Origin of the sequence: Pseudoxanthomonas sp. LjRoot143 (genome assembly GCF_964252945.1) — a bacterium.
GTDB lineage: Bacteria > Pseudomonadota > Gammaproteobacteria > Xanthomonadales > Xanthomonadaceae > Pseudoxanthomonas_A.
In genome coordinates, this window is record NZ_CAXUPM020000001.1 from 3,093,357 (window position 1) to 3,146,082 (window position 52,726).

At 67.8% G+C, this 52,726-nt stretch carries 63 protein-coding genes and 1 other RNA gene (2 of these 64 only partly in view); 38 read left to right on the forward strand and 26 right to left on the reverse strand.

All coding sequences use genetic code 11. From position 1 onward, the window contains the following. The 4 genes from recG to ACSQ1W_RS14985 all read right to left on the reverse strand — a co-directional run. Positions 1-643, reverse strand: partial view of an ATP-dependent DNA helicase RecG gene (gene recG / locus ACSQ1W_RS14970; protein ID WP_436044446.1) — the 5' portion only. 1,463 nt of this gene lie to the left of the window's left edge; the window shows 643 of its 2,106 coding nt (coding positions 1-643); it begins with the start codon at positions 641-643; its stop codon lies off the left edge, out of view. A gap of 86 nt (positions 644-729) precedes the next feature. Further along, on the reverse strand, positions 730-3,180 hold the full coding sequence (locus tag ACSQ1W_RS14975; protein WP_436044447.1) for a TonB-dependent receptor: 2,451 nt from the start codon (positions 3,178-3,180) through the stop codon (positions 730-732). Between the two features lie 35 nt (positions 3,181-3,215). Continuing rightward, positions 3,216-4,388: an SO2930 family diheme c-type cytochrome gene (locus ACSQ1W_RS14980; protein WP_436044448.1), complete on the reverse strand. Its 1,173-nt coding sequence runs from the start codon at positions 4,386-4,388 to the stop codon at positions 3,216-3,218. Positions 4,389-4,399: 11 nt separating this feature from the next. Then, positions 4,400-5,635: a parallel beta-helix domain-containing protein gene (locus ACSQ1W_RS14985; RefSeq protein ID WP_436044449.1), complete on the reverse strand. Its 1,236-nt coding sequence runs from the start codon at positions 5,633-5,635 to the stop codon at positions 4,400-4,402. A gap of 117 nt (positions 5,636-5,752) precedes the next feature. Between ACSQ1W_RS14985 and ACSQ1W_RS14990 the strand changes: the two genes are divergently transcribed. Then, on the forward strand, positions 5,753-6,790 hold the full coding sequence (locus ACSQ1W_RS14990; RefSeq protein ID WP_225589515.1) for an AraC family transcriptional regulator: 1,038 nt from the start codon (positions 5,753-5,755) through the stop codon (positions 6,788-6,790). 91 nt (positions 6,791-6,881) lie between these two features. Here ACSQ1W_RS14990 and ACSQ1W_RS14995 read toward each other — a convergent pair whose 3' ends face one another. The 5 genes from ACSQ1W_RS14995 to ACSQ1W_RS15015 form a co-directional block, all read right to left on the reverse strand. Continuing rightward, positions 6,882-7,265: a RidA family protein gene (locus ACSQ1W_RS14995; protein ID WP_436044450.1), complete on the reverse strand. Its 384-nt coding sequence runs from the start codon at positions 7,263-7,265 to the stop codon at positions 6,882-6,884. 101 nt (positions 7,266-7,366) lie between these two features. Beyond that, entirely contained in the window at positions 7,367-9,538 is a 2,172-nt protein-coding gene (locus tag ACSQ1W_RS15000) for a RelA/SpoT family protein (RefSeq protein WP_192273076.1), read from the reverse strand. Between the two features lie 125 nt (positions 9,539-9,663). Beyond that, positions 9,664-9,963 (reverse strand): DNA-directed RNA polymerase subunit omega, encoded by a 300-nt coding sequence (rpoZ, locus tag ACSQ1W_RS15005; protein WP_056881700.1) that lies wholly within the window; start codon positions 9,961-9,963, stop codon positions 9,664-9,666. A gap of 154 nt (positions 9,964-10,117) precedes the next feature. Then, the gene (gene gmk, locus ACSQ1W_RS15010) at positions 10,118-10,735 is read right to left on the reverse strand and encodes a guanylate kinase (RefSeq protein ID WP_436044452.1); all 618 of its coding nucleotides are present in this window, start codon (positions 10,733-10,735) and stop codon (positions 10,118-10,120) included. Further along, the gene (locus ACSQ1W_RS15015) at positions 10,732-11,592 is read right to left on the reverse strand and encodes a YicC/YloC family endoribonuclease (RefSeq protein ID WP_436044454.1); all 861 of its coding nucleotides are present in this window, start codon (positions 11,590-11,592) and stop codon (positions 10,732-10,734) included. The genes gmk and ACSQ1W_RS15015 overlap by 4 nt, the downstream gene beginning before the upstream one ends. A gap of 110 nt (positions 11,593-11,702) precedes the next feature. On the opposite strand from ACSQ1W_RS15015, the gene rph reads away from it, so the two are divergent. The 13 genes from rph (at position 11,703) to ACSQ1W_RS15080 (ending at position 21,567) form a co-directional block, all read left to right on the forward strand. After that, the gene (gene rph / locus ACSQ1W_RS15020; RefSeq protein WP_192273082.1) at positions 11,703-12,428 is read left to right on the forward strand and encodes a ribonuclease PH; all 726 of its coding nucleotides are present in this window, start codon (positions 11,703-11,705) and stop codon (positions 12,426-12,428) included. A gap of 2 nt (positions 12,429-12,430) precedes the next feature. Then, on the forward strand, positions 12,431-12,820 hold the full coding sequence (locus ACSQ1W_RS15025) for a VOC family protein (RefSeq protein WP_192273084.1): 390 nt from the start codon (positions 12,431-12,433) through the stop codon (positions 12,818-12,820). Between the two features lie 6 nt (positions 12,821-12,826). Next, positions 12,827-13,420, forward strand: a complete 594-nt coding sequence (gene rdgB / locus ACSQ1W_RS15030; protein ID WP_436044457.1) for an RdgB/HAM1 family non-canonical purine NTP pyrophosphatase — start codon at positions 12,827-12,829, stop codon at positions 13,418-13,420. 3 nt (positions 13,421-13,423) lie between these two features. Continuing rightward, positions 13,424-14,578 carry a radical SAM family heme chaperone HemW gene (gene hemW / locus ACSQ1W_RS15035; protein ID WP_436044459.1) on the forward strand — a complete coding sequence of 385 codons (1,155 nt, stop codon included), beginning with the start codon at positions 13,424-13,426 and terminating at the stop codon, positions 14,576-14,578. A gap of 89 nt (positions 14,579-14,667) precedes the next feature. Further along, a complete protein-coding gene (locus tag ACSQ1W_RS15040) occupies positions 14,668-17,130 on the forward strand; it encodes a DUF1631 family protein (protein ID WP_436044460.1) in 2,463 nt (820 codons plus the stop codon). Beyond that, positions 17,127-17,474 carry a PilZ domain-containing protein gene (locus tag ACSQ1W_RS15045; protein ID WP_192273091.1) on the forward strand — a complete coding sequence of 116 codons (348 nt, stop codon included), beginning with the start codon at positions 17,127-17,129 and terminating at the stop codon, positions 17,472-17,474. Before ACSQ1W_RS15040 ends, ACSQ1W_RS15045 begins: the two co-directional genes overlap by 4 nt. 79 nt (positions 17,475-17,553) lie before the next feature. Beyond that, positions 17,554-18,894: a Xaa-Pro dipeptidase gene (gene pepQ, locus ACSQ1W_RS15050; protein ID WP_436044462.1), complete on the forward strand. Its 1,341-nt coding sequence runs from the start codon at positions 17,554-17,556 to the stop codon at positions 18,892-18,894. Positions 18,895-18,955: 61 nt separating this feature from the next. Further along, entirely contained in the window at positions 18,956-19,393 is a 438-nt protein-coding gene (locus ACSQ1W_RS15055; protein ID WP_436044463.1) for a hypothetical protein, read from the forward strand. Positions 19,394-19,554: 161 nt separating this feature from the next. Further along, entirely contained in the window at positions 19,555-19,887 is a 333-nt protein-coding gene (locus ACSQ1W_RS15060; RefSeq protein WP_436044464.1) for a hypothetical protein, read from the forward strand. Continuing rightward, entirely contained in the window at positions 19,884-20,315 is a 432-nt protein-coding gene (locus ACSQ1W_RS15065; protein WP_192273097.1) for an MAPEG family protein, read from the forward strand. Before ACSQ1W_RS15060 ends, ACSQ1W_RS15065 begins: the two co-directional genes overlap by 4 nt. Beyond that, positions 20,309-20,671, forward strand: coding sequence for a hypothetical protein (locus ACSQ1W_RS15070; protein ID WP_192273099.1), 363 nt, complete (start codon positions 20,309-20,311; stop codon positions 20,669-20,671). Before ACSQ1W_RS15065 ends, ACSQ1W_RS15070 begins: the two co-directional genes overlap by 7 nt. Positions 20,672-20,726: 55 nt before the next feature. After that, positions 20,727-21,122 carry a YciI family protein gene (locus ACSQ1W_RS15075; protein ID WP_436044465.1) on the forward strand — a complete coding sequence of 132 codons (396 nt, stop codon included), beginning with the start codon at positions 20,727-20,729 and terminating at the stop codon, positions 21,120-21,122. 7 nt (positions 21,123-21,129) lie between these two features. Beyond that, positions 21,130-21,567 (forward strand): GFA family protein, encoded by a 438-nt coding sequence (locus ACSQ1W_RS15080; protein WP_192273103.1) that lies wholly within the window; start codon positions 21,130-21,132, stop codon positions 21,565-21,567. 431 nt (positions 21,568-21,998) lie between these two features. Here the strand turns inward: ACSQ1W_RS15080 and ACSQ1W_RS15085 are convergent, their stop codons facing one another. Together ACSQ1W_RS15085 and ACSQ1W_RS15090 are read right to left on the reverse strand one after the other, a co-directional pair. After that, positions 21,999-23,321, reverse strand: coding sequence for an aminopeptidase P N-terminal domain-containing protein (locus ACSQ1W_RS15085; protein WP_436044467.1), 1,323 nt, complete (start codon positions 23,319-23,321; stop codon positions 21,999-22,001). After that, a complete protein-coding gene (locus tag ACSQ1W_RS15090; protein ID WP_192273107.1) occupies positions 23,321-23,863 on the reverse strand; it encodes a UPF0149 family protein in 543 nt (180 codons plus the stop codon). Before ACSQ1W_RS15090 ends, ACSQ1W_RS15085 begins: the two co-directional genes overlap by 1 nt. Before the next feature lie 200 nt (positions 23,864-24,063). On the opposite strand from ACSQ1W_RS15090, the gene ACSQ1W_RS15095 reads away from it, so the two are divergent. The 8 genes from ACSQ1W_RS15095 to ACSQ1W_RS15130 all read left to right on the forward strand — a co-directional run bounded on the left by ACSQ1W_RS15095 (position 24,064) and on the right by ACSQ1W_RS15130 (position 29,729). Continuing rightward, positions 24,064-26,259 (forward strand): putative bifunctional diguanylate cyclase/phosphodiesterase, encoded by a 2,196-nt coding sequence (locus tag ACSQ1W_RS15095; RefSeq protein WP_192273109.1) that lies wholly within the window; start codon positions 24,064-24,066, stop codon positions 26,257-26,259. 53 nt (positions 26,260-26,312) lie between these two features. Further along, positions 26,313-26,534 (forward strand): TIGR02449 family protein, encoded by a 222-nt coding sequence (locus ACSQ1W_RS15100; protein ID WP_192273111.1) that lies wholly within the window; start codon positions 26,313-26,315, stop codon positions 26,532-26,534. Beyond that, positions 26,531-26,827, forward strand: coding sequence for a cell division protein ZapA (locus tag ACSQ1W_RS15105; RefSeq protein ID WP_436044468.1), 297 nt, complete (start codon positions 26,531-26,533; stop codon positions 26,825-26,827). Before ACSQ1W_RS15100 ends, ACSQ1W_RS15105 begins: the two co-directional genes overlap by 4 nt. Before the next feature lie 84 nt (positions 26,828-26,911). Continuing rightward, positions 26,912-27,097, forward strand: a non-coding RNA gene (gene ssrS / locus ACSQ1W_RS15110) — 6S RNA. A gap of 207 nt (positions 27,098-27,304) precedes the next feature. Then, positions 27,305-27,907, forward strand: a complete 603-nt coding sequence (locus tag ACSQ1W_RS15115; RefSeq protein ID WP_436044470.1) for a 5-formyltetrahydrofolate cyclo-ligase — start codon at positions 27,305-27,307, stop codon at positions 27,905-27,907. Then, positions 27,904-28,371, forward strand: coding sequence for an EVE domain-containing protein (locus tag ACSQ1W_RS15120; protein ID WP_436044471.1), 468 nt, complete (start codon positions 27,904-27,906; stop codon positions 28,369-28,371). Before ACSQ1W_RS15115 ends, ACSQ1W_RS15120 begins: the two co-directional genes overlap by 4 nt. 34 nt (positions 28,372-28,405) lie before the next feature. Then, positions 28,406-29,056 (forward strand): ribose-5-phosphate isomerase RpiA, encoded by a 651-nt coding sequence (rpiA, locus tag ACSQ1W_RS15125; protein WP_436044472.1) that lies wholly within the window; start codon positions 28,406-28,408, stop codon positions 29,054-29,056. A 49-nt stretch (positions 29,057-29,105) separates the two neighbouring features. After that, positions 29,106-29,729 (forward strand): SH3 domain-containing protein, encoded by a 624-nt coding sequence (locus tag ACSQ1W_RS15130; protein ID WP_436044473.1) that lies wholly within the window; start codon positions 29,106-29,108, stop codon positions 29,727-29,729. A gap of 24 nt (positions 29,730-29,753) precedes the next feature. On the opposite strand, the gene ACSQ1W_RS15135 is transcribed toward ACSQ1W_RS15130, so the two are convergent. Beyond that, positions 29,754-30,143 carry a hypothetical protein gene (locus tag ACSQ1W_RS15135; protein WP_436044474.1) on the reverse strand — a complete coding sequence of 130 codons (390 nt, stop codon included), beginning with the start codon at positions 30,141-30,143 and terminating at the stop codon, positions 29,754-29,756. A 160-nt stretch (positions 30,144-30,303) separates the two neighbouring features. Between ACSQ1W_RS15135 and ACSQ1W_RS15140 the strand changes: the two genes are divergently transcribed. Continuing rightward, the gene (locus tag ACSQ1W_RS15140) at positions 30,304-30,747 is read left to right on the forward strand and encodes a hypothetical protein (protein WP_192273130.1); all 444 of its coding nucleotides are present in this window, start codon (positions 30,304-30,306) and stop codon (positions 30,745-30,747) included. On the opposite strand, the gene ACSQ1W_RS15145 is transcribed toward ACSQ1W_RS15140, so the two are convergent. Both ACSQ1W_RS15145 and ACSQ1W_RS15150 read right to left on the reverse strand, forming a co-directional pair. Next, positions 30,738-31,043, reverse strand: a complete 306-nt coding sequence (locus ACSQ1W_RS15145) for a type II toxin-antitoxin system RelE/ParE family toxin (protein ID WP_192273935.1) — start codon at positions 31,041-31,043, stop codon at positions 30,738-30,740. The two genes, ACSQ1W_RS15140 and ACSQ1W_RS15145, sit on opposite strands and share 10 nt — an antisense overlap. After that, entirely contained in the window at positions 31,040-31,318 is a 279-nt protein-coding gene (locus tag ACSQ1W_RS15150) for a YlcI/YnfO family protein (RefSeq protein ID WP_192273132.1), read from the reverse strand. The genes ACSQ1W_RS15145 and ACSQ1W_RS15150 overlap by 4 nt, the downstream gene beginning before the upstream one ends. A gap of 285 nt (positions 31,319-31,603) precedes the next feature. On the opposite strand from ACSQ1W_RS15150, the gene ACSQ1W_RS15155 reads away from it, so the two are divergent. The 4 genes from ACSQ1W_RS15155 to ACSQ1W_RS15170 all read left to right on the forward strand — a co-directional run bounded on the left by ACSQ1W_RS15155 (position 31,604) and on the right by ACSQ1W_RS15170 (position 34,321). After that, positions 31,604-32,266 (forward strand): hypothetical protein, encoded by a 663-nt coding sequence (locus ACSQ1W_RS15155; RefSeq protein WP_436044476.1) that lies wholly within the window; start codon positions 31,604-31,606, stop codon positions 32,264-32,266. A gap of 92 nt (positions 32,267-32,358) precedes the next feature. Then, positions 32,359-32,808, forward strand: a complete 450-nt coding sequence (locus tag ACSQ1W_RS15160; RefSeq protein WP_436044477.1) for a DUF192 domain-containing protein — start codon at positions 32,359-32,361, stop codon at positions 32,806-32,808. Between the two features lie 38 nt (positions 32,809-32,846). Further along, positions 32,847-33,695, forward strand: coding sequence for a SirB1 family protein (locus tag ACSQ1W_RS15165; protein WP_436044478.1), 849 nt, complete (start codon positions 32,847-32,849; stop codon positions 33,693-33,695). Beyond that, entirely contained in the window at positions 33,695-34,321 is a 627-nt protein-coding gene (locus ACSQ1W_RS15170; protein ID WP_436044479.1) for a hypothetical protein, read from the forward strand. The genes ACSQ1W_RS15165 and ACSQ1W_RS15170 overlap by 1 nt, the downstream gene beginning before the upstream one ends. Before the next feature lie 16 nt (positions 34,322-34,337). Here ACSQ1W_RS15170 and ACSQ1W_RS15175 read toward each other — a convergent pair whose 3' ends face one another. Beyond that, entirely contained in the window at positions 34,338-34,562 is a 225-nt protein-coding gene (locus ACSQ1W_RS15175) for a rubredoxin (RefSeq protein WP_436044481.1), read from the reverse strand. Positions 34,563-34,597: 35 nt separating this feature from the next. Between ACSQ1W_RS15175 and thiE the strand changes: the two genes are divergently transcribed. From thiE to ACSQ1W_RS15205, 6 genes are all read left to right on the forward strand, one after another. Beyond that, entirely contained in the window at positions 34,598-35,236 is a 639-nt protein-coding gene (gene thiE, locus ACSQ1W_RS15180; RefSeq protein WP_436044482.1) for a thiamine phosphate synthase, read from the forward strand. A gap of 106 nt (positions 35,237-35,342) precedes the next feature. Then, positions 35,343-36,635: a glutamate-1-semialdehyde 2,1-aminomutase gene (hemL, locus tag ACSQ1W_RS15185; RefSeq protein WP_436044483.1), complete on the forward strand. Its 1,293-nt coding sequence runs from the start codon at positions 35,343-35,345 to the stop codon at positions 36,633-36,635. After that, entirely contained in the window at positions 36,632-37,261 is a 630-nt protein-coding gene (locus ACSQ1W_RS15190) for an HAD-IA family hydrolase (protein ID WP_436044484.1), read from the forward strand. Before hemL ends, ACSQ1W_RS15190 begins: the two co-directional genes overlap by 4 nt. 70 nt (positions 37,262-37,331) lie before the next feature. Continuing rightward, positions 37,332-38,447 carry a type 1 glutamine amidotransferase domain-containing protein gene (locus tag ACSQ1W_RS15195; protein ID WP_436044485.1) on the forward strand — a complete coding sequence of 372 codons (1,116 nt, stop codon included), beginning with the start codon at positions 37,332-37,334 and terminating at the stop codon, positions 38,445-38,447. Between the two features lie 3 nt (positions 38,448-38,450). Further along, positions 38,451-39,140, forward strand: a complete 690-nt coding sequence (locus tag ACSQ1W_RS15200; RefSeq protein WP_436044486.1) for a response regulator transcription factor — start codon at positions 38,451-38,453, stop codon at positions 39,138-39,140. Beyond that, entirely contained in the window at positions 39,137-40,420 is a 1,284-nt protein-coding gene (locus ACSQ1W_RS15205) for a sensor histidine kinase (protein WP_436044487.1), read from the forward strand. Before ACSQ1W_RS15200 ends, ACSQ1W_RS15205 begins: the two co-directional genes overlap by 4 nt. A 12-nt stretch (positions 40,421-40,432) precedes the next feature. Here ACSQ1W_RS15205 and ACSQ1W_RS15210 read toward each other — a convergent pair whose 3' ends face one another. The 7 genes from ACSQ1W_RS15210 to ACSQ1W_RS15240 all read right to left on the reverse strand — a co-directional run bounded on the left by ACSQ1W_RS15210 (position 40,433) and on the right by ACSQ1W_RS15240 (position 45,170). After that, the gene (locus ACSQ1W_RS15210) at positions 40,433-41,656 is read right to left on the reverse strand and encodes an acetylornithine transaminase (RefSeq protein WP_436044488.1); all 1,224 of its coding nucleotides are present in this window, start codon (positions 41,654-41,656) and stop codon (positions 40,433-40,435) included. 82 nt (positions 41,657-41,738) lie between these two features. Then, complete coding sequence (locus ACSQ1W_RS15215) at positions 41,739-42,269, reverse strand: cysteine hydrolase family protein (RefSeq protein WP_192273158.1); 531 nt, start codon at positions 42,267-42,269, stop codon at positions 41,739-41,741. 25 nt (positions 42,270-42,294) lie between these two features. Continuing rightward, positions 42,295-42,732: a VOC family protein gene (locus ACSQ1W_RS15220; RefSeq protein ID WP_436044489.1), complete on the reverse strand. Its 438-nt coding sequence runs from the start codon at positions 42,730-42,732 to the stop codon at positions 42,295-42,297. Further along, the gene (locus ACSQ1W_RS15225; RefSeq protein ID WP_436044490.1) at positions 42,729-43,208 is read right to left on the reverse strand and encodes an HIT family protein; all 480 of its coding nucleotides are present in this window, start codon (positions 43,206-43,208) and stop codon (positions 42,729-42,731) included. Before ACSQ1W_RS15225 ends, ACSQ1W_RS15220 begins: the two co-directional genes overlap by 4 nt. Beyond that, positions 43,205-44,026, reverse strand: coding sequence for an SDR family oxidoreductase (locus tag ACSQ1W_RS15230; RefSeq protein ID WP_436044492.1), 822 nt, complete (start codon positions 44,024-44,026; stop codon positions 43,205-43,207). The genes ACSQ1W_RS15225 and ACSQ1W_RS15230 overlap by 4 nt, the downstream gene beginning before the upstream one ends. Next, positions 44,023-44,571, reverse strand: a complete 549-nt coding sequence (locus ACSQ1W_RS15235) for a DUF2867 domain-containing protein (protein WP_343227323.1) — start codon at positions 44,569-44,571, stop codon at positions 44,023-44,025. The genes ACSQ1W_RS15230 and ACSQ1W_RS15235 overlap by 4 nt, the downstream gene beginning before the upstream one ends. Positions 44,572-44,573: 2 nt before the next feature. Beyond that, a complete protein-coding gene (locus ACSQ1W_RS15240; RefSeq protein ID WP_436046207.1) occupies positions 44,574-45,170 on the reverse strand; it encodes a phosphotransferase in 597 nt (198 codons plus the stop codon). Between the two features lie 129 nt (positions 45,171-45,299). On the opposite strand from ACSQ1W_RS15240, the gene ACSQ1W_RS15245 reads away from it, so the two are divergent. Further along, entirely contained in the window at positions 45,300-47,306 is a 2,007-nt protein-coding gene (locus tag ACSQ1W_RS15245) for a VTT domain-containing protein (RefSeq protein ID WP_436044493.1), read from the forward strand. Between the two features lie 72 nt (positions 47,307-47,378). Here the strand turns inward: ACSQ1W_RS15245 and ACSQ1W_RS15250 are convergent, their stop codons facing one another. The 3 genes from ACSQ1W_RS15250 to ACSQ1W_RS15260 form a co-directional block, all read right to left on the reverse strand. After that, positions 47,379-47,954 carry an LON peptidase substrate-binding domain-containing protein gene (locus tag ACSQ1W_RS15250; RefSeq protein WP_436044494.1) on the reverse strand — a complete coding sequence of 192 codons (576 nt, stop codon included), beginning with the start codon at positions 47,952-47,954 and terminating at the stop codon, positions 47,379-47,381. 10 nt (positions 47,955-47,964) lie between these two features. After that, a complete protein-coding gene (gene mpl, locus ACSQ1W_RS15255; protein WP_436044496.1) occupies positions 47,965-49,323 on the reverse strand; it encodes a UDP-N-acetylmuramate:L-alanyl-gamma-D-glutamyl-meso-diaminopimelate ligase in 1,359 nt (452 codons plus the stop codon). A 176-nt stretch (positions 49,324-49,499) separates the two neighbouring features. Beyond that, entirely contained in the window at positions 49,500-50,078 is a 579-nt protein-coding gene (locus ACSQ1W_RS15260) for an adenylate kinase (protein WP_436044497.1), read from the reverse strand. A 121-nt stretch (positions 50,079-50,199) separates the two neighbouring features. On the opposite strand from ACSQ1W_RS15260, the gene ACSQ1W_RS15265 reads away from it, so the two are divergent. The 4 genes from ACSQ1W_RS15265 (at position 50,200) to ACSQ1W_RS15280 (ending at position 52,461) form a co-directional block, all read left to right on the forward strand. After that, on the forward strand, positions 50,200-51,456 hold the full coding sequence (locus ACSQ1W_RS15265) for a 6-phosphofructokinase (protein WP_436044499.1): 1,257 nt from the start codon (positions 50,200-50,202) through the stop codon (positions 51,454-51,456). A gap of 7 nt (positions 51,457-51,463) precedes the next feature. Then, on the forward strand, positions 51,464-51,856 hold the full coding sequence (locus ACSQ1W_RS15270) for a DUF488 domain-containing protein (protein WP_436044500.1): 393 nt from the start codon (positions 51,464-51,466) through the stop codon (positions 51,854-51,856). A 69-nt stretch (positions 51,857-51,925) separates the two neighbouring features. Continuing rightward, positions 51,926-52,060 (forward strand): hypothetical protein, encoded by a 135-nt coding sequence (locus ACSQ1W_RS15275; protein ID WP_436044501.1) that lies wholly within the window; start codon positions 51,926-51,928, stop codon positions 52,058-52,060. Between the two features lie 32 nt (positions 52,061-52,092). After that, a complete protein-coding gene (locus tag ACSQ1W_RS15280; protein WP_436044502.1) occupies positions 52,093-52,461 on the forward strand; it encodes a DUF4440 domain-containing protein in 369 nt (122 codons plus the stop codon). Positions 52,462-52,464: 3 nt separating this feature from the next. On the opposite strand, the gene ACSQ1W_RS15285 is transcribed toward ACSQ1W_RS15280, so the two are convergent. Beyond that, positions 52,465-52,726, reverse strand: partial view of a hypothetical protein gene (locus ACSQ1W_RS15285; RefSeq protein ID WP_436044503.1) — the 3' portion only. 260 nt of this gene lie beyond the right edge of the window; only the last 262 of its 522 coding nucleotides appear in the window; its start codon lies beyond the right edge, outside the window — the gene reads right to left on this strand; it ends in the stop codon at positions 52,465-52,467.

A 52,726-nucleotide genomic window follows, 5' to 3' on the forward strand; every position in this document is an offset into this window, starting at 1 on the left:
GCGGCGGCCGATGCATGGTCAGCAGCGCCTGTCGCAGCGAGGGCAGCTGCAGACCGTCCAGCAGGGCGGCAGGCAACAGCTCCAGGCTGTCGTTGTCGGGCAAGCGCTCCAAGGCCTGGCCGATCAGCTTGCGGATGCTCGCCGGACCGAGGCCTTCCACCGCCGGGTATACCGGATCCAGTGCATCCCCCAGCGCGGCGTCATCGTCATCCCCCAGCACGCGATAGCTGGGATGGACGATTTCCAGTCCGTGCTGTCCCGGCTTGGGCGTGCCGTAGCAGCGGATACGCGCGCCCACCGCGAACTGCGCGACCTGCGCGGCGCGGAAATGGAAGAAGCGCAACACCAGCGTGCCGCGGGACTCGTCGCCGACCGCCACCCGCAGCACCGGCCGGTAACGGAAACCGCGCTCGACCGCCTCGACGCGCCCCTCGATCTGCGCCGGCACGCCCGGCTGCAGCAACCGGATCGGCGTGATCGCGGTGCGGTCCTCGTAGCGGAGCGGCAGGTGCAACCACAGGTCCTGCATCGTCAGCAGACCGCGGGCCGCCAGCTTCTCCGCCACGCGTGGACCGACGCCCGGCAGGCGACTCAGGGGTTCGGAGGAAAGATCGATGGACGGCGTGTCGCGACGTGCGGGCATGGCGCAAGGATGCCGGGAACGCCGCCAAACAAAAACCCCGGCACCTCACGATGCCGGGGCCCACGTCCGTCACGTCGCCGTGCGGATCAGAACTTCACGGCCACTTCCATGCCGTAGGTCCGCGGCTCGGTGATGGTGGCGCCGACCAGGCCGAGCGGGCCACGCCCGTAGGTGTTCAAGCCTTTCACATACTGGTTGTCGAACACGTTGTTGCCATAGACCGCCCAGCTCCAATGCCCTTGCGGCGCGGTCCAGCCGATGCGCAGGTCGGTGCGATCACGCGCTTCACCGATGTCCAGCAGCGCGTTGACGCCGCAATCGCCCTGCAGGTCCGAGCCGGCGTTGCAGCGGCTGCGTCCACGGTAGGCATGCCGCGCCGAGAAGCGCAGTTCGCCATGTCCGGCCAAGTCGACCTTGTAGGCCGCGCCCATCGATGCGCTGAAACGCGGTTCGCCGGTCGGCTCGCCGTCGAGGTCCACGCCTTCCGGCGTCACGTAGTCCTTGTACTTGGAATCGATCCACTCGGCCTGCGCATCCAGGGTGAAGCCGTCGGTCACCTTCCAGCGCAGGTCGACGTCGATGCCGGTGGCTTCCAGATCGCCGGTATCGAACACGAAGCGCGGGATGTCGACGGGATTGTTCGGGTCGGGATCGATCAGCCGCACGGACTGCCGGTTGTCGTACCGGTAGTGGAACAGCGACGCATTCCAGGCGAAACGACCGAACGATTGCTTGATGCCGGCTTCGAGGTTCCAGACGTCCTCGTTCTCGAACGCCGGCCCGATCTGCAGCGCATTGAAGCCGCCGGCCTTGTAACCCTTGGCCAACGAGCCGAACACCATGGTCCTGTCGTCCAGATGGTAATCCACGACGAAACGCGGACTGACGTCGCTCCAGCTGCGCTTGTCGCGCACCAGCACGCCCTTGTTGACCATCGCCGGCGGATCGATGAAGGCCATGTCGAACGTCAACAGCTCGCGCGTGATGGGAATGCCCATCTGACCCAGCGCGGCGAAGAAGCCCAGCGATTCCAGCAGTGCCAGCTTGGCCTCGAGTTCCGGCGCATTGCGCGGCGTGTTGAGCCAGGTGAAGTCCTTCTCGTCGCGCGTATAGCGCAGGCCGAAGGTCAGGTTGAGTTTGTCGGTCGCGCGCCAGATGACGTCGCCGAACGCCGCATACGCCGTGGTCGACAACGTGTTGTTGAAGCGCTCGTTCCAGCGGTCGCCCACCAGCGACACCGGAATGCCGTTCATCTGCGCCAGCAGCGAGGTGAATCCGAACAGGCTGCCGTCCGGCGTGGGCGCGATGCCGAGGTTGCGCACGATGTTGTCCACCGCTTCGGTATTGGTGTTCACCTCGCTGGTCTGGCGCGCGTCTTCCTTGAAGAAGCTGGCGCCGGCCACCCAGTCCAGCCGCGCATTGCTGCCGGCGAACTTGAACTCCTGGTAGAAAGTCTCGTTGCTCTCGGTGTTGACCGAGTCGATGTACAGGTCGGCGCGGTTGGTGCCGTCCTCCTCGGTCTGGTTCATCGAGTCGTACTCGCGCCACGACGAGGTCGAGGTCAGGTTCCCCCAGGTGAAGGCGTGGTCGACGATCAGGGTGACGCCATCGAACGTGCGCCACTCGGCGTTCTCGGCGTCGCTGTAGGTCGGGACCTTGCGCGGATCCAGGTAGTCGTCCGGATCCACCGGCACCGGCGGCCGTTGCGGATACGCCGGCAGCGGCACGATGCCGGTGGTGACGCGACCGTTCTGGTCCAGGCTTTCATGGTCCCAGCTCAGCAGCGCGGTGGTGTTGTCGCCGATGCGCAACTGCCATGCCGCGCGCGCAGCCCACACGTTCTCGCCGCCCAGGTCCTTGCCTGTGGCGCCATCCTGGAACCAGCCGTCGCTGTGGTTGAACAGCGCGTTGATGCGGAAGGCGGAGACGTCGCTGACCGGGATGTTCCACATCGCATCGACATACTGTTTGCCGTAGTTGCCGAGCCGCAGGCGCAGCCTCGCCTCGGTCTCGTCCTGCGGGCGCCGCGTCACCAGCGAGATCGCACCGGCCGCGGTGTTGCGGCCGAACAGCGTGCCCTGCGGCCCCTTCAACACCTCGATGCGCTCGACGTCGAGGAACGGCAGCAGCACGCCGCCGCCACGCCCCCCGTACACGCCGTCGACGAAGATGCCGACCGCCGGGTCGGTGCCGATGCCGAAGTCGTTGGTTTCCACGCCACGCAACCGGAACGAGGGCTGGGTCGGCTGGGCGGCATCCACCACCAGGCCCGGCACGAAGGCATCGATGTCGCCCAGGTTCTCCGCCGCGACGTCATCGAGCAGTTGCTGGTCGACGACCTGCAGCGCGATCGGCACGTCCTGCAGTTCCTGCTGGCGGCTCTGCGCGGTGACGGTGATGGTGTCGAGGTTGGTGGCCTGCTGCTCGCCCTCGGGCGTCGCCTGCGCCCACGCCGTTCCGCTCGCTCCCAACACCACGCAACTGCCGAACAGCGCGCGCCGAAGCCCCACGACCAGATTCCGTTGCATCACTCTCATCACGCCCTCCCGGAAGCGTTGTGCGGAAACCGGCCTCAGGTGGCCGGCGGTGATTCACTGCCTGTGCCTGCCGTATCGCAACTGCCGGCCTGCGCATCGATCCATGCCCGGATCAGCGCGACCCCTTCCCGATGGACGACCGAGCGCCCCAGCTCCGGCATCATGATCGCGGGGTCGTCGCTGTCCAACCGGTAATCGAAGATGGAATCGGCCGCATGCCCCGGCACGATGTCGTAGCGCCGGTTGCCCGTGCCCTTGCCTGCCGCGATCGGTTGCTTGCAGAAGCCCAGCTTCAGCCGGTCCTGCGTGTGCGCGTCCAGCCACAGGCCCGAGGTGATCGCCGGACCCGTGGCGCTGTGGCAATGGCCGCAGTTGACGTCCAGATAGGCGCGCGCGCGCGCGTCGAGCGGCGCCTGGGCGTCCATGGCGTCGGCCAGCCGTGGCGGCGACGCGGGCACGCCGGCCAGGTAACCGATACGCACCAGATGCGCCAGCTGGTTCTCCCTGCCATCCGCATAGTCGAAGTCGCGGTTCATGTGCCGCGCCTTCGGTCCGATCGGCAGCAGCTTGCGCGACTTGTTGTCGGTGATGTGGCAGCCGCCGCACTGGTTCTGGTCGGGCACCTGGTAGTCGGCCGCCTCGCGCCCGCCCTCGGCATCGACGAGTTCGAGCGGGACCAGTTCACCGGTACGCTTCAGCGTCGCCGCTGTCTGCGCGTCGTTCCACACGTACGGCAGCGCCACCCACCCGTCCGCCCGATGCACGAGCAGGCGCGTTTCGATCAGCCGCACCTTGGCCAGGTCCAGCGCCTCGCCTTCCAACGGCGATTGCGAAGGCGGTGTGCGTGCGACTGATTTGCCGTCCCGGACCTGCCCGGCCGGCAGCGGGTAGTAGAACGTCTTGCTGAGGATGGTGCCGACAGGGAAGTCGAAGCTCTGCTCCGCCTGGTACGTCGCCGATGTGCCCGCCGGCATCCACACGGTGCGCAGCTTGTGCGCGTAGTCGCTGAACAACGGTGTGTTGAGATCGTACGGCACCACGCCTTCGTTGAGGCGCAGATGCCCATCGTCGATCCGCAGCACGCCCCACTCGTCCAGTGTCGCCGGCTGGCCTTCGGCGAAGAAATGCACCTTCGGCGCCTGCGTGCACGCGGGCAGCGCCATGCACGCCACCAGGGCGACGAGCCGCATCACCACGCGATACCGCATGCGCGACGGCCTCAACCGCGCTTCAGGTCGACCGCGGGCAGGCGCGGCAGTTCGCAGTCATGGATCTTCGCGTCCTTGTTCGGATTCTTGTAGCCGCCCGGGCCGTCGGCGTTGACCACGCCGTTGACGTCTCGGAGGCAGATCTGCGGCCCCACCTTCTTCCCGTCCACCACCCGGTCCTTGTTGAAGTAGCCGTCCCACAGCACGTCGGGGAAGTTGCCGCGCAGCCCGTAGGTGGCCACCTTCAGCGCCTTCAGGTCGAAGCCGTCCGGCGAGTCGCCGCCGCCGGACAGGGTGTTGCCGTGGATGTGGATGCGCTCCGGGTACGGATCGAAGTTCGGCGACGCGCTGCTGTCCTTGTAGCCGGTGGAATAGACGCTGGAGACGATGATGTTGGCGGTCGCGTTGTCGCGGATCTCGTTGCCGAACACTTCGATGTCGTCGTTCGAGTTGATCACGATGCCCGACCCCGCCGGCACGCTGGCCACTGGCGTGCCCTTGGCGCCGAAGTTCTCGTGGTTGTTGGCGATCACCTTGTTGGCATACACGCGGATGTTGCCGCCCTGCTGCGACAGGCCTGGCATGTTGAAGACGAGGATGCCGCCGGTGTTGCCGGTCGCCACGTTCTCGTAGACATCGGCGTTGATGGTGTTCTCGATCTCGATACCGGCCACATTCTGTTCGGCGCGGCTGCGGCGCACGATCACGCCGTCCGACTGGCCCACGTAGATGCCGGCATCGGACGCGCCGATCGACACGGTGTCCTCGATCAGCACGTTCTTGGTCAATACCGGGTAGATGCCGTAGGCGCCGTTCTTCGTGCTCGGCCCGCCGGTCCATTGGACCTTCACGCCACGGATCGTGATGTTCGACGACTCGCTGATCTTCAGGCCGTCGCCCTTGGAGTCCTCGATGGTGAGGTTCTCGATGGTGAAGTCGTCGCCGTTGACCAGCAGGCCCTCGGCGCCGGCCTTCTGCCCCTTGAAGCTCAGCACGCTCTTGTCCATGCCGGCCCCGCGGATCGTCACGCCGTCCGCGCGCAGGCTGAGGCTGCGGTCGAAGCTGTGGCGGCCGGCCGGGATGTCGATGACGTCACCCGGCTTGGCGTCCAGCAGGCGCTCCTGCAGGCTGGCGGCGAAGCCGGCGTCGGCCGCCGGCGCGCTGGCGGTTTCGGGCGCCTTGGGCTGGCATGCGGCCGCCACGAGCGCCAGGGCGCCTACCACTGCCACGGAAATGGTGCGCTGCATGAGTCTCCCCTCCCATACGCCTGCGTAGTGCCCGCAGTCTGGTGCGCCGGCCCATGTGACACGGAGGGCGGGAGCGGCATACTACGGGGGGCAAAGCGGACAAGCTGGAGGCCCCCGATGCGTTGGAAAACCGGACTGGGCAATCGCCTTTCGATCGCCAACCTGCCCACCAACATGCTGTGCGGCCTGGTGCTGCTGGCCGGCGAATTCGGCGTGAACGCCGAAGGCTGGTTCGCCGGCATGCGCATGAACGTGCAGGAGATCCACGATCCCCTGGCGCGCGTCTCCTACCGCCAGGCCAGCGAGATCATCCGCCGTGCCCTGCCGACGCTGCCGATCGACGGCGTGGGCCTGGCCATGGGCGAGAAGCAGAACGGCGGCAACTTCGGCCTGCTGGGCCTGGCGATGAAGACCGCGCCCACGTTCGGCGACGCCGTGCAGATCGGCCTGGAGTACCAGCGCAACCTCGGTCCACTGATGGACCTCGACATGCAGGACCGCGACGACGGTAGCCTGGCGGTGGTCGCGACGGCACCGGAAGAAGCCGCCGACCTGCTGCCGTTCCTGTGCGAGGAGATGTTCGCCAGCACGCTGATGCTGGCGCGCGAACTGGCAGGTCCGGAGTTCCATCCGGTGCGCCTCGAGTTGGGCTATCCGGCGCCGCGCTACGCCGCGCGCTACGCCGACCTATTCGGCTGCGAGGTGCGTTTCGACCAGCCGCAGCATGCGATGGTGGTGGACCGGCGCTGGCTGGAGCTGCCGTTCGCCAGCTACAACCCGGTGACCTCGCGGCAGGCGCTGGCCCTGTGCCGCGCGCAACTCACGGCGATGTCGCTGCGCGGTGAGACCACCGCCGCGGTCGAGCGCCAGCTGCGGCCGCGCCTGCGCGACAACCCGCAGATGACGGATGTCGCCATGGCACTGCACCTGAGCGAACGCACGCTGCGCCGCCAGCTCGCCGAGGAAGGCACCAGCTTCAGTGCCGTGCACGATCGCGTGCGCACCGAGCGTGCGCTCGAACTCCTTCAGGACGCGGAAATGACCATCGCCAGCGTCGGCAGCCAGATCGGCTTCAACGACGTGCGCGAGTTCCGCCGTGCGTTCAAGCGCTGGACCGGGCATACGCCGAGCGAAACCCGACGCACGCCCTCGTAGAGCGGCGCTTGCTCCGCTGCTCTTCGTTCCCGCACCAACGTATCGGACGGCGTGCGGCGCCGAGCAAGCTCGGCGCTACGGGGACCCGCGATCAGTCGAGCACCATCACCGCATCGACCTCGAAGGCGGCGCCCTTCGGCAGGCCGGAGACCTCGATCGTCGAGCGCGCGGGATACGGCGCGGCGAAGTAGTCCTGCATCACCGCATTGACGGCCGCGAACTGCGACAGGTCGGTCAGGTACAGGCCGAGGCGAACGATGCGGTCGAGCGAGCCGCCCGCCGCTTCCGCCACTGCCTTGAGGTTGTCGAAGGCGCGGCGCGCCTGCGCGGTGATGTCGCCATCCACCAGGTTGCCGGTGGCCGGATCCAGCGGGATCTGTCCGGAGAAGTACACCGTGTTGCCGGCACGCACGGCCTGCGAATAGGGTCCGATGGCGGCGGGCGCCTGCTCGGTATGGATGATCTGCTTGGTCATGGGCGGGCTCCAGTAAGAACCCGTGATTCTACGTAGGGCGGGCCCAGGCCCGCCATCGCGGGCGATCGGATCGCGGCGGGGAGGGGGGGAGCGCGCCGCGATTACTGGCGACGCACGCCGTGCACGACGTTGAGGCGACGCAGCCGGCGCATCACTTCCGCCAGGTGGTTGCGGTCGCGGACCTGGATCGAGAAACGCAGCACGGCGACGTTGATGTCGCGCTCGAGGTACTCGACGCGTTCGATGTTGGACTGGCTCTTGGCGACCGCGGCGGCGACCTGCGCCAGCACGCCCGGGCGGTTCTCAACGTCGATCAGCAGCGCGGCGTCATAGTCGCCGGTGACCTTCGCATCCCACGCGATCGGCACCCAGCGCTCGGGCGACTTGCGGAACTCGGTAACATTCGGGCAGTCGAGACGGTGCACCACGATGCCCTTGCCGGCGGTGTGGTAACCCATGATCTCGTCGCCCGGGATCGGCTGACAGCACTGCGCGAAACTGACCACGCCGCGCTCGCCACCGGTGATCAGGATCTTCTCCTGCGAATGCTTCGAGTGCCCGCCGGCACGCAGTTCCGCGAACGCGGTCAGCGCCTGCGCGGCCTGCGCCGGCATCCAGTTGCCCAGCGCCACGTCGGCGAGGAAAGCTTCCAGGCGCGGGTACTTGTGTTCGGTGAGGAAGGCCTCGAGACGCTGCTGCGGCAGCCGTTCCAGCGAGCTGTCCAGATCCTCCAGCGCACGGTCGAGCATGCGGTGGCCGAGCTGCACGGCGTCCTCGTGCTCCAGCTGCTTCAGCTGGTGGCGGATGGCGGTGCGCGCCTTGCTGGTGACGACGAACTCCAGCCACTGCGGCTTGGGCGCCGCGGACTTGGCGGTGATGATCTCCACGCTCTGCCCGCTGACCAGCTTCGTGCGCAGCGGTACCAGCTTCTTGTCCACGCGCGAGGCCACCGCCTGGTTGCCGACGTCGGTGTGCACGGCGTAGGCGAAATCCAGCGCGGTGGCGTTGCGTGGCAACGACAGGATCTTGCCCTTCGGCGTGAACAGATAGACCTCGTCCGGGAACAGGTCGACCTTGACGTTGTCGAGGAACTCCAGCGACGACCCGGCGGCGCGCTGGTTGTCGATCAGCTCCACGATCCAGGCATGCGCGCGGTTCTGCGCGCTGTTCGGCGCATCGGTGCCGTACTTGTAGGTCCAGTGCGCCGCGATGCCGCGCTCTGCGACCAGGTCCATCTCGGTGGTGCGTATCTGCACTTCGATCGGCGACCCGTAGGGACCGAACAGCACGGTGTGCAGCGACTGGTAGCCGTTGGCCTTGGGGATGGCGATGAAATCGCGGAAGCGCCCGTCCAGCGGCTTGTATTGCGCATGCACGGCGCCGAGCGCGTGGTAGCAGGCCGGCACCGAGTCGACGACGACGCGGAAGCCGAACACGTCCATCACCCGGTCAAAGCTTTTCCCTTCGCCGCGCATCTTGTTGTAGATGCTCCAGGGCGTCTTCACCCGACTGACCAGGCGATGCTCGATGCCCTCCTTCGCCAGTCGTTGAGAGAGGTGGGCCTCGATCTGCGCCATCGACTCGCGGCGCATCACCGGCTGGCTGCGGATGTGCTTGTCGACCACCGCGTGACGCCACGGATGCAGCGCGCGGAAACCGAGATCCTGCAGCTCCGACTTGACCAGGTTCATGCCCAGCCGCTGCGCGATGGGCGCGTAGATCTCCAGCGTCTCGCGGGCGATGCGCCCGCGCGCTTCGGCGCTCTGCGCGCCCAGCGTGCGCATGTTGTGCAGGCGGTCGGCCAGCTTGATCATGATCACGCGCAGGTCGCGCGACATCGCCAGCAGCATCTTGCGGAAGCTCTCGGCGGCGGCTTCCTGGCGATCGCGGAACTTCAGCTTGTCCAGCTTGGTGACGCCTTCCACCAGTTCCGCGACCGACTCGCCGAACTCGGCGGCGATGTCCGCTCCGGTCAGCGGCGTATCCTCGATGGTGTCGTGCAGGATCGCCGCGATCAGCGTCTCCGCATCCATGCCCAGTTCGGCCAGTACACCCGCCACGGCCACCGGATGGGTGATGTAGGGTTCGCCGGACTTGCGGGTTTGGCCCGCGTGCGCGGCGGCACCGACTTCCCAGGCGCGCCGCAGCAGCGGCAGCTGCTCCTTCGGAAGGTATGTCACCAGCCGCTCGAACTGGCTGACGTACTCCGGCACCCCCTCATCTCGCGACGAAGCGGGGTTGCGGAGCGCCTTGGCGGTACGGCCTGAATTCATGCCGCCAGACTATGCCAGTCACGTCGCCACGGCAACGCGGATCGACGGCCCTGGAACGCGAAAAGCCCGCTTGCGCGGGCCTTTCGTCGATCGTCCGTTCCGATGGGAACGTTAGACGAACGGGATCAGTCGTCGCCCTTCGACAGGTCGTCGTCGGCAACCACTTCAGCGGCAGCCCACTCCAGCGCTTCGCGCTCGGCGCGCTCACGCTCGGCCTTCTCGACGCGGTCGATCAGCTCGTTGTCGATCTTGCGCGCAGCGATCTCGCGCAGCGCCAGCACGGTGGGCTTGTCCTGGGCTTCGGTGTTGTCGATCTGCGCGTCCACGCCGTTGGCGAGCTGACGGGCACGCTTGGCGGCCATCGTGACCAGATCGAAACGGTTGTTGACGACTTCCAGGCAATCTTCGACGGTGATGCGGGCCATGCGGGCTCCCGGCGACCGGCTGGCCGCCCAGTGAATACGGAAAGGGGCCGGGATTGTAGGCAGCCGGTCCCGGCAATGCAAGCCTTTCCTTGAAAATCAATCGGTTAAGGCGCCACTGGGCGCCAACCGGCGGCGCCCGGGCCTCCGCCGCGGGTCATTCGGCCAGCAGCGCGGCGATCAGGTCGGCGTGGCGCACGTCCTGCGCCTCCCGGCGCAGCCGGCTGGCGGTGAAGATGGTGTGCATCTGCGCCACGGCCTCGTCGAATACGTCATTGACGATGACGTAGTCGAATTCGTCGTAGTGCGACATCTCTTCGCGGGCGGCGGCCAGACGGCGCTGGATGACCTCCTCGCTGTCCTGTCCGCGGTTGCGCATGCGCTGTTCCAGCGCAGCGCGCGAGGGCGGCAGGATGAACACGCTGACCGCGTCCGGCACTTTGTCGCGGACCTGGCGCGCGCCCTGCCAGTCGATCTCCAGCAGCACGTCCTTGCCAGCATCGAGCTGCGGCTCGACCGACTGGCGAGCGGTGCCCTTCCAGTCGCCGTGCACCTCGGCGTACTCGAAGAAGTCGCCGGCGCGGATCATCGCCTTGAACTCGTCGGCGCTGATGAAGTGGTAGTGCTGCGCATGCCGTTCGCCCGGGCGCGCGGCGCGCGAGGTGAACGAGATGGACAGCGCGATGTCGTTGTCGCGCGCCAGCACGGCATTGACGATGCTGCTCTTGCCCGCGCCCGACGGCGCCGCGACGATGTAGAGGGTTCCGCGCTTCATTCGATGTTCTGCGCCTGTTCGCGGATCTGGTCGATCAGCACCTTCAGCTCCACCGCGATGTTGGTGGTGCGGATGTCGACGGACTTGGAGCCCAGCGTATTGGCCTCGCGGTTGAACTCCTGCAGCAGGAAGTCCAGCCGGCGGCCTTGCGGCTCCTTCTGGGTGAAGACGCGGCGGATTTCCTTGACGTGGCTGTCGAGGCGGTCGAGTTCCTCGTCCACGTCGAGCTTCTGCAGCCAAAGCACCAGTTCCTGCTCCAGCCGGCCCTGCTCCATGTTCTGCGCCACGTCGGCCAGGCGCGCTTCCAGTTTCTGCCGCTGGCCGGCGCGGATCTGCGGGATCAGGGTGCGCACTTCGGCCGCCAGTGCGGCGATGCCGTCCACACGCTCCAGGATCGCCGCCACCAGCTTGCCGCCCTCGCGCTCGCGGGCGGCGACGAACTGGTCGAGCACGCCGTCCAGCAACGCCAGCGCCTCGGCCTGCAGCGCTTCCATGTCCACGCCCCTGGTCTGCAGCACGCCGGGGAACTGCAGCAGGTCGGTCAGCTCGGTGCGCAGGTTGGGGACGCGCAGCGACAGGTCCGCTGCGAGTTCGGACAACTGCGACACCACGCGGGCATTGAGCTGGAGCGCGCCGCCGCTTTCGGGCGCACGCAGACGCAGGGTCAGGTCCAGCTTGCCGCGCGACACCCGTGAGGCGACGCGCTCGCGAAGCGCCGGTTCCAGCACGCGCAGTTCGTCCGGCAGGCGGACGCCCAGCTCCAGGAAACGGTGGTTGACCGCGCGCAGTTCGGCCCCCAGCGTGCCGCCGTCGGTGGCGCGTTCGGCGGTAGCGAACGCCGTCATGCTGCGGATCATGCAGGTGCCCATCGGACCAGTGAGCGGCGCATCTTAGCAGCCCGTGCGGCGCGGGCCGGGCCCGGCGGGACGGACTGGTAAACTTCGCCCCCCTCATTGCGGATGCCCCCATGTCCTTTTCCCGCCCCAGCGGCCGCCAGCCCGACCAGATGCGCGACGTCGGCATCCTGCGCAACTACACCCGCCATGCGGAAGGCTCGGTACTGGTCAGCTTCGGCCACACCCGCGTGCTGTGCACGGCGACGGTGGAGAACAAGGTGCCGGGTTTCCTGCGCGGCAAGGGCGAAGGCTGGGTGACCGCCGAGTACGGCATGCTGCCGCGCTCCACGCATACCCGTAGCGACCGCGAAGCCTCGCGCGGCAAGCAGGGCGGGCGCACGCTGGAGATCCAGCGCCTGATCGGCCGCACCCTGCGCGCGTGCGTGGACCGCGTGGCGCTGGGCGAACGCACCATCACCCTGGACTGCGACGTGCTGCAGGCCGACGGCGGTACCCGGACGGCCGCCATCACCGGGGCCTACGTGGCGCTGGTGGACGCGGTGAACTGGCTGAAGGGCCGCAACGAGATCAAGCGCGACGTCGTGCACGGCGCCGTCGCGGCGGTCTCGGTGGGCATCTACCGCGGTGTGCCGGTGCTGGACCTGGACTATCCGGAAGACAGCGACTGCGATACCGACATGAACCTGGTGATGAACGACGGCGGCGGCTTCATCGAGCTGCAGGGCACGGCCGAAGGCCATGCGTTCCGCCGCGACGAACTGGATGCACTGCTCGCCCTCGGCGAGAAGGGCATCGGCGAGCTGTTCGCGGCGCAGCGCGCCGCGCTGGCGGGCTGATCATGGCCCTGCTGAGCCTGGTCACCCTGCTGGTCGACGACTACGACCGCGCCATCGCGCACTACCGCGATGCGCTCGGCTTCGAACTGCGCGAGGACACCGACCTCGGCGGCGGCAAGCGCTGGGTGCGTGTGGCGCCGAAGGGCGACGGCAGCACCGACCTGCTGCTGGCGGTCGCGACGACGGACGAGCAGCGCGCGCGCATCGGCGACCAGACCGGCGGGCGTGTCGGCTTTTTCCTGCAGACGGACGACTTCTGGCGCGACCACGCACGCATGACGGCCGCCGGCGTCGAATTCCTGGAGACGCCGCGCGAAGAGGTCTACGCCACCGTCGCCGTGTTCCGCGATGCCTACGGCAACCGCTGGGACCTGCTGCAACCCAAGGGCTGATCCACGATGAAACTCGTCCTCGCCTCCTCCAACCAGGGCAAACTGGAGGAACTCCGCGGCCTGTTGGCCGACACCGGCATCGAACTGGTCGCGCAGTCCGACCTGGGCGTGGAGGATGCCGACGAGACCGGCACGACCTTCGTCGAGAACGCCCTGATCAAGGCGCGCCACGCCAGCCTGCAGACCGGCCTGCCCGCACTCGCCGACGACTCCGGCATCTGCGTGGACGCGCTCAACGGCGCGCCCGGCCTGTACTCGGCGCGCTATGCCGGTGGTCACGGCGATGCGCAGCGCAACATCGACAAGCTGCTGGACGCATTGAAGGACGTCGCCGGCGACCAGCGCGGTGCGCACTTCTACTGCGTGCTGGTGCTGCTGCGCCACGCGCACGACCCGCAGCCGCTGATCGTCGAAGGCGAATGGCGCGGCCGCATCCTGCACGAGCGCCGCGGCAGCGGCGGCCACGGCTACGACCCGGTGTTCTTCGATCCGCAACGCGGACAGACCGCGGCAGAGATGCCGCTGGCGGAGAAGAACCGCATCAGCCACCGCGGCAAGGCACTGGCCGGGCTCAAGCAGCGGCTGATCGACCTGCCCTGACCCATGCTCATCCCCCCGCCCCTGTCGCTCTACGTGCACATGCCGTGGTGCGTGCGCAAATGTCCTTACTGCGATTTCAACTCGCACCAGGGCAAGGGCGAGCTGCCGTTCGACGACTATGTCGATGCCTTGCTGCGCGACCTCGACCACGACCTGCCCCTGGTCTGGGGACGCACCGTGCACAGCGTGTTCTTCGGTGGCGGTACGCCCAGCCTGTTCCCGCCGGAGGCGATCGACCGCTTCCTGCAGGGCGCCAGCAGCCGGCTGCGCTTCGCGCCGGGGCTGGAAATCACGCTGGAGACCAACCCGGGTACCGCCGAACACGGCCGCTTCGAGAGCTATCTTGCCGCCGGGGTCAACCGCATCAGCTTCGGCATCCAGAGCTTCGACGACGAGAGCCTGAAGAAACTCGGCCGCATCCACGACAGCCAGGAAGCCGAGCATGCGGTGAAGCTGGCGCAGGATGCCGGCTTCGACAATTTCAACCTGGACCTGATGTACGCCCTGCCCGGCCAGACGCTGGCGATGGCCGAACACGACCTGCAGCGCGCGTTCGCCCTGCAGCCGGCGCACATCTCGCACTACCAGCTCACGCTGGAGCCGAACACGGTGTTCTTCGCCCGGCCGCCGCAGGGCATCCCCGACGACGACCACGCCTGGGACATGCAGGACCACTGCCAGGCCATGCTGGCCGACGCCGGCTACGGCCACTACGAAGTCAGCGCCTATGCGCGCCCGGGTCGCCGCTGCGCGCACAACCTCAACTACTGGCGTTATGGTGATTACATCGGCATCGGCGCCGGCGCACACGGCAAGATCACCGTGGGTGCGACGCAACAGATCCTGCGCCGCTGGAAGGTCAAGCATCCGGCGAGCTATCTGGCCTCGGCGGGCACGCCGCAGGCCATCGGCGGCGATGACGACATCACGCCGGAACGCCGTCCGTTCGAGTTCATGCTCAACGCCTTGCGGCTGCAGGAAGGCTTCGCGCTGGCCGATTTCACCGCCACCACGGGACTGGCGCTGGCGAGCATCGCACCGGCGCTGGAACAGGCCTTGCAGGCGGGATGGCTGGAGGTGTCCGACACCCATGCGCGGCCCACCGCGCTGGGCCGCCGGTTCACCAACGACGTGATCGAACTGTTCCTGGATACCTGACACCCGTCGCCTGCGGCACGGCGACGGACGGATGCGCAGGCGATGCCGGGTGTGATAATGATGGGGCAAGAGGGGAGCCTGCCGTACCGATGACCGCGACACGACCGCCAACGTCCGCTGCCGCGCCGACCACGATCGCTTCGTCGGCGTTGCCGCCGCGCGTGCGGCGCGTGCTGCAGAGCCTGTTCGACCACATCGCCACCGATTTCGTCGCCGCGTTGAACGGCATGCTGGTGGAGTTCGAACAGCAACTGTTCAAGCAGGCCGAACAGGCACGCAGCAACCACGCGCAGACGCAGGTCTTCGTGGATGTGCGCACGCTGCAGAAGAACCGGCTGGAACTGGTCCCGCAGTACATGTTCGCGCTGGAAGCGGAACTGGCCGCGATCCGCAGTGCGCGGTCCAGCGGCGAGCAGCCAGAGGTGCGACTGGACTACCAGACGCTCACGCTGGTCGAGGACGCAGCGATGGACCAGGAGATCGTGCTGCGCGAAGTCGCGCGCCGGCACGAGCAGCGCGGCAACGCGCAGATCCTGATGCTGGGCCAGCGGTTCGGCGTCCTCGCCTGCAAGCCGGCGTATGAGGCCGAGGCACTGCCGCTGGGCCCCAACCGCCTCAGTCACCTGCTGAAAGATGCCGCCGCGTGCCTCGAACTGTCCATCGACGCGCAGCTGCTGCTGTACCGCAGCTTCGACCACAAGGTGATGTTGAATTACACCGAGTGGGCGAACACGGTGAACCAGTTCCTCGCCCGCGAAGGCATCCTGCCGGGTCTGGCCTACATGCCGCGGCGCGTGCGCAACCTCGAGGTCGTGCGCCCGCCGCGCGACGAAGCGGGTCCGGGGCCGCGCCCGATGACCGGCTGGCAGAGCCAGGCCGGCGCGCACTGGGCGACGCTGACCCCCGAGCAGTTGCAGGCGGTCGCGGGTGCATTGACCGGCACGCCGGCGGGCACCGGCCCGACCGCGGCGGCCACCCCCGCCGCCACGCTGGAAACCGGAGCGACCGCAGCGGCCGCGACACAGGACGCGGCCGGCTCGTTCGAGGTCCTGCAGAAACTGCTGTCCATCCGGCGCGGCGGCCTGCAGGCCGATGCGCTTGCCCGGGCGGGCGAGATCGACGCGATTGCCGCGGATACCGGGGCGGACTCAAGCGGTGGCGCTGCCACGGGCACGACCGCGGGCGCGGCGGGCGACCACGCCGGTGGTGGTGGTCCGCACGCGGGCGGCCACGCCCGTCGCCTGTTGCCCACGCCCGATGTCCTCACCACGCTGCAGGCCCTGCAGGCGGCACCGCTGCCGGTACGCACGCCGGACCAGCCACGCCGCACCGTCGCCGACCTGCAACAGCTCATGCTGTCCGAGGTGCGCGCCAAACATGGTCCCGGCGCGGCGCTGGCCAGTGCGGATTCGGACACGTTCGAACTGCTCGACCTGCTGTACAACGAGATCGAGCGCGAAGTGCAGCACGATGCGCCGGCTGCCGACATGCTGGTGCGGTTGCAGGTGCCGGTCGTGCAGGCCGCGTTGCGCGACCGCAACTTCTTCCTGCGTGCGCAGCATCCGGCGCGCGACCTGCTCAACACGGTCGCCGAATCCGGCGCGACCTGGCTGGGCGATGACGATGTGGATCCGCATCTCGTCCAGCGCCTGCACAAGGCCGTCGAAACCGTCGTCGAGACCTACGAGGGCGACGAGGCCGTCTTCGAGGACGCCAACCGCGACGTGCAGCAACACCTGCAGGCGGCGGCGCGCAAGGCCGAACTGGCCGAACGCCGGCAGATCGAGGCCGCGCGCGGCAAGGACCGGCTCGAGATCGCCAAGCAGAAGGCCGCCGATACCATCGAATCGGCGATGGCCGAGGCCAAGCCACAGAAATTCGTGCAGGCGCTGCTGAGCCAGGCGTGGGCCGACGTGCTCACGCTTACCCAGCTGCGCAACGGCGAGTCGTCCACGGAATGGGCCGACCAGCTGCAGACCACGCTGGAAATCATCGCCGCCACCACCTCCTCGCAGTCCGCCAGCCCGGAGCTGGCCGGCAAGATCGAGAAGTCGCTGGTGCAGGTGGGCTACCACGAGGACGAAGCCGCCGCGATCTCGCGCCGCCTGTCCAGCGCCGAGGAAGACGAGACCACCTCGCGCACCGAGCTGACCGCACGCCTGAAGGCGCGCGCGCGCCTCGGTGGCCAGGGCGAGGTCAAGAAGAAGATCGCCCAACCCCGGACACCGCAGGAGCAGGAGTGCTACGACTACCTGCGCGGACTGCCGTTCGGCACGTGGTTCGAGTTCACCCGCAACCAGCAGGGCGACGTGCAACGCCAGCGCCTGTCGTGGTTCAGCCCGGTCACCGGCAATGCGCTGTTCGTCAACCAGCGCGGCCAGCGCGTGGGCGAGCATTCGCTGGACACGCTGGCGCACCTGATGGCCAAGGGCCAGGCGCAGGTCGTCACCGAGGACCGCGGCCGCCTGATCGACCGCGCCTGGAACGCCACCCTCAACGCGCTGCGCAGCCTGACCGGCCGCAGCGGCGAACCCGCAGGAGACGCCGCATGATGCGCGAGTTCCGCCGCGCCCGCCGGCGCGCCGTGCCCAAGCCGGTCCCGGTGTTCGACCTGATGACCGAACAGGTCATCGGCCGGCTGGGCAATCTCTCCGAATCCGGCATGTTGCTGGTCGCGACCGAGCCGGTGGTCGACGACGCGCTGTACCAGTTGCGCTTCCATCTGCAGGACGCGCGTGGCCAGGACCTGCCCATCGACGTCGGCGCACACCTGGTCTGGTCCGCGGCAGCGAACACGCCGGGACAGGCCTTCGCCGGCCTGCGTTTCCTGACCATCGACCGCGAGCCACTGGAACGCCTGCGCAACTGGGTGAACGCCGGCCCCGAGGCCGAATAACGCGCAAGGCGCCCGGCTGCGCAACGCCCACCCGGGACGATTGCGGCAAAATGGCGGTTCTCCCGCACGAGCCGCCGCCATGAACGCACCTGCCTCCTTCGATACCGACCTCGTCCCGCTGTACGCCGACCACCTGGCGACGATGAAGCGGCGTGCGGACGAAGCGCTCGCACGCGGCGGCTTCGACCATCTGGTCGTCCCCAGCGGCACGCAGCACTGGCAGGTCTTCGACGACCGCGACTACCCGTACGCGGTGAACCCGCAGTTCAAGGCGTGGCTGCCGCTGACGCGCCTGCCCTACAGCTGGCTGGTGTACACGCCCGGACAGCGGCCGAAGGTGATCTTCTACCAGCCATTCGACTACTGGCATGTCGTGCCGGACGCCCCCAGCGGCTGGTGGGTGGACCACGTCGATGTCCACATCATCCGCCAGCCCGACGAAGCCGCCGCCCTGCTGCCGCCTGCCGCGCGCAGCGCGATCCTCGGCGAACCGCAGAGCGCGTTGGGCGACTACACGCCGAACAATCCCGAACCGGTGATCCAGTACCTGGAATACCAGCGCTCGTACAAGACGCCGTATGAAATCGCCCTGATGCGGCAGGCGCAGCGCCTGGCCGTGCGCGGCCACCGCGCCGCCGAGGCCGCGTTCCGCGCGGGCCAGAGCGAGTTCGGCATCCACATGGCCTACTGCACCGCGGTCGGCCAGGACGCCAACGAGCTGCCCTACGGCAACATCATCAGCCTCAACGAGCACGCGGCGATCCTGCACTACATGGAACTGCAGCGCGTCGCGCCCGATCCGCTGCGCAGTTTCCTGATCGATGCCGGCGCCAGCTTCCATGGCTATGCCAGCGACATCACCCGCACCTACGCCTACGACACCGGCGGCGAGTTCCAGGCTCTGATCGACGCGGTCGACGCCGCACAGCAGCGCATGTGCGCCGGCGTGCGCGCCAACGTGGACTACAAGCAGTTGCACGTGGACGCGCACCACACCCTGATGGGCATCCTGAAGGACTTCGGCGTGATCACGGTGTCGCCGGAAGCGGCGGTCGTCACCGGCGTCAGCGCGGCGTTCTTCCCGCACGGCCTGGGCCATCCGATCGGCCTGCAGGTGCATGACGTCGCTGGCTTCGCCGCCAGCGACCGCGGTGGCCGCATCGAGCGCCCCGCCGGCCACCCCTACCTGCGCATGACCCGCGTGCTGGAACCCGGCATGGTGGTCACCATCGAGCCCGGCCTGTACTTCATCGACATGCTGCTGGACGAGGTGAAGAAGAACGGCCACGCCGCCAGCATCGACTGGGCGCGTGTCGACGCGTTCCGTCCGTACGGCGGCATCCGCATCGAGGACGAAGTGCTGTGCACCGACGGCGAGGCCGACAACCTGACGCGGCCGGCGTTCGCGGAAGCAGGCTGACCGCACGCGGGCTGCGACGCGCGCCCCTTGCTCCCCTCATTCGATGTCGTACAGGACCTCCATGGACGCAGACCTGATCGTGATGACGGCACTTACCCTGTTGACCGCGCTGGGCATGGTCGTCGCGGTGCTGCTGCCGGCCTGGATCGCCTGGGGGATCGCGTGGCGCAGCAGGATGTGCAGGACGCAGCGGCGCTCATTCGCGTTCACGTGCCTCCTGCTGACCTATGGCGTGGTGATGTTCACGGGCGCCCTCCTGCTGCCGCTGGAAACCCTCAAGATATTCATCGCCCCCGACCTGCACGGACGTGGCTACGTGACGCTGGCCAAGGGGATCTTCGTCGCCGCCGGTCAAGGCACGTCGATCATGCTGATTGTCGTCGGCGTCATCGCGGCCGTCGTCATCCCACTCAAGCTGCGCAGGCGTTGGTCCGCGATCACGGAGGCGCTTGCCGAGAATGCCGTCACGAGTCCCGGCCTCGATCACGACGGTCACTGATGGGGGAAAGCAAGGGTCCGAGAGCCATCCCTCAATCGCCGCAGGCTGGGAAACGTACTCCGACCCCCGTTTCGCCGACCACGGTTTGACGCCACTGCGGCGCGCACACAGAATCCCGTCGACACCAGCGCACTCGGCATGCCGGCAAGGGGACTGCACGCATGATGTTCATGATCGGCCAGGGCGAGCGCGTGGTACCGGTGGGCGAACCCGAGCCGCAGCATTGCCCGCGCTGCGACCAGGAGCGCGACTTCCAGCCGCAGCTCGCCTACAAGTACGGCGAGTTCGACCTGCTGTTCGGGTTCGTCTACGGCAGGCGCTATCAACTGGCTTGTCCGGCGTGCAACCACGGCTGGCGGCTGGATCGACGGGAGGCCGAGCAGCGCTACGGCAAACCAGCAATCCCGTTCCGCCTGCGCTACGGCTTGTTCCTCCTGCTCGGCCTGTTCGCGGCGCTCGGTGCGGCTTACGTGGCGAACGGGCCGCTGCCATGACGTCCCCCATCGCGCCCCTGGATACCGCCCTGCTGTTGCCGATGACGGCGCATGTCGCGCTCGCGGCGTTGCTCTACGTGCTACTGACCATCGCGCGTGCGCCCGCCATCTGGGGCATCGGCCGTCGCGCGGACGGCAGCAACCCGTGGGCGACGGTAGAACCGCGCATCAGCGCCAACCTGTCCAACCAGTTCGAGTGGCCGCTGTTCTTCCACGTCGCTTGCATGCTGCTGATGGTGCTAGGCACCGGCACGACGGCCATGGTGCTGGCCTGGGTCTTCGTCGGTGGCCGCGTATTGCACAGTGGCATCCAGGTATTCACGACGAACGTGCGCCTGCGTGGCTTGGTGTTCACCGTGAACTTCCTCGCCGTGCTTGGTCTGTGGAGCCTGCTGTTGCAGGTCGCGCTTGAGCACGCGTCATGGTGACGATCCGACAACACGGCGATGATCAAGCGCTGTTCGATATGGCTCGCTTCCTGGCGGATATCGACAGGTTTTTCAGTGTCGACAGCTGGGATATCAAAGTCCTCTGGTGTACTGGCGAGAACGCACTGGAGATCGAAGAGCGCAGCGCCTCTGGTCTGGTTCTGACCGATCACGCTTTCCGCGATCTGTATCGCGGCATCCACCAAACCATCGACGGTGAATTCATCGGGTTATCGAGCGGCCAGAAGGTGATCAAACTCAGCGCCTTCGACTCGACTTTCTGGGAGGTCTCCGGTCCACCCGAGTTCGAAGCGCACATGTTGTCCACATACGGCGCTTGGCGACCCCAGGCCTGATGCTGCCGTCGCAATATCGAGCCCACCCTGACCGTCACCCCGGAGATTCCTCACGATGTCGTCCTCCGACTACCTCCTCATCTCCCGCGGCCAGTGGGAAGAATCCGCCTCGAAAGAGGACGTGCAGGACGCCATCGACCGCTTCTACGTCTGGTACGAGAAGGGTTTGGCCGACGGTGTGCTGAAGCCAGGCAGCCGGTTGGAGAATCGCGGCCGTCAGGTATCACGCAGTGGCATTACGGACGGTCCGTTCGCCGAGGCGAAGGAACTGGTCGGCGGCTACTGGTTCATCGTCGCCGACTCGCTCGATCACGCCGCACAGATCGCCGCGCAGAATCCCTGCCTCGCGTTCGGCCTGACGCTTGAGATCCGTCCACTGGAAGCCGCACGGGCACGCGCGGACGTCGCCACCAACGAAACGCCGGCCACCTGGCGTTCGCAAGAAGGCTGACCTCGCCATGGCGGCGACATCATCGCGACTGCACGGCGGCTGTCACTGCGGCGCGATCACCGTGGACTTCGCCACGTCCCTCGTCCCCGCCGACACGGCACCGCGCGCCTGCGATTGCAGCTTCTGCCGCGCGCATGGCGCCGCGTGGATATCGGACCCTGCGGGACAACTGGTCGTCCACGTGCTTCGTCCGGATGTTCTCCGCCGCTACCGCCAGGGATCGGAAGCCGCACAGTTCCTGCTCTGCAGCGACTGCGGCGTGCTGGTGGCCGTGGTGTTCGAAGAAGGCGAGCAACGCCATGCCGCCGTCAACGCGGGATGCCTGGACGCACGCGACGCCTTTGCGCCGGCCGTCGCCGCGTCACCCCAGGCGCTGGCGCCGGCCGAGAAAGTCGCACGATGGCGTCAACTGTGGATCCACGACGTGCGCGTGGAGATCGCGTAGACCGTCGTTGCGGCATCAGGCGGGTGAGCGAAGCAAAAAGCCAACATCGTCATCCGTCGAAGCCCCACGGCTCCTCGTCGATCCGGCAGGCCGGGGTTCGCAGCTTCACCCGCAACCTGCAAAGACCCGGCAGCGAACCAGAAAGGTGCGGGCGCGGTGCACTGAAGTGAGATGACAAGGAAACTTTCCTCGCATCGCAAGGTATTTCCGTGAGCCGACGAGGAATGGTTGCTTGATTGCGAACCTCCCGGGGTCGGCGACAAGGCAATCCGCCTTGGCATCGAGCCTTTCTGGTTCGAGGTGTCGAAGAAAACACCCTTGCCGCCGAGGACCTGCGGTTCGGCCGCGAGGTGCCATCGGTTAACGACGAACCAACCAGGTGCAGCAGCGTGATCCGGAGGTCCGGAAGCGAGGAAAACTTCCTCGCCGCGTCACTTCGCCATCGCGGCTTCGATCTCGTCGGCACTGCGCGCGAGCGCATCGGTCAGCACGACCGGTTCGCCGGCGGTGACCAGCACGTCGTCCTCGGTGCGGATGCCGATGCCGCGCCACTTCGCGTCCACCGTTTCATCGTCGTGCCCGATGTACAGGCCGGGCTCGATGGTGAACACCATGCCGGCTTCCAGCAGGCGCGATTGGCCATCGATGCGGTAGTCGCCCACGTCGTGCACGTCCAGGCCCAGCCAGTGGCCGGTCTTGTGGCGATAGAAGCGGCGGTAGGTGCCTTCGGCGAGGTTTTTTTCCAGCTTGCCCTTCAGCAGACCGAGTTTCAGCAGGCCCTCGGTCAGCGTCTCGACCGCGGCCACATGCCCGGCCTCGTACGGGATGCCGACGTGCGCGCAGGCCAGCGCGGCTTTCTGCGCCTCGCCGACGAGATCGTGCAATGCGCGCTGCGCGGGCGTGAAGCGGCCGTTGACCGGGAACGTGCGGGTGATGTCGGCGGCATAACCGCGATACTCGGCACCGGCATCGATCAGCACCAGCTCGCCGTCGCGCGCCTGCGCGGTATTGGCGCGGTAGTGCAGCACGCAGGCATTGCGGCCGGCACCGACGATGCTGTTGTAGGCCGGCCAGGCATCGTTGGCGCGGAACACGCGTTCGAGGTCGGCCTGCAGTTCGTACTCGCGGATGCCGGCGCGCGCGGCACGCATCGCGGCACGGTGTGCCTCGACGCTGATGTCGGCGGCGCGCTGCATCAGCTTGATCTCATCCTTCGACTTGAACAGGCGCAGGTCGTGCAGCAGGTGGCCGAGTTCGAGGAACTCGTGCGGCGGCTGCGCGCCCTGCTTCACGTGCGCGCGCACATGGCGCACCCAGCCGATCAGCTTGAGGTCGAAGTCGGCGTCGCGGCCGAAGTGGTAGTAGACGCGCGAACGCCCTTCCAGCAGGCCGGGCAGGATCTCGTCGAGATCGTCGATGGGATAGGCATCGTCCATGCCGTAGTCGTTGACCGCGCCGTCCTGGCCGGCGCGCGGGCCGTCCCAACCCTCGCGCTCGGGGTCGCGCTCGCGACAGAACAGGATGGTCTCGCCGTGTTTGCGGCCCGGCACCAGTACCAGCACCGCCTCCGGCTCGGGAAAGCCGCTGAGGTACCAGAAGTCCGAATCCTGCCGGTACGGGTAGTGCGTGTCGTGGCTGCGCACCCGCTCGGCGGCGGCGGGGAGCACCAGGATCGCGTCGTTGCCGGCCAGCCGCATCAGCTGCTTGCGGCGGCGGGCGAACTCCGCCGCGCCGATGCCGGCGACAGCCTTCATCAGTTCAGGCTCCGGCGGTGCCGGGGCCCGAGCACGCAATCGCCATGCAGCAGCAGGACCGCGACGCGGACGAACTCTTCCAGTTCGGCCAATGCGTCTTCGTCTTCCTCGTCGTCACTGCTCTCGGCCGAGGCCTGGGCCAGTCGTGCCAGGTCCTGCAACGCCTCCTGTCCTTCCTCGGACAACGGCGGTGAGGCGCCCGCGGCCAGACCGAACGCGCCCAGGAAGCCCTGGCACCAGCCGAACAACGCTTCCGCACGCTCGTCCAGTGGGCGGTCCGCCGTCGGCAGCAACAGGTCGAAGGAGAAACTGCGGTCCTCCAACTGGGCGACAGCGCACTGGCGCAGCTGATCGAGCGCGCTGCCTGCCGCAGGGGCGGGCAGTTGGTCGTCGGCCAGCGCACGGGCCAGCCAGGTGTCGTCGGCGGTGCCGCCGCCGGCCAGCCAGCCGCACAGCGCACCATGCAGTTCCGAGGCGTCCATGGCCAGGCCAAGCTGGCGGGAAGCGGCCGCCACGTCGGCGATATCGGGAAGGTCGGGCATAGAAGAACGCAATCCGTCAGGAGTTTCGGACAACCTTGCAAGTGTAGCAACGAAAAGCCGTTCCCCTCCTTGTTGTGCATGTGTACGCATGCCTACACTCGTGTATTGCCTCCGCTCCGGGCGCCTGTCCTCCCTCCATGCACGCCTCTTCTGTCGCTGCAATCCTGGCAACGGCGTCCCCGCTGTCGTCCCGGCTGGCCATGGGACTCGCGGGCGTGGTGCTGCTGGGGGTGATCGTGATCGGCACGCGGCGCTGGTGGCAGGCCTGGCTGGAAAGCCGCCAGGCACCGCCCGAACCGCTGCGCAGCGAATCCCTGCGCAACCGCGACGAACGCCTGAAACTGGCGCTCTGGGCCTCCGGCGAACAGTTCTGGGACTACGACCTGGTGCAGCGCCGGCTCTACCGGATGCGCGCGGACGAAACCGCGGTGCAGACCGCCGACATCACCGTGCTTACCCGCCAGGGCGAAGTCCCGACCATCCACGAGGAAGACATGCCGCTGGTACAGGAGCGACTGCGCCTGCACCTGCAGGGCAAGGCGCCGCTCTTCATGTCCGAACACCGCATGGACATGCTCGGCAACGGCACCTGGGTCTGGGTACGCGCCCGCGGCCGCGTAGTCGAGCGCGACGCGGAGGGCCAGCCGATCCGCATCGCCGGCACCGCGCGCGACATCACCGCCAGCCGCAACGCCGAGTACGAGCACCGCATCGCCGGCGAGGTGATGCGCAGCATGAACGAAGCCGTCGCGGTGCTGGACTGGGCGCACCAGTTCATCACCATCAACCCGGCCTTCACGCGCATCACCGGCTATGCCGAAGAAGAAATCATCGGCCAGCCGATGACCATGCTGGACAGCGACCAGCATGAGGATGCGTTCTTCGAGCGCATGAACCGCGAACTGCGCCTGACCGGGCGCTGGTCCGGCGAGATCTGGAAAGTGCGCAAGGACGGCGAGGAGATCCTCTGCCGCATCGAGACCAACGTGGTGCCGGATGCCAGCGGCGAACGCCCGTTGTACGTGCAGGTGCTCACCGACATCACCGAGCAGAAGCGCGCCGAGCAGGAACTGCGCTACCTGGCCAACTACGACACCCTGACCAGCCTGCCCAACCGCTCGCTGCTGTCCGAACGCCTCTCGCGCGCCATCGTGCGCGCGCGGCGCGAGCATGGGCACGTCGCGGTGCTGTTCATCGACCTGGACCGCTTCAAGGACATCAACGACTCGCTCGGCCATGCCACCGGCGACCGTATCCTGCGCTCGGCCGCCGCCCGCGTGCAGCAGACGGTGGGCACGCAGCACACCGTGGCGCGCCTCAGCGGCGACGAATTCACGGTCGTACTGGAGGACATCAACGGCATGCCCGATGCCGAGGACGTGGCCCAGCGCATCATCCAGGCCTTCCGCGCGCCGCTGAACTTCGGCGAGCGGCTGGAACTGGCGGTCTCGCCGTCGATCGGCATCAGCCTGTATCCCGAACACGCGCAGGTGCCGACCGAACTGCTGAAGCACGCCGACACCGCCATGTACCAGGCCAAGGCGATGGGCCGGCACACCTACCAGGTGTATTCGGAGTCGATGGACGAAAAGAACCGCCATCGCGCCATCCTCGCCAGCGCACTGCGCCGCGCGATCGACCGCAACGAGCTGTCGCTGGTGTTCCAGCCACGCCTGTCGATCTCGCGGCAGCGGATCACCGGCGTGGAAGCGCTGCTGCGCTGGGACAGCAAGGAGTTCGGTTCCGTCTCGCCGGCGCAGTTCATCCCGCTGGCCGAAGAGTCGGGAATGATCCTCGAACTGGGCGCCTGGGCACTGCGCCACGCCTGCATGACCATGCGCGAGTGGCACGACGCCGGCCTGGAAGAACTGAGCGTGGCGGTAAACGTGTCGGCCACCCAGCTGCAGCGCGGCGACCTGCAGAACGTGGTCGCACGCACGCTGCAGGAAACCGGCGTGCCGGCCAACCGGCTGGAGCTGGAACTGACCGAAAGCGTGGTGATGGCGAGTCCCGAGCAGAACGCCGACACCCTGCGGGCCTGCCGGCGATTGGGCATCTCGCTGGCGATCGACGATTTCGGCACCGGCTACTCGTCGCTGGCCTACCTGAAGCGCCTGCCGCTGACCACGCTGAAGATCGACCGCGAGTTCATCAGCGACCTGACCCACGATACCGACGACGAGGCGATCACCAGCACCATCATCACGATGGGCCAGTCGCTGGCGCTGAAGGTGGTGGCCGAAGGCGTCGAGACCTGGGACCAGTACGAGTTCCTGCGCAACCACGGCTGCGACGAGGTGCAGGGCCACTGGGTCTCGCAGGCACTGGGCGCCGACCAGTGCCTGCGCTTCATCCGAGACTACTACCCGGGTTCGGGCATGCGCGTCGCGTCCTGAATGCCCCCGGCCGCCCTTGACCGGCCGCCAACCACCTGCCTATCGTGGCCACCATGGACACCGCCGACCTCCTCGACCAGCTCCGCGCGCTCAGCACGCGCATCCAGGACCTGGCCGACCGTTGCCAGCGCCTGACGGACGAGAACCGCAGCCTGCGCCAGCAGCAGGAGCAGCTGGTCGGTGAGCGCTCGCAGTTGCTGGCCAAGAACGAGCAGGCGCGTTCACGGGTGGAAGCGATGATCAGCCGCCTCAAGTCGCTGGAGCAGCACACGTGAGCGCCAACGAACCGGTCAGCGTCCACATCCTGGACCGCGAGTACACCGTCGGCGTTGCACCCGACGAACGCTCCAGCCTGATGGCCGCCGCCAAACTGCTCGACAGCCGCATGCGTGAAGTGCGCGGCAGCAACCGCATGGCCGCCGTCGATCGCGTCGCCGTACTGGCTGCGCTCAATCTGGCACACGAATTGCAGCAGCTGCGCGATGAGCAGCACGCGCGCAACCGCGAGGCCGAGCGCATGCTGCAGGATCTGCACCGCAAACTCGATGCCGCACTCGGCGCACCGTAACGGCGTTCGCACTTCGCCGACTGCGCACTGAATCCGCCGACGAACGGGCTAGGCAAAAAATCCTCACTCGCTATACTGGCCCTGCGTCCTCTGCTGTACTCGACAGTGAGCGCAAACATTCGCCTTGTCCCTTAATGACGACCACGGGATGGTGACGTAACCGGGAGTGCAGGTCTGCCTCGCAGCGGAAAGCCCGATGGTTGCCCAACCTTCCCACTTGAACCCCGGGTTCAAGGTCGTTTCGCGAACATCGTGCATGGCGGAGGACGTATTTTTCCCGCGGCAGCGGCATCAGCCGCGACCCGGCCGGTCCTGTTGCACCCGCCCTTGAGCGGGATGACTTCGAAACGAAGCCGACTGCACTAGGGATCCGACGCATTGGGCCGTGACTGACGCCGCTCCCGCGGTCCCTACGCCGGCAACGCCGGTGCGCATGCCGTAAAATTCGCGCATGCCCCTGTCTTCCTCCTTTTCGCCATGACCGCCGAGCGCGATGCGCTGCGGCGCGAACTGCGTGCGCGTCGTCGCGCCCTGCGCGCCGCCGAGCGCATCGCAGGCGCCGATGCGCTGGCCACGCGCCTGTTCGCGCTGCCGTTCTTCCCCGCCACCGGTTACGTCGCCGGCTACTGGGCGATGGATGGCGAGATCGGCCTGCACAGCTGGCAGTTGCGCCTGCCGAAGGGCCTCGTCTATTGCCTGCCGGTGCTGTCGGACGACGAGACGCTGCGCTTCGCGCCCTGGCGGCCGGGCGACGCGCTGGTGACCAACCGTTACGGCATCCCGGAGCCGGATGTGGACCCACGCTCCGGCCTGCCGGCCGCCGACATGGCGCTGATCGTCGTGCCGCTGGTGGGCTTCGATGCCGCCGGGCACCGTCTCGGGATGGGCGGCGGCTGGTACGACCGCACGCTCGCCGGACGCCTGCAGCGCCCCGCACCGCCGTGGCTGGTCGGCGTGGGCTTCGAGGCGCAGCGCATCGAGGCACTCGGTGCTCAGCCCTGGGATGTGCCGCTGGACGCGATCTGCACCGAACGCGACACCCTGCTTCCTCCACCTTCCCTGGTAGACGCCCCGCAATGACCGCCCGCAAGCACTACTGGCTGATGAAGTCCGAACCGGACGCCTTCTCCATCGACGACCTGAAGAAGGTCGGCACCGAACCGTGGAACGGCGTGCGCAACTACCAGGCACGCAACTTCATGCGCGCCATGCAGGTCGGCGACGGCGTACTGTTCTACCACTCCAACTGCAAGGAGCCGGGCATCGTCGGCACCGCCACCGTGTCGGCGACCGCGTATCCGGACGACACCCAGTTCAATCCCAAGTCCGACTACTACGACCCCAAGAGCACGCGCGAAGAACCGCGCTGGTCGCTGGTGGACGTGACGTTCGAACGCAAGCTCAAGCGCACCATCACGCTGGACGAGATCAAGCAGCACGCGGACGACCTGGGCGAGGGCTTCGCGCTGATTCAGCGCGGCAACCGCCTGTCCGTGCTGCCGGTCACCGCGGCGCAATGGAAGTTCCTGCTGGCGCTGGAATAGCCCTTCCTTTTCCTTTCCTGATACAGCGATCCCCATGAGCGAAGCAAAGCGCCAGGCCGGCGAGAAGGCCATCGAGTTCGTCGAGGACGGCATGATCGTCGGCGTCGGTACCGGCTCCACCGTGGCCTATTTCATCGATGCCCTGGCCGGCATCAAGGACCGCATCAAGGGCGCCGTGTCCAGCTCCGAGCAGAGCACCGCGCGGCTGAAGCAGCACGGCATCGAGGTGCTCGACCTCAACCACACCGGCACGCTGTCGCTGTACGTGGACGGCGCGGACGAGTGCGACCCGCACAAGCGCCTGATCAAGGGCGGGGGTGCGGCGCTGACGCGCGAGAAGATCATCGCCGAAGCCAGCAAGCAGTTCGTCTGCATCGTCGACCCGAGCAAGCAGGTGCCGGTGCTCGGCAGGTTCCCGCTGCCGGTGGAAGTCATCCCGATGGCGCGCAGCCTGGTAGCGCGCGAGATCCTGGCGCTGACCGGCGGACAGCCGGTGTGGCGCGATGGCGTGACGACGGACAACGGCAATGTGGTGCTGGACATCCACAACCTGTCGATCACCGATCCGGTGGCGATGGAGCGCGAGATCAACCAGATTCCCGGCGTGGTCAGCGTGGGTCTGTTCGCCCGGCGCCCTGCGGACATCGTCATCATCGGTGGCGAACCACCGATCGTGTTGCGCTGACGGGTAGCTGCCCGTGATCGCTCCCCGCGCTTTCCTCGCCATCGCCCTGATGGCGGTCGGCACGGCGGTCGCCACGGACAATCCCGTGCTCGTGCCGCCAGTGGAGACATTGCCGCCCGCGCTGCAGGCGATACGTGCCGACCTGCAGCGCATCGTCGCCGCGCGCGACCTGCGGGCCTTGCGCGCGCATGTGCGCGACGACACCACCCTGAGTTTCGGCGGCGACACCGGGCCGGGCGGCTTCGACGCGCTCTGGGCGAGCGATCCCGCTGCGACGCAGCGGCTGTGGCAGGAGCTCGAGGCCATCCTCGCCCTTCCTGGCGTCGCCCAAGAGGAAGAGGGGCGCGACGCCTACTGCGCCCCCTATGTGTTCTGCCTGCCGCATGCCGCCGACATCGACGTGTTCGATGCGCAGGTCGTGTTGGGACGCGACGTCGCGTTACGGGAGCAGCCGGATGGCCAATCCCCCGTTCTCGCGCGCATCAGTCATGCCGTCGTGACCCGGGTGGATGATGGCGCGGAACCGGGCGACTGGATGCGCGTACGGCTGGCATCGGGGCGGGAGGGCTTCATCGCCACTCACCTGGTGCGCAGCCCGATCGACTATCGCTTCTCGATCATCGACGAGGGCGCGGGACGATGGAAATTCCAGTACTTCGTCGCCGGGGATTGACGACGGTGCGGGATTCGCGATTCGTCAGCCGTTGTCCGACAGCGCCTTGACCAGCTCGCCGACCAGGTCCCGCTTCTTGGGAGGCAGTTGGAGGTAGCTATCGATCACGTTGCGCTCCCGGCTGCCGACGCCGACAGGCCATACCGCGCGCGCCTCGGCTACCCGCGAGCGTGCCGAGGCGCCGAAGCGCAGTGCGTGCGGCTCCACGCCAAGCAGGTCCGCGATCACCTGCAGCTTGTCCTGCGCCGGGATCGCCTGCCCGCTGAGCCAGCGTGACGTGGTCTGGACGCTCACCGAGCGACCGCGGTAGTGGGCATTGAACAAACGGAACAGGACGGAAGGGCGTGGCTCGTAGCCTGCCTGCTGCATGGCTTGCGCGAGTCGGTGCGAGAATTTTTCATGCTCGTTGCCCATGTCGACAACGTTAGCGACGACAACTCACACATATTCACCATTTAAGTTAATTGACTCGAACTTATCGGGTTAATAGAGTCGACTCGCGCCACGGCACGCCCAAGCCTGACGCTGTGATACCGGTTCGCGCCAGATTCCCGCCGACAGAAGGAGATTGTCGATGCACCTCGACCAGACGACCGCGCACGACGCGCCCCTGCTCACCGACGCCCGCGAGATGCGGGACAACGCACATCGCGTCATGCCTCTCGATGATGCGCTGCACCTGCTCCAGGTCGATCCAGGCCACAGCCTGGCGGATCCCGGGCTCGCCCGGTTGACGGAGAGCTGCCTGGATCGCCTGTTCCTCGCCGCACGACACCAGGCCGAGCGCAACCACGACGGGATCCTGCTGTTGCTGGACCTGCTGCAGCTCGCACAGGGCGCGGAGCGCGTCAGCGCGCGTCGCCTGATGCGCGACGCCATCCACCAGTTGCGCCACCATGTGGAAGACCAGCAACGCTGGCAGTCCCTCGCCGACAACGCAGCGTACTACCGCGACAACCGGCAGGTAGCGGAGCGCATCGCTGCGCGGCTGGCCGCAGAGCGGCCCACTCAGCGATAGTCCTGCTCACGCTGGTGCCGCAGCGCCAGCACGGTCACCGTGGCGGCGTCCTCCACCTCGAACAGCGCGACGTATCCGGTCGCACCAAAACCGATCACCAGTTCTCGCATGAAAGGGTTGCCGACCGCTGGCCTGCAGGCAAAAGGCGAGGTTTCCAGAAGCACCAGGCCATGCTCGATGGCCCGCAACGAAGAGTCGGCGATTCCGGGACTGTCCTGCTCCTGCTGTAGCACGAACGTGTACAGCCGCACCAGATCTTCGCGCGCTTCTTCCGTGAAGCGTACCTGGAACATCAGCGCCTTCCTTTTGTGTCCGCTTTGGCGTGGCGCATGGCGGTCCGAAGTTCACCGACGACGTCTGCGGCGGCGTAATAGACACCGGTTCGCCGCGCGGCGTCGCGGGATAGAAGCCCTCGCGCAACGAAGGCTTCCTGTTGTTGGCGGAGGTCGATCTGGGCACGGATCGACTGCTCGACGAAGCCAGACAGCGACTCTCCCTCTCGCAGTACGTCTTCCGCCGCCTTGCGGAGAGCGGGGTCGACACGAAGCGAGGGAAAGGTGGACGTTTTCATCACCAACTCCCTGCGTTGCAATTGCAACGCAGCATGCGCGCTTCCGACGGCTACCGCAAGCCCTCCACGGCCCGTCACGTCTGGCCTGCGTCCACGGCAAGCGCCTGGATGAGGTCGCGAACCGCCTTGCGGTGCGGGTCGGAGAGCTTGCGACACAGCTCAATGGCGATCCGGTCCCGGGCGTCCATGCGCTCCGTCGCGACCTGGGCCTGAGCTACACCCCCCGAGCATTGGGACGAAACCCGGCTTGGCGCATGGCTGTGCCGCAACCTGCTGGAACCTTCGTTGACCCATGCCAGCAAGCAGGCCTTCGTCTCCGCCTGGTTGCGTGCGTTGCTGGACACCGAGGGCTTCACGCTGGCGCGCGCCAACCATTTGAAGTTCACGCTGCGCAAGCTGCTGGACGAAAACATCCGGCGCCTGCGCCGCGAAGCGGTGAATCGTGCTTACCAGGACGTCCTGTTCGGTGAAGGTCGCGAGACCCGGGTGATGGTGGGCGGCGACTTCCTGTTCGAGTTCGATCCGCAAGGCTATGCACCCAGTCGTGACTACGACCCGCGCAGGAGCGAGTACGGCCACTGGGACTTCCGCAAGCACTTCCACGGGCGCATCGGCGACTTCGACAGCAAGGAAGAATTCGAATGCGCCGTGCAGTTGGACATGCTGGCGCAGGCGGGACGGATCCGGTACTGGGTGCGTAACCTGGTCAACCGCGGCGGCGGTTCGTTCTTCCTGCAGAAAGCCAGCGGCCGGTTCTACCCGGACTTCGTCTGCGTACGGAACGACGGCACGACCCTCGTCGTCGAGTACAAGGGCGCACAAGGCTGGACGGATGCACAGGACGACCGCGACATCGGTGCCCTTTGGGCGGAACTCAGTGAGGGTGCATGCCGGTTCGTGATGGTGCGCAACCGCCAATGGCAGGACATAGACGCCCATCTGGCGTAACCCGGGCCGCACGGCGCGTCGCGTGCCGATCATCATCCGGCGTGTTCCCGCTTGGCGCTAAACTGGACGCACCTCGAAGCAAGGAACACCCTATGCGTCCCACCGCGCGCCTGCCATTCGCCTCGGCCCTGCTCCTCCTCAGTGCCTGCGCCAACGGTGGCCCTTGGGTCGAAGTGGGCGGCGAGCGATTCAAGGTCGAGATCGCCGACGATGACGCCGAGCGGGCGCGCGGCCTGATGTTCCGCAATGAGCTGGCGGCCGGCACCGGCATGCTCTTCATCCATGAGGCCGAGCAGTCGCAGGCGTACTGGATGAAGAACACCCGTATTCCGCTCGACATCCTGTACTTCGACAACGACCGCAAGCTGGTCACCCAGCAGCGCAACGTACCGCCATGCTCCGGCGGCAACAGCTGCCCGTCCTACCCCAGCGACAAACCGGCCCGCTATGTACTGGAGCTCAATGCGGGCGAGGCCGAACGGTTGAAGCTGCAGGACGGCGCCGAGCTGGGCTTCGGCAAGGGCATCCCGCCCGTCCGCTGAGGCTTGATTGTGGGGGCGATTGGCCGCAGTCTGTGGTCATGGGGGATCGACTGACATTGCCGGAATGGAATGCGTTGGCCAGCCAGGCGGATGACACCGTGCCGCTGCTGGAAACCGCGCTACTGATTGCGCGCGACGAGTACCCCGATCTCGACGCCGACCTGTACGACACGCTGGTGCAGAGCCACGCCGAGCACCTGCGCCACGAGATCTCCACGATCGAGCCGTGGCCGCTGAAGATGGCGGCGATCAACCGCTACCTGTTCGACGAACTCGGGTACACCGGCAACCACGACGAGTACTACGACCCGCGCAACAGCTACCTCAACCAGGTGTTCGAGCGCCGGCTGGGCAATCCCGTGTCGCTGGCGATGGTGCAGATGGAAGTGGCGCACCGCTTGGGCGTGCCGCTGGATGGCGTATCGTTCCCCGGCCATTTCCTAGTGCGCCTGCCGGTCGATGACGGCCTGCTGGTGATGGATCCGTTCAATGGTGGCCGTCCGCTGGGCGTGGACGAACTGCGCGAACGCGCCAAGCCCCATCTCGGCGGCGACATGCCGGACGATGCCGCGCTGCTGCACATCCTCAATCCCGCCTCGCCGCGCGCGATCCTGGTGCGCACACTGCGCAACCTGCATGGCGTCTACGCCGAGCGCGAGGAATGGGACCGCGCCGCACGCAGCGCCGACCGGGTGCTGAAGCTGACGCCCGACCAGCCTGAAGCGCTACGCGACCGCGGCCTGGCCTATCTGAAAATGGACTACAAAGCCGGCGCGCAGCGCGACCTGGCCCGCTACCTGCACCTGTCGCCGGAGGCGAAGGACGCGCCCGATCTGCGCGAACAGCTGGTGGAACTCAACGCGGTGCGTACGTCGCGGATGCATTGATGCGCGGGATCATCGCAGCCTGGGCGGTAGCTGTATCGGTGTTGCCGACGACGACATTGGCGGGGCCTCGAGACGGTGTAAGTGAGTCTGTCCTGCTGGAGTCCGCCCAGGAATACGCCGCCGTCGCTGGCCTGAGCGACCTGAGAACGGCAACCATCCCGGCGGGCACACGCGAGATCAGAATCTGGACCGGCTTCGGCTTGATCACGCCACACCATTCGATTGCCGTCACGGTTCGACCCGCGCAACCGGTGGAAGGCCGCGCACTCAATCGCTTCCAGTACGACCCCGACGATGCCGAGTACATGCGCGAGTTATTGGATGAGTGCGCGTCCGATCCGCGACACCAGCAAGACATCATGATCTGCGACGCGAAACTGCCGCGCCCGGTTGACTGGCAGTCGCTCTACAGGAAGATTGAGCGGCTCGGCATCGCGACATTGCCGGATGAGTCCCTGTTGCCGCCCACGAACCACCGCATCCATGATGGCGCCGCCGTCCTGGTGGAGATCGCAACCGCCGACGGATATCGTGCGTACGACTACTCCAACCCCATGTTCCGAAGCGAGCCGGAGGCGCAGGCCGCTCTCGAGATCATGCGCACTGTAAACGGCATATTTTACTGAGCCTGCTGGACCGTACTTACGGCTCCAGCTCCACCATCTCGAAATCATCCTTGCCCACCCCGCAATCGGGGCAGGTCCAGTCGGCCGGGATGTCCTCCCAGCGCGTGCCCGGGGCGATGCCTTCTTCGGGCAGCCCATCGGCCTCGTCGTAGATGAAACCGCAGACCACGCACATCCAAGTGCGGAACATGGTGTCGGTGGCGTCGGTCATCGGATAATGCCGGCTGTGGGGAGCGGCCATTGTCCCATCGCCGCCCACGTACCGGAAGTTCGCCGATGACCCCCCTGCCGCCGTCCGTCCGCGCTGCCCGCGGGCTGTACCTGATCACGCCGGAAGAGCCTGATACCGCGTGCCTGCTGGCGCGCGTGGCGGCCGTGCTGCCGCAGGCGACGTGGCTGCAGTACCGGCAGAAAGACGCGGACAGCGTGCGCCGCCACGCGCAGGCAACGGCCCTGCAGGCCTTGTGCGCGCAGGCCGACGTGCCGCTGATCATCAACGACGATGTCGCGCTCGCCGAGGCCGTCGGCGCCGCCGGCGTGCATCTGGGCGAGGACGATGGCGATATCGCCGCCGCGCGTGCGCGCCTCGGCACACACGCCATCGTCGGCGCCTCGTGCTACGACGATGCAATCCTCGCCGAGCGCGCCGTCGCGGCCGGTGCCAGCTATGTGGCCTTCGGCGCCTTCTTCCCCACCACCAGCAAGATCACTACGCGACGCGCCACACCCGCATTGCTGACCGGCGCCGCGGCACTGGGCGTCCCGCGGGTGGCGATAGGCGGCATAACGCCGGACAATATGGGCCCGCTGGTGGCGGCTGGCGCCGATCTGGTCGCCGTGATCGGCGGCGTGTTCGAGGCCCCCGATCCGGTGGTGGCGTCGATCGCCTACCGGCAGGGCTTCGAAGGCCGCTGACCCCCCATGTTGTGGGAGCGACGTAAGTCGCGATGATGGGCCGATGGTGGTTCATCGCGACTTACGTCGCTCCCACAGGACGATTTCCCTTCTTTTGGACCCTCCCATGAACCACGACCAGTCCCACGCCCTCTTCGCCCGCGCCCAGCAACTGCTGCCCGGCGGCGTCAACTCGCCGGTGCGCGCGTTCAAGTCGGTGGGCGGTGAACCGTTCTTCGTGCAGCGCGCCGATGGCGCCTACCTGCACGACGTCGACGGCAACCGCTACATCGACTATGTCGGCTCGTGGGGCCCGATGATCGTCGGCCACAACCATCCGGCCGTGCGCGACGCCGTGCAGGCGGCGATCCAGAACGGCCTGTCGTACGGCGCGCCGTGCCCGGCCGAAGTGACGATGGCGGAGACGATCACGCGCCTGGTGCCGTCGTGCGAAATGGTGCGCATGGTCAACTCGGGCACCGAGGCCACGCTGTCGGCGATCCGCCTGGCGCGCGGCGTGACCGGCCGCAACCGGATCGTGAAGTTCGAAGGCTGCTACCACGGCCATGGCGACTCGTTCCTGGTGAAGGCCGGCAGCGGCATGCTGACGCTGGGCGTGCCGACCTCGCCCGGTGTGCCCGCAGGCCTCAGCGAACTGACGCTGACGCTGAGCTACAACGACTTCGATGGCGCGACCGCGCTGTTCGAGCAGTACGGCAGCGAGATCGCCTGCCTGATCATCGAGCCCGTCGTCGGCAACGCCAACTGCCTGCCGCCGCGCGAAGGCTACCTGCAGCACCTGCGCACCCTTTGCACGCAGCACGGCGCGCTGCTGATCTTCGATGAGGTGATGACCGGCTTCCGCGTCGCCCTCGGCGGCGCGCAGGCGCACTACGGCATCACGCCGGACCTGACCACCTTCGGCAAGATCATCGGCGGCGGCATGCCGGTGGGCGCGTACGGCGGTCGCCGCGAACTGATGCAGCAGATCGCGCCGGCCGGCCCGATCTACCAGGCCGGCACGCTGAGCGGCAATCCGGTGGCGATGGCCGCGGGCCTGGCGATGCTGGAGCTGATCCAGGCGCCCGGTTTCCATGACGGGCTCACTGACGCGACCGCAGCGCTGTGCGAAGGCATGGAGGCCGCCGCCCGCAAGGCCGGCGTGCCGCTGACCACCACGCGCGTCGGCGCGATGTTCGGCCTGTTCTTCACCGACCAGCAGGTCGACACCTACGCACAGGCGGTCGCCTGCGATACCGCGGCGTTCAACCGCTTTTTCCACGCCATGCTGGAGCGCGGTGTGTATCTGGCGCCCTCCGCGTTCGAAGCCGGCTTCATGTCCAGCGCGCATACGCCGGACGTCATCGAGACGACGCTGGCCGCCGCACGCGAATCCTTCAAGGTGGTAGCGGCGGGATGAAGCCCCGCATCCACCAGGTGCTGTTCGATTTCGACGGCGTGCTGGCCCACTACCGCCACGAGGTGCGCATCGCGCATCTCGCGGCGCATGCCGGCTGCGAACACGAGCATGTCCGCAGCACGCTGTTCGTCTCCGGGCTGGAAACCGAGTACGACAGCGGCGCCATCGACACGACAACCTACCTGCGGCGGCTGGGTGAGGGCGTCGGTGCGGCGATCGACGAAGAGACGTGGATCGCCTCGCGCATGGCCGGCAGCACCGCCATCGACGACGTGCTGAGCCGGATCGCCGCCATGCATGTGGACGTCGCGATGGGTGTACTGACCAACAACGGCGCGCTGATGACGCGGGCGATCCCGCGCATCGTGACGCCGGTGGCCGCCCGCATCGAAGGCCGCGTGCTGACCAGCGGTGGGCTGCAGCGGCGCAAGCCGCTGCCATCGACCTTCACCCATGCGCTCGACCTGCTGGGTTGGGACGCCGCGAGCACCTTGTTCGTCGACGACCTTTTCACCAACGTGCAGGGTGCGCGCGAGGCCGGCTTGCACGCGGAGACCGTCACCGACGGGCGCAGCTTCGGCAAGGCGCTGAAGCGCTACGTGTTCGGCCCCCAGACCGGCTGGTGAACCGCGCCGTTTGAAACTTGGTTGACGCCGCGACGGGACACTGGTGTCCATTCACCGGAGACCTGTCGCCATGTCCTTCCTTGCACGCATCCTGCTGGCCAGCCTGCTGCTCGCCGTCACCGCGCCGCTCCACGCCGATGGGACCGGCCGGATCCTGATCGTCGTCAGCGGCGAAGGCCGCGACCAGGGCAAGACGCGTCCCGGCTACGAGTTCGACGAACTCTCGCAGGCGTGGCTGATCTTCAAGGCGAACGGCTTCGCCGTCGACGTCGCCAGCCCGCAGGGCGGTGCGGTGGAGGCCGACAAGTACAACGCGCAGGAGCCGTTCAATGCCGCCCTGCTCGCCGATGAAGACGCGATGCGCATGCTCGCCGACACGCGGAAGACCGCGGACGTCGCCGCCACCGACTACGCCGCCATTTACGTGGTCGGCGGCAAGGGCGCGATGTTCGACCTGCCTCGCGATCAGGCGCTGCGGACACTGCTCGCCGACGCGTACGACCATGGCGCCGTGATCGGTGCGGTCTGCCACGGTCCCGCCGCACTCGCGGACGTGCGCCTGCGCGACGGCACGCCACTCGTTCAGGGCAAGGCGACGACCGGTTTCACCAACGAAGAGGAAGCCCTGTTCGGCAAGCGCTGGGCAAAGGAATTCCCGTGGCTGCTTGAAGACAAGCTGCACGGACACGGCGCGCACTGGCAGGAAGCACCGCTGATGATGTCGAAGGTCGTCGTCGATGGGCGCCTGGTCACCGGACAGAACCCGTATTCCACGCCCGGCGTGGCCGACGCCATCGTGCGTGCCACGGGACGCACGCCGGTCGCGCGCACGCCATGGCGCGACGAACTGACGATGGGGCTGGCGGCGCAGGCACGCGACGGTCATGTGCAGCAGGTTGCGCATGCGCTCGCCACGGACACGGCGCGCTACCACATCGACCTGCTCGGCCTGCTGGGCTACTACCAGGCGCAGGCGGCGACCGGCGACGACGATGTGCGGCATGCCCTGCAGCTGATGCAGCTGGCGATGCCCTACATGGCGGCACCGCAACTGAAACTCGGCGCAGCGGAAGCGCACCTGCGGCTCGGCGAACGGGATCAGGCGAAGGTATTGGTGCAGCGCGTGCTGGCGGCCACACCCGACATGGCAGAAGCTAAGGCCCTCCTGCAACGCATCGACGGTTGAACGATGACGGCTTCTCGCCTGCGCCTTCTGGTGATCGAGGACAACCCGCTGCTGCGTGCGCAGCTCGAAGGGCTGCTGGTGGCGGAAGGCATCGACGTCGACTTCGCCGGCGACGGCCTGAGCGGACTGCAGATGGCGCTGGCCTCGCCGCCGGACGTGCTGGTTCTCGACCTCGGCCTTCCGGGCCTGGACGGCCTGCGCCTGTGCGAACGCCTGCGCGCGGAGGCCGACCGGCACGTGCCGGTGCTGATGCTGACCGCGCGCGACACGCTGGACGACAAGCTGCAGGGTTTTCGCGCGGGTGCCGACGACTATCTGGTCAAACCGTTCGCCGGCGCGGAACTGCTGGCGCGCTGCATTGCGCTCTCGCAACGCCATCGCGCCGGACAGACGCATGTGCTGCGGATCGGCACGCTGCAGGTCGATCGCCGCCATGCCCGTGCGCAGCGGGACGGTCGCGATCTCGACCTGCACGCCACCAGCTACCAGATCCTGTTGGCGCTGGCCGAGGCCTGGCCGCGCACGCTGACGCGTAGCGAGCTGATCCAGCAGCTGTGGGGCGACGCGCCGCCGGAGTCCGACCCGCTGCGCACGCACCTGTACCTGCTGCGTCAGGCATTGGACAAGCCGTTCGCCACGTCCATGCTGAAGACGGTGCATGGTGTCGGCTTCCGGCTGGAGGCCGATGCATGACGCCGCTTTCCACCCTGCCGCGCCGACGCCTGCGTAATCGCCTGATGCTGGCGTTCGCCGGCTTCACCGGGCTGGTCACCGTGCTGTTCGCCCTGTACGTCCTGCTGTTCGTCTACACGGTGGAAGACCAGCTGTTCGAGACGATGCTCGACCGCGAAGTCGCGGCGCAGCAGGCGTACCACGACGAACACGGGCGGTGGACGACGCCCCGCGACGGCTTCATGTCGATCGTGCCGACGGCATCGGATCTGCCTGACGGCATCGCCGGCGTGCTGCGCGAGGAGCCGCGACGGCGCGAGTTCGCCGGCAGCGAAGGCCGCCATTACCACCTGCGATTGCTGCAGCCGCGCAGTGCGGACGAGGCACCTGCGTGGCTGGTCGCCGAAGTCAGCGCGCTGCTCGTCGTCCGGCCCATGCGCGGGCAGATCCTGCACCTGCTGGTGTGGTCGGGCGTCGCCATGGTCGCGCTGGCGCTGCTGCTGGGCGGCTGGCTGGCGCGGCGCACCACCGCGCCGCTGTCGCGACTGGCGGATGCCGTCGCCGACGCGACGCCGGAACGGCTCCCGCCCGGTTTCGCCGCCGGCTTCGCGGACGATGAAGTGGGCGTGGTCGCGCGCCGGCTCGACGACCTGATCGCGCGCGTCGGGGAGTTCGTCGAGCGCGAACGCGAGTTCACCCGCGATGCCAGCCACGAACTGCGCACACCGCTGACCGTGATCCGCACCGCGACCGAGCGACTGGGCACGGAACCCGGCCTGTCCGACGGCGCACGGCGCCACCTCGACCACATCGCGCAGTCGGCACGTCAGCTGGAACAGACGGTCGTCCTGCTGCTGTCGCTGGCACGCGAGCAGAGCTCGACCGAGACGGCGCTTGCGATACCCGTGCTGCCGGTGCTCGAACGCGTCATCATCGAGCAGTCGCCGCTGCTGGAACACAAGCCGGTCGAGGTGCAGGTCGATGTCGGCGGCGATGTCTTCGCCGCGCTTCCGGTGCCGGTGCTGAACATCCTGCTGTCCAACCTGGTCGGCAACGCCTTCGCGCACACCCGCGAGGGCCGCATCGTGGTCGACATGGACGGTGGCACGCTTCGCGTCAGCAATCCCGGCGGCGACGTGCAGGAACGCGACTTCGCGCCGTTCGTGAAAGGCGGTGACAGCGGTGGATCCGGCCTGGGCCTGGCCATCGTGCGGCGCCTCTGCGAACGACACGGCATCGCCGTGCGCATCGACACCCTGTCCGGACGGACGGTCGCGCGGCTCACGCTGCCGGCGAGCTGACCCCGAACCTGGTCAGCCTGCGAATGCCCGCAACGCGGCGTGCAGCCGCTTCAGGCCGTCGGCCACTTCCGCATCGGTGATGTTGAGCGACGGTACGAAGCGCAACACGTCGGGGCCGGCCTGCAGCATCAGCAGGCCTTGCGCCGCCGCCAGGTCCAGCACTTCGCCGGCGCGCCCCGCGTACTTGGCATTCAGCACCGCACCGAGCATCAGACCACGGCCGCGCACCTGCGAGAACAGGCCGAGCTCGGCATTGATCGTCTCCAGGCCCTTGCGCAGCGCAGCCGCCTGGCGCGCCACGTTGTTGGCGATCTGCGGCGACGCCAGCTTGCGCAGCGCCACGCGCGCGACCGCGGCCGCCAACGGATTGCCGCCGAACGTGGTGCCGTGCGCGCCGAACTGCATCACCTCGGCCACCTTCGGCCCGGCCAGCATCGCGCCGATCGGGAAGCCGCCGCCCAGCGCCTTGGCCAGCGTGACGATGTCCGGCACCACGCCGTCCTGCCAGTGCGCGAACAGCGTACCGGTGCGGCCCATGCCGGCCTGGATTTCGTCCAGTACCAGCAGCGCGCCATGGTGGTCGCACAGCGCACGGACGGCGCTCAGGAACCCGGGAGCGGCCGGCATCACGCCGCCCTCGCCCTGCACCGGCTCCAGCATCACCGCGGCCACGTCGCCGCAGGACATGGCGATTTCCAGCTGGGTCAGGTCGTTGAAGTCGACGTAGCGGAAGCCGGCCGGCAGCGGCTCGTAGCCTTCCTGGTACTTGGGTTGTGCGGTCGCGGTGACCGCCGCCAGCGTGCGGCCATGGAAGCTGCCGCGGAAGGTCACGATGACGCGTTGATCCGGCGCACGACCCTGGGCGCTCGCCCACTTGCGCACCAGCTTGATCGCGGCCTCGTTGGCTTCCGCGCCGGAATTGCACAGGAACACGCGCTCGGCGAAGCGCGAGGCGGTCACCAGTTCCTCGGCCAGCCGCAGCGGCGGCTCGCTGTAGAAGACGTTGCTGGTGTGCCACAGCTTGCACGCCTGCTCGGTGAGCGCGGCGACCAGGTCCGGATCGTTGTGGCCGAGGCCGCAGACGGCGATGCCCGCCGACAGGTCCAGATATTCGCGCCCCTCGCTGTCCCAGACGCGCGCGCCCTGGCCGCGCTCCAGGATCACCTCGCGCGGACGGTAGACCGGGAGGTAATAGCGCTGTCCGTTCGACAGCAGGTCGGGGGTCGTGGCACTCATGGCGACGGCTCGGCGGCGGTAGGGGCCGCGTATTGTCGCTCATCACGCCGCCCGCACCAGCGGGCGGTGCAGCATGCCGCCGTCAGCCGGCGAACGCGATCTCCGCCGCCGGCAGCGCGCGGATGCCGACGCCGAAACTGCGGATCGCCGGCAGCGTGGCGTTGTGGTGGGCGCGGATCTGCTGCGCATCGGCATGCGGCTTGTCGTGCGTGGTGTGCGCATCCGACGCCAGCACCACGTGGTAGCCGTGCGCGGCGGCGCTCCGCGTCGTGGTATCCACGCAGAACTCGGTGGCGTAACCGCACAGCACCACGCCTTCCACCCCGCAGAACGACAGCACTTCGTCCAGCCCGGTGCGCAGGAACGAGTCCGGCGTGGTCTTGCGGATGCGGTGGTCGCCCTCGATCACCCGCAGACCCGGATGCAGCGCCCAGCCGGGCGACTCGGCCTCGAGGTCGCCGGCCCGCTCGTGCTGCACGAACACCACCGGCGCGGCGGCTTCGCGCGCCTTGTCGGCCAGTGCATTGATCCGCTCGATCACCCCATCGGCGTCGGCCGGCTGCGGTTCGAACAGGCCACGTTGCACATCGATCACGACCAGGGCGAGATTCATCTAGCGGACTCCTCGTTCGTCTGCCTTACCAGCTTCCCGTATTCGGCATCGAAAGCCAAGGCTCCTGCGGCGGCAGCGATGCGCCCTTCTGCAACAGTTCGATGGAGATCAGGTCCGGCGTGCGCACGAACGCCATGCGCCCATCGCGCGGCGGGCGGTTGATGGTGATGCCCTGCGACTGCAGGTGCGTGCACAGCGCGTAGATGTCGTCGACCTCGAAGGCGAGGTGCCCGAAGTTGCGGGCGCTGCCGTAGTCCTCGACCGGCGATCCATCTTCCGGCGGCCAGTTCCAGGTCAACTCGACTTCGGCTTCGGGATTGGCCGGCGCACCGAAGTACACCAGCGTGAAGCGACCCTGCGGACTTTCCATGCGGCGGGTTTCGGTCAGGCCCAGGCCTTCGGTGAGGAAGCGGCTGGTCGCGTCCAGATCATGGACGCGGATCATCGCGTGAAGGTATTTCATGACAGGCTCGTCGTAGAAGAAGGAGAAGAAGGAATGGCATCAGGCGATGAGGCCGCCAGTTGGCGGCGCACGTTGTCCGCCATCGCGTCCAAGGCATCGCGTGACGACGGCACCGGCGGACCATGCGGGTACAGGCCGAGCAGGCCGTCAGCGTGTCGCCTCGGTTGCACATGCAGGTGAACGTGCGGCACCTCCTGCCCACCGGCGTCGCCGTTGGACTGCCAGAGGTTCAATCCGGGTGGATCGTCCACTGCACGCAGCGCCCGCGCGATACGGACGGCCAGCTGCATCATCTCCGCGGCGGTATCGGGCGGCAGGTCGTAAATCGTCTCGATATGCGCACGCGGCACGACCAGTACGTGGCCCGGCACCGCCTGGCGCAAATCCATGAAGGCGACCACGTGTGCGCCTTCCGCCACGCGGCTTGCGGGCGCATGGCCTAGGACAATCTCGCAGAAGGGACAGCCGCCGCTCATGGGTCGAGGAAGAGATCCGGCAGCAGCGCCTGCGAGGCGTCGACCGCGTAGGCGGAGAAATCCGTCATACCGCCCTCGCGCAGGACGTCCTCATCGATCAGGAACCGGCCGTGGAAACCGGCTGCCTCGCGGACCAGCACGGCATGCGCGGCGTCGGCCACGATCTGCGGGGTGCGGCAGCGCGGAATCTCCACGCCGGGAATCATGTTCAGCGCATCGGTGGCGATGATGGTGCGGGGCCACAGCGCGTTCACGGCGATGCCCTGCGGACCGAATTCGCCGGCCAGCCCCAGCGTCACGAAGCTCATGCCCATCTTCGCCAGCGTGTAGCCGGTGTGCGGCGCCCACCATTTCGGATCCAGCGACGGTGGCGGCGCCAGCGTCAGGACATGCGGGTTCGCGGCCTGCTTGAGATAGGGGAGCGCGGCCTGTGCGCACAGGAAACTGCCGCGCGCATTGACCTGCTGCATCAGGTCGAAACGCTTCATCGGCGTATCCAGCACACCGGCCAGCCAGATGGCGCTGGCGTTGTTGACCAGGATGTCGATGCCGCCGAACGCGTCGGCCGTCGCCGCCATCGCGGCCTTCACCTCGTCCTCCTCGCGGATATCGCACTTCAGCGCCAGTCCGCGGCCGCCGGCCTCGTTCACCGCCTGCGCGGCAGTGTGGATGGTGCCGGGCAACTTGGGGTTGGGGACCGACGATTTGGCGGCGATGGCCACGTTGGCGCCGTCGCGGGCCGCGCGCAGGGCGATGGCCAGGCCGATGCCACGAGAGGCGCCGGTAATGAAGAGGGTCTTGCCGGCCAACGATGTCATCGCATGTCCTCGGGAAGCGGATCGGAAGTGTCGCGCAAACGGCGTGCGTAACGCTGCAGCAGGCACGGCACGATCAGCCGGTGGATGGGATCGACCGGCAGCATGTAGAGCCGCCCCAGTCGATTGGGCCGCTCCACCACGGTAGCGCAGTAGAGCTTCGCGGGCGCTGGCCCGCGCTTGAGCTGCAGCGACAGCGACACCCGCAGATGCCGGTCTTCGTCGCCCAGCACGAGCTCGTCGCGGACGTGGCCGAACACGGTGAAGATGCCGGCCCGCTCGCCGACCTGGACGTCGTCCGCCGTGCCGACGGCGCGGATATGACCAAGGTCTTTCATGCCCAGCAGACGCATCGCGCGATTGCGCACCGTCATCAGCCCCTCGAACCATCCCGGCACCAGCGCGGCGATGTCGCGGTAGGCCTCGAGGGCGGACGCAGGCGCACGCGGCAGATCGATGCTGGCGCAGTGCGTGAAGTAGGCGCTCCCGATCGCCGGATACAGCGCACTGTCCGCCGGAATGGGGCAGGACGCGGCGCGCGGTTGCACAGTCACGGCTTCGGCCCCTGCCCTTCGTTGTCTTCCCATTTCAGCAGGCGCCGGGTGATGAAGCGGTACACCGGCTTGCCGGTGCGGAACCACAGGTCGCGCAGCCACGACGTGCGCTTCAGCACGCGCCTCTCGACGGGCGTGATGGAGGCGGCGCAATACATGCGCTTGTGCTTAAGCAGGTGCCGCAGGTCCTGCCGCGCCAGCAACCGCATCCAGCGCGAGCGCGGATCGCCGCGGGTGGCGAGCTGGAAATCGATGATCGCTGGCCTGCCGTCGGCCAGTACCAGCCAGTTGGCTTCCTTGGCGAGGTCGTTGTGCGCGATGCCGCGGCGGTGCAACTGCTGCAACAGCCGGCGCGCACGTCGGAAATAGGCCAGGTCGCTGCGCGGCGGGCGCTGGTACATCGCCGCTCCCTCCATGTAACTGCGGTCCAGCCGGCGGCCGGTCCAGTCCAGCAACTGGGGAACGTCGGCCATACCGGCGACCTGGCGCAACGCCAGCGCCTCGCGCCGCGCCAGCCACCAGGCCGGCAGCCGCAGCCACAACGGAACGTGCGCGAGGTCACGCCGCACGAAGGGGCCTTCCGCCCCCTGCATCAACGAGATACGGCCGAAGCTGTCGGCCTTGAGTGCAGCGATTTCGGAAGGCGAGCGCAAGTCCACCACGTCATTCTACCGTCCATAGGTCGCAGACGCCGGTCAGGTGGCGCCGCCTATAATCCGGCGATGGAAGCTTCCTGGTTCGACAACCTGCTGGCCTGGATCAGCGCGCATCCCATCGCCGCAGGCCTGGTGATCTTCGCCATCGCATTCTGCGATGCGGTGATCATCCTGGGGGCCATCGTGCCGGCACTGCCGCTGCTGTTCGCGGTGGGCGTGCTGATCGGACTGGGTGAAATCTCCGGCCCCTATGCGGTGATCTGCGCCACGCTGGGCGCGCTGATCGGCGATGCCACCAGCTACTGGGTCGGCCACCGCTGGGGGCAGCAGCTGCGCACGGTGTGGCCGTTCCGCAAGTATCCGCAGCTGCTGGACCGCGGCGAACTGCTGTTCCGCCGCAATGCGTGGAAGAGCATCTTCATCGCCCGCTTCGTCGGGCCCATCCGCCCGTTCGTGCCCGCGGTCGCCGGCATCTCGCGCATGCCGCTGCGGCGCTACGTCGTGGCCAGCGGCGCCGCCTGCGTCGCGTGGGCCGCGGCGTTCCTGCTGCCGGGCTGGGTGTTGGGCCACGCCTACGACGCCGTCGCGGCGGTGGCCGGCCGGCTGGCGCTGGTGCTCGGCCTGCTGGTGGTGGTGCTGGCGCTCGCATGGGCGCTGGTGCTGTACACCTACCGCTGGTTCGCCACGCATGCGGACGCCCTGCTGGCGCGTGCGCTGGCATGGTCGCATGCGCATCCGGTGCTGGGCCGCTACACCGCGGCCGTGTTCGAACCGGCTCGACGCGAGTCGGTGCCGCTGGCGCTGCTCGCCATCCTGCTGCTGGCCATCGTCTGGGTGTGGTTCGCCTTCCTCGTCATCGTGATCGGCCATGGCGAACCGCTGGCGGCGGACCTGTGGGTCTATGACCTGATGCGTGCCCTGCGCAATCCACTGGCGGACTACCCGCTGGCCGCGATCGCCTCGCTCGGCGACGAGCAGGTACTCGCGCCGGCCTCGCTGCTGGTGCTGGGCTACCTGTGCTGGCGCAAGCGCTGGATGGCGGCCGGTCACTGGCTGGCGGCCCTGGCCTTCGGCCTGGCGCTGACGGCGTGGCTGGGCGCATCGGTCGATATTCCGAAGCCGCCGAGCGTCAGCAGCGGCTTCGGCTTCCCGTCCATCGCGGTGACGATGTCGACCATCACCTTCGGCTTCTTCGCCGTGCTGATCGCGCGCGAACTGCCGGGCCGCACGCGGGTGTGGCCCTACCTGGTGTCGGGCCTGGTGGTGGCGCTGATCGGCTTCGCGCGGATCTATCTGGGCGCGCACTGGCTCAGCGACATCATCGGCGGCATGTTGTTCGGTCTGGTGTGGCTGTTGGTGCTCGGCATCGCCTACCGCCGGCGCATGGTGCGCTCGTTCTGGATCAAGCCGATCGCGTGGCTGTTCTACGGTGCGTTCGTAGTGGCGGGCCTGTGGCATGCGCCGCGCAACGTCGAACACATGCTGGCGCAGTTCCAGGCGCCGGTGATCGAGGGGCGCGTCGCCCTGCAGGACTGGTGGAACGAGGGCTGGCAGTCGCTGCCTGCGCGTCGCAACGAATTCGACGACGAGCAGCGCTGGCCGCTGGACGTGCAGGTCGCCGGTCCGCTGGCGCCGCTGAAGGCGACGCTGTCGGCGGCCGGCTGGCGCGAGCAGCCGCAGGCGGGTTGGGAAGACGCGCTGAACATGCTGGACAGCGACCTGTCCGATGACGAACAGCCGGTGCTGCCGGCCACACTGGACACGCGCGCGGAGAGCCTGTTGATGCTGCGCCAGGGCGACCAGCCCGGCGAGGTCTACGTGTTGCGCCTGTGGCCCGCCGACACGCGCCTGCAACCGGGTGAGGTGCCGTTGTGGATCGGCAGTGCGCAGGTGCTCCAGCAACAGCGCGCCTTCAACCTGGTGCGCCTGTGGCGGCCACTGCGCGAAGCGCGCACCGCGCTGGATGCGGTGACGAAGGCCACGTCGGACCTCGACCACGCGATCGCGCCACATCCGGACTCCGGATTGCCGGTGCTGCGACTGCGCACGGATAGCGAACCCACCCCGCCTTGAGCCGGTGGGCGCTTGCGGGGCAAGGCCAACCGCGGTGCCCTCGGGGCTGAAGCCGCACCTGCACTGGCAGCGTCAGTCGATCCACTCCAGCAGACGTTGCAGGCGTGCGTGCACATCATCCTCCTGCAGGATCGATACGCGCTGTTCGGGCGTGATGGGCAGTATCTGCGCCAGCCGCCAGCCAACCCAGCCGGCCTGCTCGAAGATGCGTGCCGGCAGTCCGCTCAGATCGGTGCCGGTCTTTTCCATCATGGTCTGCAGCAGGGTGCCGAGCAGCGCGTGCTCCGGACGCAGCATGTCTTCCCCATCCGCGTGCAGCCACTCCACGTCCGCCATGACCAGGCCGTTGTCGCGCACGCGCGTACGGATCGCATGGAAGCGTCGATGGCCACGCACGCGCAGCGTCAGCAGGCCGTCGTTGCCGGTGTCGAAGTCCTCGATCCGCGCCTCGGTGCCGTAGGCCGCCGGTGTCGCGGGTGCACCGGCTTCGTTGCCTTCCAGGATCAGGCAGATACCGAAGCCGCCGCCGGACCGTCCGCAATCGCGGACCAGGTCCAGGTAGCGGCGCTCGAACACGCGCAGATCCATCGCGGCACCCGGCAACAGCACCTGGTGCAGTGGGAACAACGGCAGCGATTCGTGCGCCATGCCCGCCGACTCAGCCCTGCAGGGCCGCCAGGAAGCGACGCGGTGCGCCGTCGAAGCCGCCGTTGGACATGAAGACGACGTGGTCGCCCGGGCGCGCCTGCGCCTTCAGCGCGGCGATCAGGGCATCGGCGTCGGGCACGGTGCGCGCATCGCCGCGGATCGCGGCGACGACCTTGCCGGCGTCCCACGCGAGTTCCGGACGATGCAGGAACACCACGCCATCGGCGATATCCAGCGAGGGCGCGAGTGCTTCGGCGTGCGCGCCAGAGCGCATCGAATTGCTACGCGGCTCCATCGCCACCAGGATGCGCGCCGTACCGACGCGCGCGCGCAGGCCTTCCAGCGTGGTGTGGATGGCGGTGGGATGGTGGGCGAAGTCGTCGTAGATGGTGATGCCGTCGTGCTGGCCAATCACTTCCAGCCGCCGTTTCACGCTGCGGAATGCCGCCAAGGCCGGCAGCACGGTGGCGACATCGACGCCGACCGCATGGCAGGCGGCCAGCGCCGCCAGGCCGTTCAGCACGTTGTGGCGACCCAGCATCGGCCAGTTCACCTCGCCGATCTCGACGCCGTTGTGGCGCACGGCGAACGCGCTGCCGTCCTCGCGGATCAGGCGCGCACTCCACTCCAGCCCGGCATCGAAGCCGAAGCGTTCCACCGGCGTCCAGCAACCCATCGCCAGCACTTCCGCCAGGCGCGTGTCTTCGCCGTTGACGATCAGGCGGCCGCGGCGCGGCACCGTGCGCACGAGATGATGGAACTGGCGCTGGATCGCGGCCACGTCCGGGAAGATGTCGGCGTGGTCGTACTCCAGGTTGTTGAGGATGGCGACCAGCGGGCGGTAGTGGACGAACTTGCTGCGCTTGTCGAAGAACGCGGTGTCGTACTCGTCCGCCTCGACGACGAACTCGCGGCCGCCGCCGATGCGCGCGGACGCACCGAAATCCTCGGCCACGCCGCCGATCAGGAAGCCGGGCGAACGGCCTGCCGCATCCAGCAGGTAGGTCAGGATGGTGGTCGTGGTGGTCTTGCCATGGGTGCCGGCGACGGCCAGCGTGTCGCGGCCCGGCAGCACGCGTTCGGACAGCCACTGCGCGCCGGAGATGTAGCGGCGCCCCTGGTCGAGCACGGCCTCCACGGCGGGGTTGCCGCGCGACAGTGCGTTGCCGATGACGATCTCGTCGCAGTCCGGCGCGATGTTCTGCGGCTGGTAGCCCTGCGCCAGTGCGATGCCGAGTGTCTCCAGCTGGGTCGACATGGGCGGATAGATGGCCTGGTCGCTGCCTTCGACCGTGTGGCCGAGTTCGCGCGCGAGCGCGGCGACGCCGCCCATGAACGTACCGGCGATGCCGAGGATGTGGATCTTCAAGACTGCGATTCCGAAGTAGGTCCGCGAACTTTAGCCGAGCACGCCGGCTTCGGCACACGGACGGCGACTTTCACGGCAACAACACGATGCCGGCGATGGACGCCATCGAGCGCGCGAAATGCAGAAGCCCCGCACAGGCGGGGCTTCCGGAGGTCAGGCCGTGGGCGGAGCGGGTGTCAGCCCACTTCCTTGGCTGGCGCCAGCGCCTCGGTGATGCGCGTGAACACCTCGTCCAGCGAGCCGACGCCATCAACAACGGTCAGTTCGCCCTGCTGGCGGTAGAAGTCGATCACCGGCGCGGTCTGGTCCGTGTAGACCTGCAGGCGCTTGCGCACGGATTCCGGATTGTCGTCGGCGCGGCCTTCGGCCTTGGCACGGCCGGCGATGCGCTCGACCAGCAGTTCGGTCGGCACGTCCAGCTGCACGGCGAAATCGAACTTCTGCCCCAGCTTGGCCAGCAGCTGGCCCAGCGCGGCGGCCTGCACCAGGTTGCGTGGGTAGCCGTCGAGGATGAAGCCGGCCTTGGTGTCGTCGCGGGAGAAGCGGTCTTCCAGCATGCCAAGCAGGATGTCGTCGCTGACCAGCTCGCCGCGCGCCATCACTTCCTTCGCCTGCAGGCCCAGCGGGCTGCCGGCGGCGACTTCGGCGCGCAGCAGGTCGCCGGTGGAGATGTGCGGTACCTGCAGGTAGTCCTTCAGGCGCGCTGCCTGAGTGCCCTTGCCCGACCCGGGTGGGCCCAGTAGAACCAATCGCATGCTGTAACTCTCCCGAATAGAATCCTGCGGGCGGTGGACCGCGCCGGGCGCCGGGCGCCGCGCTGCACCGCGTCATCTGTGTGAAGCTTACCGCATCCCCGCACCCCGGAACGAACCCCACATGGCGTCTGGCACCCTACTTTATGCGCAGTCCGGCGGCGTCACTGCCGTCATCAACGCCTCCGCGTCGGCCGTCATCACCGAAGCGCGGGCCCGTAAAATCAAGGTCTTGGCGGCGCGCAACGGCATCCTCGGCGCCCTGCGCGAGGAGTTGATCGACACCAGCAAGGAGTCCGCTGCCGCCATCCGCGCCCTCGCCCACACCCCCGGCGGCGCCTTCGGCAGCTGCCGGGTCAAGCTGAAGTCGCTGGAGGCCGACCGCGCCAAGTACGAGCGTCTGCTCGCGGTGCTGAAGGCGCACGACGTACGCTACTTCCTCTACAACGGCGGCAACGATTCGGCCGACACGGCCTGGAAGGTCTCGCAGCTGGCGCAGGCGTTCGACTATCCGCTGACCTGTATCGGCGTACCGAAGACGGTCGACAACGATCTGGCCGTCACCGACACCTGCCCGGGCTTCGGCTCGGCCGCCAAGTACACCGCCGTCTCCGTGCGCGAAGCCGCGCTGGACGTCGCCGCGATGGCGGAAACCTCCACCAAGGTGTTCGTCTACGAGGCCATGGGCCGGCATGCCGGCTGGCTGGCCGCCGCCGCCGGCCTGGCCGGGCAGACGCGCGACGACGCGCCGCACCTGATCCTGTTCCCCGAACGCCCCTACGACGAAGCCGACTTCCTCGCCCAGGTGAAGAAGACAGTCGAGCGCGTCGGCTGGTGCGTGGTGGTGGCCAGCGAAGGCATCCAGTATGCCGACGGCCGCTTCGTCGCCGATGCCGGCGGCGGCAAGGACTCGTTCGGCCACACGCAGCTCGGCGGCGTGGCCTCGTACCTCGCCGGTCGCGTGAAGGACCAGCTGGGCATGAAGGTGCACTGGACCCTGCCGGACTACCTGCAGCGCTCGGCCCGCCACATCGCCTCGAAGACCGACTGGGAGCAGGCGCAGGCCGTGGGCAAGGCGGCGGTGCAGTACGCACTGAAAGGACAGAACGCGGTGATGCCGGTGATCGTGCGCACCTCCGACGCGCCATTCCGCTGGAAGATAGAAGCCGCGCCGTTGAGCAAGGTCGCCAACCACGAAAAGAAATTCCCGCCGAACTTCATCCGCAAGGACGGCTACGGCATCACCGACAAGGCGCGCACCTATCTGCAGCCGCTGATCCGCGGCGAAGCCTACCCGCCCTATGGCACCGATGGCCTGCCGAAGTACGTCGCGCTGAAGAATGTGGCGGTGAAGAAGAAGTTGCCTGCGTGGGAAGGCTGACGGACGGATGTCCGTAAGCATCGTCCGTCTCGGCAGTCCGCGAACGAAAGACGAAGGCCTGCGCATCGGCACTGTGCGCCGGCCGCCTCGCGGCGTGCCGAAATCCGAGTTCGCCTCGCAGGACTGGTACGACGTCTGGTATCCCAACCTAGCGCCCAGCGCAGAGTTGGTGAAGAAAGCGCAGGGTGCCGACACGCCCCATGCGTGGACCGCGTTCGTCAAGAAGTACCGCGCCGAAATGGCCACGCCCGACAACGCCCGCACGCTGGACCTGCTGGCGGCGCTGTCGCACGGCAGCAACTTCTCGGTCGGCTGCTACTGCGAGGATGAAGCGCGCTGCCACCGTTCCGTGCTGCGCGCCCTGCTTGCCGAACGTGGTGCCATCCTCAAGGCAGAGTGACTTCAGGCACCGTCACTGTTCGCGTGGCGGTGCTAGCGTGGCTCCGTCACCACGTCGCAGGAGGCTCCCATGTTCCGCAAAGTGCTCATCGGCATGCTCGTCGTCGCCATCGGGCTGGCCGTCGCCGGCGCCGGCTACCGCTTCGGGCAATACCTGGCGCAGAAGGACACGACCGCGACGCCGGTGGCGCGCGCCAGCGCCTGAGTCCGCCCCGGGGCTCGCGCTAAGCTTGCGCGATGGATACCTTGCTCGCCGAACTGACGGCTCTCGAAACCGAACTCCACCACCCCGGTACGCCGTGCACGCGCGAGCGGCTGGAGCGCCTGCTGCATCCGGACTTCCATGAGGTCGGCCGGTCAGGCGCGCGCTACACGCGGCAGGTCGTCATCGACTTCCTCGCCACACGCGGGCAGGTACCCCGCGTCATCGCCGAAGCGCATCGCGTCGAATCACTGGCTGCCGACATCGCGTTGCTGCATTTCCGATCGCACGAAGTCGCCGCCGACGGCTCGGCCTTCCACGCCGCGCTGCGCATGTCCGTGTGGCGCCGCACGGCCGTGGGCTGGCAGTTGTCGTACCACCAGGGCACGCCTGCCGCCCTGTAGCCCTCAGCGGCAGGCCTTGCCTTCGATTTCCAGCTTCGCCGCGAACAGCGTCAGCGACGGCGCCTGCGCGGCGGTACCCGCCTGCTGCTTCGCATCCTGAAGATAGATGCGCGACTGCCCCTGCCCATCGAGCGGCGGCGGCGTGGCGCTGCCCGGCTTGCGCCACACGCGCACGACCGCCTGCTGCGAAGGACAGGCCGCGTTCGGCACGCGGATCACGTCGTTGAGTTTCCAGCCCGTGGCGACCGATGGCTTCGCCTTGTCG

Bases quoted from the DNA above. Each gene is read 5' to 3' on its own strand.
- ACSQ1W_RS14975 (WP_436044447.1), bottom strand. From the start codon at position 3,180: ATGAGAGTGATGCAACGGAATCTGGTCGTGGGGCTTCGGCGCGCGCTG.
- ACSQ1W_RS14980 (WP_436044448.1), bottom strand. From the start codon at position 4,388: ATGCGGTATCGCGTGGTGATGCGGCTCGTCGCCCTGGTGGCGTGCATG.
- ACSQ1W_RS14985 (WP_436044449.1), bottom strand. From the start codon at position 5,635: ATGCAGCGCACCATTTCCGTGGCAGTGGTAGGCGCCCTGGCGCTCGTG.
- ACSQ1W_RS14990 (WP_225589515.1), top strand. From the start codon at position 5,753: ATGCGTTGGAAAACCGGACTGGGCAATCGCCTTTCGATCGCCAACCTG.
- ACSQ1W_RS14995 (WP_436044450.1), bottom strand. From the start codon at position 7,265: ATGACCAAGCAGATCATCCATACCGAGCAGGCGCCCGCCGCCATCGGA.
- ACSQ1W_RS15000 (WP_192273076.1), bottom strand. From the start codon at position 9,538: ATGAATTCAGGCCGTACCGCCAAGGCGCTCCGCAACCCCGCTTCGTCG.
- rpoZ (WP_056881700.1), bottom strand. From the start codon at position 9,963: ATGGCCCGCATCACCGTCGAAGATTGCCTGGAAGTCGTCAACAACCGT.
- gmk (WP_436044452.1), bottom strand. From the start codon at position 10,735: ATGAAGCGCGGAACCCTCTACATCGTCGCGGCGCCGTCGGGCGCGGGC.
- ACSQ1W_RS15015 (WP_436044454.1), bottom strand. From the start codon at position 11,592: ATGATCCGCAGCATGACGGCGTTCGCTACCGCCGAACGCGCCACCGAC.
- rph (WP_192273082.1), top strand. From the start codon at position 11,703: ATGTCCTTTTCCCGCCCCAGCGGCCGCCAGCCCGACCAGATGCGCGAC.
- ACSQ1W_RS15025 (WP_192273084.1), top strand. From the start codon at position 12,431: ATGGCCCTGCTGAGCCTGGTCACCCTGCTGGTCGACGACTACGACCGC.
- rdgB (WP_436044457.1), top strand. From the start codon at position 12,827: ATGAAACTCGTCCTCGCCTCCTCCAACCAGGGCAAACTGGAGGAACTC.
- hemW (WP_436044459.1), top strand. From the start codon at position 13,424: ATGCTCATCCCCCCGCCCCTGTCGCTCTACGTGCACATGCCGTGGTGC.
- ACSQ1W_RS15040 (WP_436044460.1), top strand. From the start codon at position 14,668: ATGACCGCGACACGACCGCCAACGTCCGCTGCCGCGCCGACCACGATC.
- ACSQ1W_RS15045 (WP_192273091.1), top strand. From the start codon at position 17,127: ATGATGCGCGAGTTCCGCCGCGCCCGCCGGCGCGCCGTGCCCAAGCCG.
- pepQ (WP_436044462.1), top strand. From the start codon at position 17,554: ATGAACGCACCTGCCTCCTTCGATACCGACCTCGTCCCGCTGTACGCC.
- ACSQ1W_RS15055 (WP_436044463.1), top strand. From the start codon at position 18,956: ATGGACGCAGACCTGATCGTGATGACGGCACTTACCCTGTTGACCGCG.
- ACSQ1W_RS15060 (WP_436044464.1), top strand. From the start codon at position 19,555: ATGATGTTCATGATCGGCCAGGGCGAGCGCGTGGTACCGGTGGGCGAA.
- ACSQ1W_RS15065 (WP_192273097.1), top strand. From the start codon at position 19,884: ATGACGTCCCCCATCGCGCCCCTGGATACCGCCCTGCTGTTGCCGATG.
- ACSQ1W_RS15070 (WP_192273099.1), top strand. From the start codon at position 20,309: ATGGTGACGATCCGACAACACGGCGATGATCAAGCGCTGTTCGATATG.
- ACSQ1W_RS15075 (WP_436044465.1), top strand. From the start codon at position 20,727: ATGTCGTCCTCCGACTACCTCCTCATCTCCCGCGGCCAGTGGGAAGAA.
- ACSQ1W_RS15080 (WP_192273103.1), top strand. From the start codon at position 21,130: ATGGCGGCGACATCATCGCGACTGCACGGCGGCTGTCACTGCGGCGCG.
- ACSQ1W_RS15085 (WP_436044467.1), bottom strand. From the start codon at position 23,321: ATGAAGGCTGTCGCCGGCATCGGCGCGGCGGAGTTCGCCCGCCGCCGC.
- ACSQ1W_RS15090 (WP_192273107.1), bottom strand. From the start codon at position 23,863: ATGCCCGACCTTCCCGATATCGCCGACGTGGCGGCCGCTTCCCGCCAG.
- ACSQ1W_RS15095 (WP_192273109.1), top strand. From the start codon at position 24,064: ATGGGACTCGCGGGCGTGGTGCTGCTGGGGGTGATCGTGATCGGCACG.
- ACSQ1W_RS15100 (WP_192273111.1), top strand. From the start codon at position 26,313: ATGGACACCGCCGACCTCCTCGACCAGCTCCGCGCGCTCAGCACGCGC.
- ACSQ1W_RS15115 (WP_436044470.1), top strand. From the start codon at position 27,305: ATGACCGCCGAGCGCGATGCGCTGCGGCGCGAACTGCGTGCGCGTCGT.
- ACSQ1W_RS15120 (WP_436044471.1), top strand. From the start codon at position 27,904: ATGACCGCCCGCAAGCACTACTGGCTGATGAAGTCCGAACCGGACGCC.
- rpiA (WP_436044472.1), top strand. From the start codon at position 28,406: ATGAGCGAAGCAAAGCGCCAGGCCGGCGAGAAGGCCATCGAGTTCGTC.
- ACSQ1W_RS15130 (WP_436044473.1), top strand. From the start codon at position 29,106: ATGGCGGTCGGCACGGCGGTCGCCACGGACAATCCCGTGCTCGTGCCG.
- ACSQ1W_RS15135 (WP_436044474.1), bottom strand. From the start codon at position 30,143: ATGGGCAACGAGCATGAAAAATTCTCGCACCGACTCGCGCAAGCCATG.
- ACSQ1W_RS15140 (WP_192273130.1), top strand. From the start codon at position 30,304: ATGCACCTCGACCAGACGACCGCGCACGACGCGCCCCTGCTCACCGAC.
- ACSQ1W_RS15150 (WP_192273132.1), bottom strand. From the start codon at position 31,318: ATGAAAACGTCCACCTTTCCCTCGCTTCGTGTCGACCCCGCTCTCCGC.
- ACSQ1W_RS15160 (WP_436044477.1), top strand. From the start codon at position 32,359: ATGCGTCCCACCGCGCGCCTGCCATTCGCCTCGGCCCTGCTCCTCCTC.
- ACSQ1W_RS15165 (WP_436044478.1), top strand. From the start codon at position 32,847: ATGGGGGATCGACTGACATTGCCGGAATGGAATGCGTTGGCCAGCCAG.
- ACSQ1W_RS15170 (WP_436044479.1), top strand. From the start codon at position 33,695: ATGCGCGGGATCATCGCAGCCTGGGCGGTAGCTGTATCGGTGTTGCCG.
- ACSQ1W_RS15175 (WP_436044481.1), bottom strand. From the start codon at position 34,562: ATGGCCGCTCCCCACAGCCGGCATTATCCGATGACCGACGCCACCGAC.
- thiE (WP_436044482.1), top strand. From the start codon at position 34,598: ATGACCCCCCTGCCGCCGTCCGTCCGCGCTGCCCGCGGGCTGTACCTG.
- hemL (WP_436044483.1), top strand. From the start codon at position 35,343: ATGAACCACGACCAGTCCCACGCCCTCTTCGCCCGCGCCCAGCAACTG.
- ACSQ1W_RS15190 (WP_436044484.1), top strand. From the start codon at position 36,632: ATGAAGCCCCGCATCCACCAGGTGCTGTTCGATTTCGACGGCGTGCTG.
- ACSQ1W_RS15195 (WP_436044485.1), top strand. From the start codon at position 37,332: ATGTCCTTCCTTGCACGCATCCTGCTGGCCAGCCTGCTGCTCGCCGTC.
- ACSQ1W_RS15200 (WP_436044486.1), top strand. From the start codon at position 38,451: ATGACGGCTTCTCGCCTGCGCCTTCTGGTGATCGAGGACAACCCGCTG.
- ACSQ1W_RS15205 (WP_436044487.1), top strand. From the start codon at position 39,137: ATGACGCCGCTTTCCACCCTGCCGCGCCGACGCCTGCGTAATCGCCTG.
- ACSQ1W_RS15210 (WP_436044488.1), bottom strand. From the start codon at position 41,656: ATGAGTGCCACGACCCCCGACCTGCTGTCGAACGGACAGCGCTATTAC.
- ACSQ1W_RS15215 (WP_192273158.1), bottom strand. From the start codon at position 42,269: ATGAATCTCGCCCTGGTCGTGATCGATGTGCAACGTGGCCTGTTCGAA.
- ACSQ1W_RS15220 (WP_436044489.1), bottom strand. From the start codon at position 42,732: ATGAAATACCTTCACGCGATGATCCGCGTCCATGATCTGGACGCGACC.
- ACSQ1W_RS15225 (WP_436044490.1), bottom strand. From the start codon at position 43,208: ATGAGCGGCGGCTGTCCCTTCTGCGAGATTGTCCTAGGCCATGCGCCC.
- ACSQ1W_RS15230 (WP_436044492.1), bottom strand. From the start codon at position 44,026: ATGACATCGTTGGCCGGCAAGACCCTCTTCATTACCGGCGCCTCTCGT.
- ACSQ1W_RS15240 (WP_436046207.1), bottom strand. From the start codon at position 45,170: ATGCAGGGGGCGGAAGGCCCCTTCGTGCGGCGTGACCTCGCGCACGTT.
- ACSQ1W_RS15245 (WP_436044493.1), top strand. From the start codon at position 45,300: ATGGAAGCTTCCTGGTTCGACAACCTGCTGGCCTGGATCAGCGCGCAT.
- ACSQ1W_RS15250 (WP_436044494.1), bottom strand. From the start codon at position 47,954: ATGGCGCACGAATCGCTGCCGTTGTTCCCACTGCACCAGGTGCTGTTG.
- ACSQ1W_RS15260 (WP_436044497.1), bottom strand. From the start codon at position 50,078: ATGCGATTGGTTCTACTGGGCCCACCCGGGTCGGGCAAGGGCACTCAG.
- ACSQ1W_RS15265 (WP_436044499.1), top strand. From the start codon at position 50,200: ATGGCGTCTGGCACCCTACTTTATGCGCAGTCCGGCGGCGTCACTGCC.
- ACSQ1W_RS15270 (WP_436044500.1), top strand. From the start codon at position 51,464: ATGTCCGTAAGCATCGTCCGTCTCGGCAGTCCGCGAACGAAAGACGAA.
- ACSQ1W_RS15275 (WP_436044501.1), top strand. From the start codon at position 51,926: ATGTTCCGCAAAGTGCTCATCGGCATGCTCGTCGTCGCCATCGGGCTG.
- ACSQ1W_RS15280 (WP_436044502.1), top strand. From the start codon at position 52,093: ATGGATACCTTGCTCGCCGAACTGACGGCTCTCGAAACCGAACTCCAC.